The following is a 57671-nucleotide window of genomic DNA, read 5'->3' on the forward strand; positions in this document are numbered from 1 at the left end:
GGTTTTGAGGTGCTTTTAACGAAAACGTTTTAGCTTTGATATCCATATTTTTGGATAGATTCTTTAATTTTTTCTATACGATTATCAGGATCGGGGTGTGTACTAGAGAATTCTGGCTGACGATTAGGACCTCCTGCAGCTTTTAAGACTTGCATTACTTTAATCATTTCATTAGGATTATATCCAGCTCGAATCATAAAACGTACACCTAGATCGTCACTTTCTAACTCATCATCACGGCCATTACCTAAGAGGATGTTTTGTCCTATCCCTCCAGCGGCTTGACCCAAACCACCGCCTACTTCGGCTCCCATAGAGATGGTTTGCCACATTTTAGAATTTTCAACGCGCTCTGCACTGTGCTTCCCTAATACGTGACCAATTTCATGACCTAATACGCCTGCGACTTGATCTTCATTTTCTAATTTTGAAAGTAGGGCATAGGTGATAAATATTTGACCTCCTGGAAGAGCAAAAGCATTTATAGTCTGGTCATCACGTAGCAAGTGAAACTCATATTGATAAGGTGTTTCACGAGCCATACTACTGTTGATTAACTTTTCCCCTATCTGATCTACAAAAGCTTGTAATTGCATATCTGGATGTAACCCTCCATGTTGATCTGCCATAGCAGGAGCATTTGCCAGTCCAATTTGTATCTCTTGTTCAGGACTCATACTTATAGATTGTACTTTTCCTGTATATGGGTTTTCTTGCCTATTGCTACAGTTTCTGATTAATGCAAAAGCTACTACAGCGACTCCTATAAGGAGTCTTATTTTCATTCCGCCTCCACGTCTTGACATTGGATACTTGTGTTTATTGGTTAGAGCAACTAAGTTACAAAAAAGATGTGTTTTGAAATTGTAATGTATGAATCACAATACTCTTTAAAATAAAATAGAGCAATAGGCTATTAAAATTAGCGTATTGCTCTATCGTAAATTGTATTTTAATTTGAATTAAACCTTGTAACGCCATCCATAAGGATCGTTACTGCGATTATATTGTATGTCTTTAAGTGCTTTTTTAAATTGAGATGCGTAGCTATTCTCTAGTTTAGGCAAATCATAATCTTTTTCTTGATGTCCAAAACTCTTAAAAGGAACGACAACGGCAGCAGTTCCTGCTCCAAAAATTTCTTTAAGTTCACCAGATTGAGCCGCCGCAACAATTTCTGATACACTTACACGACGTACATCTACATCAATGCCTGCATCTTTTGCAAGTTGTATAATGCTTTTACGTGTAATTCCATCTAGAATACGATCGTTGTTTGGAGCGGTAAGTAATGTGTCACCTATTCTAAAAAAGACATTCATTGTACCAGCTTCTTCTAAATACTCGTGTGTACTAGCATCGGTCCAAATGATTTGTTGGTATCCTTTTTCTTTTGCTAGGTTTGTAGGATAAAATTGAGAAGCATAGTTTCCTGCTGCTTTTGCAAATCCTACACCACCATCTGCGGCACGGCTATATTTCTCGGCAAAAAGGACGCTTACTTCACCAGAATAATAAGCTTGTGCAGGCGCACAAATAATCATAAAGCGATACCTATCTGAAGGGGACGCAGACACACCCGATTGCGTTGCAATCACAAAAGGTCTAATATATAATGCATTTCCATCTCCTGGTTGTATCCAGTCATTATCTATCTTAAGAAGCGTTTCTAACCCTTCAAAAAATAATTCTTTTGGAAAATCTGGAATTGCGAGTCGTTCAGACGATGTATTAATACGTGCCCAATTTTCTTCTGGACGAAAAAGCCATGTCTCACCTGCATCATCTTTAAAGGCTTTCATGCCTTCAAAAACAGCTTGTCCATAATGGAAAACTTTTGCGCTAGGATCAATACTAATAGGTCCATAAGGCTCTATTTGAGGCTTTTGCCAAGCTCCATCTACATAATCACAAAAGAACATATGATCTGTAAATACACTCCCAAAAGTAAGATTATTAAAATCTACTTCACCTATTCTACTCTTTGCGCATTTTGTAATATTCATTGTTACTGTTGTATTCATTTTGCAAATTTAAGAATTTAACATTCCAGAGCTATTTATTAATTCATAATTTTGTCGTATAACTATATATTAAATTTCAATACTTAAAAAAATGAGATTAACAGCAATCATATTAGTAAGTGCCTTTGCAATCATAGGATGTAAAGAGCATACGGCAGATGTCAATAAGGGAGAAGAAATTGCAGTAAGCGATGAAGTTTCTCAAGAAGGAAAAGTACTGCAACAAGTAGGTTATGAAAGTTATGGTGAAAAAATAACAGATCAGAATTTAACAACGATCTCTTCTGTTAAAGAACAGTATAAGAATTTAAAGTCTGGAGATACTGTTGCTGTAAAATTTAAAGCACCTATAGATGCGGTTTGTAAAAGTAAAGGATGTTGGATGCGCCTTGATTTAGGCGAAGAGCAAGAGGTTTTTGTTAAATTTAAAGATTATGGATTTTTTGTTCCGCTGGACGCTACAGGTGATGCCATTGTACAAGGAAAAGCATTTGTAGAAGAAACCTCTGTACAGGAACAACAGCACTTAGCACTAGATGGAGGTATGTCTGCCGATGATATTGCAGCCATTACTGAGCCAAAGCGTGAGCTTAAATTGATGGCAGAAGGAGTTTTGATGAAAAAATAGATGCGATATCTAAAAAGTATATGTGTTCTTTTTTTATTTACAGGATGCCAGACATTTGTTAGTGAGCATCCTGCTATCGGAACTTGGGGTACCTGTCATAAGGATGGCAGTTATTGGGAATATAAAATAACTGATCAATCCTTACTCATGGTGAATACCTTATCTGATCAGGTTTGGTTTTTTAAGCTTCAGGTTGTTGATACAAATCTTGTATTGTCAAAATTTAGAAATGGACCAGGATTGCTAATTAATAATGATACATTAGTTACTATAGAGCAATCGAAAAACAGCGTAATTTTAAAAAGTACGTATAGTTGGGATACTGCAGAGTTAAACAAAAAAGAGTTTGATTTTGATCCAATCGATTCTTTAAATTTTGAAGGGTGGAAAAGCAAAGTACTAACGGATTTCAAAAAAAGAGCCGTGTTAGTGGATTGTCCAGATATAAGAACGGAGGAGGAAAAAACACTCCCTATGTTAAAAGCGTATGATAGTGAAGAAGAGATACAAATTAAAGAAATAAATAATTGAAAAATTTGTAAGCCTTCATATCATTAATTTAAGAAACATGATTAAGGATATGTGTATATGAAGCGAGAGATCATCATTACTGGAGACGGTTCAAAAACAATTCATATTCCTGAATGGGATGAGCAATACCATAGTAAACATGGTGCTATTCAAGAAGCTCAACATGTGTTTTTACAGATGGGGCTTCATCATTATGTATCTCAAGAATCGTATAATAAGGCCCAAACAGTGGCTATTCTAGAGATGGGTTTTGGAACTGGACTCAATGTATTACTTACTTTTTTTGAAGCTCAGAACAAAAAAATAAATATTCAATATACAGGAGTAGAGGCATATCCCATTTCTGAAGAAGAAGTAAACGCTATGGATTATAGTTCTTTACTTGATGAACTAGAAGCGCAGGCTATTTATATGAAGCTACACGAAGTATCTTGGGAGTCTCAGGAAGAAATTACCTCAGAGTTCAAACTCTTAAAGCGGAAACAACGTTTTGAAGATATTGTAGATCAGGATCAATTTGACATTGTTTATTTTGATGCTTTTGGGGCTCGAGTACAACCAGAGCTTTGGGGGGAAGATATTTTTTTAAAAATGTATAATGCAGTACGCAAAGGTGGTATTCTTGTGACATATGCTGCAAAAGGAAGTGTGCGTAGAGCGATGCAAGCCGTAGGATTTGAAGTAGAACGCTTGCCAGGCCCTCCTGGGAAACGAGAAATGTTACGAGCTACAAAGTTCTAGTTTATACGTGTTTGTTTCTAGTATACGCTTTCGCGAAAGCGTATACTAGAAACATCTTTAGAAAATAGTTTCGTGTGTAGTATCTGTAAATAGTTGAAGGAATTTCATGCCTCGATACGAATTTCCTCTTTCATTTAATTTGGGACTCCATACACTGATCGTATATGAATTAGGTAAAACGGCAGCAATACCTCCACCAACGCCACTTTTGCCAGGTAAGCCAACTTTATAAGCAAATTCTCCTGCCTCATCATAAAATCCACATGTTTGCATAATAGCATTGACACGTTTGGACTGGGGAAGCGTTAATATTTCTTTGTTAGTGATTAATTGTTTTCCACCATTGGCTAAGAATCCAAATGTTTTTGAAAGTTGACAACAAGTCATTTCTATAGAAGATAGATGGAAATAAAGATCGATTACTTGATTGATATCATTTTTAATATTTCCGAAAGACTTCATAAAATTTACCAATGCAAAATTGCGATAGCCATTAGACTTTTCAGACTGAGCAATGGTTTCAGAAAAGTTAATAGTTTGATCATTTGCTACATCTCGTATATAGGCGATGAGTTCATTTTTTGGATCTTTTAAATGGCTACATAAAATATCACAAACCACAATAGCACCTGCATTAATTAATGGATTACGAGGGATTCCATTCTCTGATTCTAATTGTACAAGAGAATTAAAAGCAGATCCAGAAGGTTCTACATCTAGCCGTTGCCAAATGGTTTGATCTCCTAATGATAAGGCAAAACTTAGGGATAATACCTTTGCGATACTCTGTATAGAAAAAGGAATCTGTGCATCTCCAGCGATGTATTGCGTACCATCATTTGTGGTAAGGCATACTCCAAAATGATTTGGATTTACTTTTCCTAATTCTGGAATATATGTAGCTATAGCTCCTTTATTTTCGATACTCATGATTTGAGTATACGTTTCTTCGATTATTTTCTGGCAATCCATACGTGTGTATAGTACTAATGTAAATGATGTTCTGTTTTATTGGAATAAGAATAGTACTTCTCAAATATAAGAATTAGGAGCGCACCTAGTGTATAGGCTAACATATCTTTCCAGTCAAATGTACTGCCAAGTATAATTTTTGCTACTTTATTATCAGAAAGTCCTATCCAATCTATAAAAGAGGTTGCCTGAATAGCTTCGACGATATATGCAAAAAGCAATACGCCTAGAATTGCTTTTGGGTATGAAATTTTTGTAAAAGCACGCACAAAACAATAAACCAATAGCACCACAAGAACATCTCCTACAAATGGACGAATAATGTGATCGTTTACAAACAATGCAATACATACTTCTATGATGAGAAGTATAGAAAAAGCAAGGAAGTATTTTTTATTAAATCGCATATTCTTTAATCCTTTACCTTATTAGATAATCGAGTTGCATAGTAAAACAAACTGGTAATACCAGCGTACCCAAAGGTAACCATCCATGTTTTAGAATAGGTAAAAGGATGCCGTATCCGTATAGCAATATCTTCAATAAGTCCTGTAGGGTTTTGTAAAATATCCCAGCTATTCCAACGTAAGAATCGACCTAGGTAAATTCCAAACCCGCATAATAAGAAAATAGAAATGAATAACAAACCTAGCCATTTGGTATCTATCTTATTGGAGAGTATCTGATGCATTTCTTGAATGGTTAATGTCATAATATATAAACCATACGAAGCAAATACAAATAGCATCATCGCATCATACCAAAGCGTTTCAGATGATGCGTGACGTAAGTGTTGTAAATCAGTAATGAGATAGGGTGTATTAGGTAAAAATAGTAACCATATCCCAAAGATAGGAATGAGTATCCACCAAGAGTGTTGCCATGTTTTTTTACTCCCTAGTATAAATGTTATTCCATAAGGAATAAAGGCTAAAAAGAGATTCCAAGCTAAAAATAGATAGAAAAAAGATTCGGTTACTTTGATACGCATAGTGAGTAACATAGCACAAAATAGAAAGCCTATAAAAAGGAACCCTAATTCATTAATCTTTGAGATGATATGTTTTTTCATTGTTTCTTGATTTTTATGTATGCTTATTTCACAGATCTTAGAGTGCAAGTATTGCATAAAAACAACCTATGGCAATAGGTATGTTTGCAAGCATTGCGAGTATGACTAGAAAATGCTCGCTTAAATCTTTATAATTTTTGATTCCACTTATAATTACCATAAGTAATACAATACTATGTATTATTACAGTAGGGTATAAGTGTATCATGCCTATCCTTAAAGAAATATTATTAGGATAAATAGCATATATAATGACTTGAAGTACGCCAAAACAAAGGCTGAATAGCGCTAGTTTTAATGCAAAACGATTCAGAGGGTATTTACTATTTTTCATTACTATACGTTTTAGAATCTACAGATGGCGGTATAGTCATTCCCGCCAGTGTTTTAGATTGCCAAGTTTGATTGTTTAGCGTCTTCATATAGACGTCATATTTATTCTGAATGTGTAGGTGTGATTCTGTTGAAAATTTTTCTGGGTGCGCTTTCGCGAAAGCGTATAATAGATCAATATTATTTCCTCCCATAGATTCTAGATAACTAAGATCAGGACGTTTTACCTGTGATAAATTATAACGTGTAATTTCTCTATTCCAGCTGAAACTACTCATGAGAATTATGATAAAAAATGCAATTCTAGCATTGATACGTACTAGGTATAATACATTTTTACGTTGAGCTACTTTAAAATAAGTTGTACATAATCCAACAATACAGAGTGTGAGATAGATGATCACTCCTATGCGTTTATAGGTGAGTCCAAAATCTGTGATGTAGATGTAGTTTTTTAAAGTGGTAACTATCACGAGAACGCTGTTAAGAATAATCCAGATATAAGTAAGTATGCGTAGGCGTTTACTTTTTTTATAAAAATTGAGATTCCCTCTAAAAAAGATGAGAATAAGTGTGATCGCAATTAGTATAGAAGTAATAAGAGCATTTACGCCTTCGTGTACGGTTTTTGATAACTCTGAAGCATGCTGAAAAGTGTTATTTGCTACATACCATATATCAACGATTAAGAAAAATAGAATAAGTGCATTGAGAACCCCTATGACCATAGATCCTAATAATTGTTCTTTATGAAGTAGTGATTCTTGTTCTTCTGAGATTGGTTTTTTAGTAAGGTTTTGCGGCGTTTCTCTGTCTATATTGGTAAGGATATCTAGGGAAGCTTTAGAAGAAATATTACGCAATAATACATAGCCCATACATGTAAATAAAAGCCACGTCATATTGATAAATGAGAGGTCTATGGCAGCGATCCATTTTTCAAATATGGGATTTATATTACGATATAGGGATGCAAATATGACAGGCAATCCTATAACGAGCAGGATGCAAAGAAGGATAAAACCATAATCGCGTTTTTTTGAAGTTTTGGTTGCTTTTTTCTCTTTTTTAGGATCTAGATGATGATGCAATGTCCCTAAGAATGTTTGATACAATCCGTTTAATCCTTGTACATAAATAGCATTTCTTATACCAGAAATACTTCCTGCAAAAACAATAAATGACATGATAGACATACATATCGCAAGTGCACTATGATTTGTAAATACAAAGAGTGACACTAAGAGATAGAGTAGGGTGGACAAACGCATGTCTACTCGTTTAAAAGCCTCTCGATGTGCAAGATATACAACAATCACAGCAATGATTGCAAAAATGAACATATTAAGTCCTAGGTCTTGATGATAAAATAAAGTGCTGAAACCTAAAGCACTGATCCATAAAATAAGTTGACGTTTCATATCGCAGAAATTTTAAAAGTGTATTGTAATGTGGAAAGCGGTTGATGTAGTAGTTTTAAAAAATTAAGATGGTAAAATGGATGTGCTTTTCTTCCCGTTTTAAAAGCTTTCCAAAATCGCTTGATTTCATCTGGAAATAATGCGGTACCTACAGCCATTACAGTATATAAATACATAGATCGTTTCCCATTGCCAAAGAGATAAAACTGCATAGCAATTTCTTCAGGAACAGAGATCCCACTTCCCGTAAGTACATGATACACATCATGATCTTCTAGTTGAGGTTCTGAAGTGAAGTTATGTCGTAATAAAAAGCATCCTAAATGATATCCTAAGCTTTCTATAGGATAGCGTAGTAATTCTTTTACAGGAACTCCCCAAGGACCTTCTTTTTTAAATAAGAATCTATAAGGGAACTTGCTCCATTCGTAGAGTTGTTCTAAAAGTAAGTAGCGTAGTGTTTTCATAATTATAAAGTACTTTGAATTTCAAAGTAAATAGATAAAAAAATATAGTTTCTATTTCCCGATGAGCTTTTCTAATGCCTCGATATGTTTTTTAAAAGCTTGTTTTCCTTTTCTAGAGGCGGTATAACTTGTATTTGGTTTTCGTCCAATAAAGGTTTTGTTTACAATAATATATTCTTCTTTTTCAAGAGCTTTTGTATGACTTGCTAGATTCCCATCAGTGGCACCTAAGAGTTCTTTGAGTTCTTTAAAGTCGGCACTTTCGTTTACCATAAGTACACTCATAATCCCAAGACGTATCCTATGATCAAAAGCTTTATTTATGTTGGTTATTATTGACATTGTTATTGTGCTTGCGCGAAAGCATATAAAGAATTAATTGCTATCAAAAGTACATGATGTTTTAAGTTTATAAATATTATTTATGTGTTGTTTTTTAATCTGTTGATTTATATTTAATTCTTACTTTTCTATTGTTATTTTCAAATTGTTTTTCAGTTTTAAAAATCCGAACTTTTTTTGGATACGTAAATTCTACTGTTGCATTATCGATCCAATTTACTATCAGTAAACTATCTTTTGATTTTTTTATTCCTTCAATTTTGTCGGCAACAAATATATTTCCCACTTCAGCATTATTTAATTCAAAGTTAGGTCCATGAATAGATGCTTGAATTGAATTGTTAACAGTTGCGTTTCCGAGTTTTTCAAAAATTACAACTTTCATATTTGATTTTGGATTATAATATTCCTTAATCATTATATTTTCTGAATCACCCCAAAATTGACAACTAAAAATTGGAAATATAATAAAAACCCAAATTATTTTTTTTGTTTTTAGAAGTTGGATATAATATGTTTTATATAAATAATTCATTCCTATTCAATATTATACCACTATAAATAATATGCAATACTCCTTATAATTTTGTGACGGAAAGTTTTTCAGAAAACGTTTATAAAAAATACGTTTTCTATAAAACAACCACCCAGTTACTTCTTTTTTAAATCATATTTTATATACATAATCGTACCGTAAATAATATGCAATACCCCAAAACCTAATGCCCAGAAGTAGATGCCGTATCCTATGTATTGAGTGCTAATTAATCCTATAATCACATTGGCAAGCCCTAGATATTTAATATCGCCTAAAGTAAATTTACTAGCATTAATAAGCGCTAATCCATAAAAAATCAATGTACAAGGAGCAACGAGACCAATAAGTCCATATTGTAATAACACAAGACAGAATGCACCTCCAGTGAGTAATGGTATGATAAAATTAATCAATAGTCTTCGAGAAGACGGATCCCATATTTTTTCTTCGTGCTTTTTTGCTTTACGTATGGTTAAGATGATTCCTGTGCTTACTGCTGCAAACAAAACAATAAGGCCTACCCATAGTAATTTGGCTCCAGAACCCTGAGTTAGATATGCTTTAATCAATCCTACAACCGAGGCATACCTAGCACCACCAGAGGTAAGTTGCTCGGTTGTAAGAATGTTATGTGCTATAAAAGCGCCAATTAAGGCATATATCCCTGCCAGTACCCCAGAAAATCCACTTAAAGACATAAACCGAGATGACTTGCTCATCATCGACTTAATACTGACAATATCTTCTAAATATTTATTTGACTCCATATAAAAGTACTTTGAAATTCAAAGTTAATATTTATTTTGAGATTTGCAAGAAGAAAAAGAGTTTATTCAAAATAAAAAATACTAACAGTTTCCTTTTTAAACTATTAGTAATAAATTAGTTTTATATTTTATAATTTACTATGATCAAAAAAGTATTTCTTTCTATTTGTTTACTATGTACATTTTCTATAATTGTTGCTCAAGATTCAATTCCAGAATTAGTGCCAACAGAAGTACTTTTAAAAAAGAATAATCGGCACACATTTTCTATTTCACCAGACGGTAAGTTTTTTGCCCAAGTTATCGAAGATGACTTTACAAGTGACATTATTATTGTTGATATAGATGAATATAAATTGCATAAAGAAATACCAATGGGATCTACAAGTATAGATAACATTATATGGTTAACGTCAAAGAGGATTATGTATGAATCATCTGGAGAAATATTAGCGATGGATACTGATGGAAATAACTCTATCAAACTTGTAAATAGACTCGCTGATAAGTTGACTAAAGATTCGTATAAACAATATAAAAACTATAGATATAATACGGTGGCTAGTTTATTGCCTGGAGAGGAGAATGAAATTTTAATAGAGACTTATGATTACAATCTTCATGCTTCTCTTAAAAAAGTAAATATTTTTACTGGAGAAAAGATTACTGTACTTGAAGGAAAAAAGCATAAAGCAAATAAATGGATTGTAGACAGCTATGGTAATCCTCGATTTGCACTTAAGTATGAGGATAAAGAGATTACTCAATTTGAATACAATTCAGAGCAAAATGAATTATCTCCATTTGTAGTATACATGGATGGTACTGAATTTAGTTTGACAATAGACGGGGAATCTTATTTAGATCAATCTGTACTTTTTGAGGGCTTTGGGTATGATCCAAATATTGTTTATTTAACATCAAATCATAAAAGCGACAAGCGCAGATTGATATCTTATAATCTTAAAAACAAGAGTGTTGAGGAGGTCTTAGTTGAAGACGCTATTTGTGATGTTAAGGACCCTCATGGAATAGATGTAAAATTCATATTTGATTATCCAAAGGGAGAACTCGCAGGTATAAAATATGAAGGACTTACTCCTCAATATAAATGGTTTTCATCTTTATATGGTGAAGTTTACACAAAATTGAATACAGATTATAATGGGTATATTAATGATATTATAGATGTAGATTCAAAAAACAATCGTTTTTTAATACATCAATGGAGCGATAATAATGCAGGCAATATCGGAATATATGATGCAAGTGATGGAAGCTATGCTGTTATGTTTCATTTTAATGATGAGCTTAATAAATATAAATTATCAAAAACAAAAAGTATTGTAATTAACGCACGTGATGATGAGAAAATAGCATGTTACCTTAATCTGCCTTTACAGAAGGAAGCTAGTGAAAAACTCATTCCGTTAGTAGTTATACCACATGGTGGTCCTTGGTCCAGGGATTATTGGGAATTTGATGATTTTTCTCAATATTTTGCCAGTAGAGGATATGCTACTCTAAGAGTAAATTTTCGAGGCTCTACAGGTTTTGGGAAATCACATTTACTTGCAGGTATAAGCAGTATAGATGATATTATGATTAATGATATTGCAGATTCAACAAAAGCAATAATTGAAAAATATGGAATTGATCCACAAAATGTTTTCCTTTTTGGTCATAGTTATGGAGGGTATGCTACTTATATGAGTTTGCTTAAGTACCCAGATATTTTTGCGGCTGGAGTTGCAGTCTCTGCGCCTACTGATATTAAAAACTGGATGAAGGTTCAAAAAAAAGAGAAAAATTATTTTTCATATGAATTTTGGAATAAAGCATTAGGGTATAATAAAGGCAAGTATTTAGAGAAGATTAGTCCAATTAATTATACGAAAGATTTTGAAAAACCTATCCTGATTTTTCATGGAAAATACGATAAAATAATTCCTGTAGAACAAGCTCGTAAAATGGCTAAACTTTTAAAAGAGAATAAAAAAAATGTGAAGCTAGAAGTTATGCGATTTGAAGGACATACCATTCGTGATACAAATGGTTTAGGGTATATCTTAGATACATCAAATAAATTTTTTGAAAAACATTAATGAGATATACTTAATCTTGTTTTTAGCACCCTCAATTATTCACAATTTCCAAATTGTGAATCAACTTCACACTATTTTCTGAATCTTTTCTAAAAAGGAAAGAGTAGCTTTTTCCTTGATAAAATCGAGGGTATTTTTGATTGTGTTTTCGTTTGAAAACCAAAAGTTCGATAGCAAATACACCGTGCTCTGTTTCGGAAACAAAGAAGACATGTTTTGATCTTCTTTTGATACGTAATTCTTTAAAAGAAGGAATTTCAATAGAAGCATATAACTCTCCTAAATAGTTTGCAAAATCACGATCTGGAAATTCTAAAGTTGAGTCGTCTAACCAAAATGCATAGGCTTGATTTCCAAAACTTGTTGTCTGAATAGATGTGGTGTATTTTTCGACACCAAGCTTCTTAAACGTAGGGCTATTTTCAATAATCTGTAATGCTTCTTTATATATAGAAGTACTTTCTTGAGCGGTAATCAAACTCGAAAATGATACTAAAAATAGGAGGGTAACTAAAATCTTTTTCATCTTTATAAATATATGAATACTCCTGAATAAGTTACAACACCTTTCCTTTAATCTTTTTCCAAACACGTGATAAGATAAATCCAGAAATAATACACGTAGCCAGTAATGCAAATGCTTTTGTTGTTTCTCCATAGATAAAATATCCCATAGTAAACATCGCACTATAAATAAAGACACACCCTATAAGCATCGCTAGTATTCCAGAAGGAACGCTCCAAGCTTCAGTAGTTTGTATTAATTCCTCTTGGTCTTCGTGAGCATCATCCAAGACCTTTTTCCATCCAGGACCTCCAGGTTGTGTTTTCTTATAAAAACGATACAACACTTCTTTTGATTCTGGTTGTGTTATGAAAGTAACAATTCCCCATATTAGAGTAGATGAGAATACGACGAAAGGAAATTTCGCGTAAGCGGGGAAAACCCCACCATCACCAAAAAGTGTTTCTCCCAAAGGTGTAAAAGCAATAAGTAACGAGATCACTCCAGAAGCAATCATCGCACTTATTTCTGTCCAAGCATTGATACGCCACCAAAACCAGCGGAGTATAAAGATCAGTCCTGTACCAGCTCCAAACATAAGAATGATATCAAAAAGTTGCAATGCATTGGTAAGTGCAAGTGCGATGATTGCACTTATGACCATTAGAATTACAGTAGTAACACGACCTACAGCAACGAGTTCTTTTTCAGAAGCTTCTGGTTTAATTTGTTGTGCATACACATCATTTACTACATAAGAAGCACCCCAATTGAGATGTGTACTAATGGTACTCATATAGGCTGCAGACAATGATGCTAGAACAAGACCTAGAAGTCCGCTAGGAAGCATCGTAAGCATCGCCGAATAGGCAAGATCATGTCCTAATTTATCTTCAGAGACATTTGGAAACGCTTCTTGTATACTAGCAAGATCTGGGAAAACAACCAGAGATGCAAGTGCGACAAGAATCCATGGCCATGGTCGTATAGCATAATGCATAATATTATAAAAGAACGTAGCTCCTATAGCATGGTTTTCATCTTTTGCAGCAAGCATACGTTGTGCTACATAACCCCCACCACCAGGTTCAGATCCAGGATACCAGCTACTCCACCATTGTACTGCAAGTGGAATAATGAGTAGTGTAATTAAAGTACTTGTGTCATCAAAATCGGGTAATATATTTAGTTTATCTTTTACATTCTCGTGAGATATTAAGGCATCAAGTCCTCCTATTTCAGGCATTCCTACGATATAATATGCAGCTCCAAAAGCACCTGCCATAGCTACAAAAAATAAAATAAAATCAGTATATACAACGCCTTTAAACCCTCCAATGGCACTAAAAACAACAGTAATTAATCCTGCAATAACTACGGTCGTAAAAGGATCTAACCCTAACATGACTTCCCCTATCTTGATTGCAGCAAGCGTCACACCAGCCATTGCTAGTACATTAAAAATAATACCTAGATAAACAGCTCTAAATACTCGTAAAAATTTTCCGGGCTTTCCTCCATAACGTAATTCATAGAACTCAATATCTGTATTTACTTCAGACTTACGCCAGAGCTTTGCATATACAAAAACAGTAAGTAAACCAGTAACTAGGAATGCCCACCAAACCCAATTTCCAGAAACACCATTGGTACGTACAATATCTGTCACAAGATTAGGAGTATCGGTAGAGAAGGTAGTAGCAACCATAGAAAGTCCTAATAACCACCAAGGCATACTACGACCTGATAAAAAATACTGAGCGGTGTCTTTCCCTGAGGTTCTACCTACATATACTCCTACAGAAAGGATGATAGCAAATAGTGCAATAATAATAACGAGATCTAAGGTTGATAAGTCAATCATAAGTATAGTGGTTGTTTATCCCAGTCCAATGTTGGAACCTGCGTAGAAAGATAATCATTCATGATAAAAATATCATTTTTTCCTGTTAAATCAGGCACATGTTCTGCAAATGGAATAGCTTGCATAGCCTCTGGATAATCTTTTATCATAGCAAGAATAGCTGTTGGAAGTTCTTTCTCATTGCGATCAGGGTGAATAGGACAGATCACTAAATATGGATAAAAGGAAGCTCCTTCAAACTTAAAAATATTCATACTCACTCTAAACGTACCATCATCATTTTTATAATGCTCAACCTCAGAAGCGGCAGGTTTTTCAATAATAGCTTGTAAATAATGATCTGCAGTTACTTTTGTTAAGGCAAATCGAGCGATACGCTCCATAGGGTATTCAAGTGCAGCACGATCATAATTTAAAAATGCATGCGGATTTTTATTTTCGCGCAAAGCAAAAAAAGCAGCACTACTATATAAATTATCTGAATTGCAAACCAAAAAAGTGTCTGTTTTTAATTCGGGATATTGCTCCATCGCTTGTAATAAAGCATCGGCAGTGCCAAGAGGTTTTATACGGTCTTCTGGAATATATTGAACTGCATATGAAATACGTATTCCATGAAAATCATTGATTGTTTGACTCCCATAATATTCTTTAAATAATGCTCCTTCGGGATGAATTACAATAATAACACGTGTAATTCCTGCTTGTTTTGCTGTATATAACACATAATCTAGCATAGGCCTATCATTGAGTAATATCAATGCTTTGCTTCGTGTATTTGCTTGTACAACCATGTCATCAGAGAGGTCAGATGCAATTGATTTTTTCATGCGGGATGAAGCGCCTCCAGCAAGTATGATTAATGTATGTGTCATAGTATATGAACTCCTTTACTAAGTTGTACTGCGTACGCATCTACAGCGCCTGCTTGTTGTATAGCTTGAATAACAGCTTGTTGCTTTTCAAGAGGAGCAAGTGCACAAATGCATCCGCCTCCACCAGACCCTACAATTTTTGCTCCATAGGCACCAGCCTGTAATGCAGCATCGATCATAGCATCTATTCTAGGAACTGTAATCTGTAGTGTGTCTTTTAAAATAGTGTGATGCGCATTTAATAGACGTCCTATGTTTTTATAATCTATTTCTTTTTCGCTTAAAGCGAAAAGTGCCTCTTGCGTGATCATATGATTATGAATAGTCGCATAGAAAAATGGATCTAAATGAGCAGGTAATAATGTCTTGTACAGATTATAATCCGAAACTGTTGCTGTATGAACAGAAAATGTAGGTACTTCTTTTCTAATAATTGCTAGTGCTTCTAGCGCTTGACCTTTTAAATCTCCTAAAACACCTATCGTATTTTTAGAAACGCCAGAAGCACCTATAATAAGGCCTTCTAATGTGGTTTCAATCTTTTTATGATAGGAACGTTCGTCTGTTTCTAAATAAATAATATCACCTATAGCACTGGTATATTGATCCATTTTCCCTCCAGGAGAGTTTTGAGCAACAACCTCAGCTTCATAAGCTAATCTTCCTATAAATTCGGGAGTAGTTTCTTGATTGCATCCAAAGGTAGATAGTAACCATTGTACCCATGCAACAACCATAGCAGACGAGCTGGATAACCCAGCATTGATGGGGATATCTCCTTGTATAGTAATATCATACCCTTTATTGGGATGACAGCCATATTGTGCTACAACATATAAGGTGGTGGGAAGATGTGCTCCTTTTATGGGACTGAGATCGCTTTCGCGAAAGCGTATACTAGATGATTCTCCGAGGTCAGGTAGATGTATCTTAAAAGAATCTGTATCATTTGGGATTCCTTGTACAGTAATATACCTATTGATCGCACAAGCGATAATCGGAAGTTCTAAATAATCTTGATGATCTCCAAAAAGACAAATACGTCCTGGGGCTTTTGATGTCATATATACTACTAGTAAGTGTCTTTTATCCAGTTATAAGGAGTGCGACTTACCCAAAGACCTCGCGTAAAATCAGGAAAATCCTGAGGCTCTCCATTGTTTGCAATAGAAGCTTCAGAAAGAGGAGTGATAGCACTCCAAGCAGCAGCATCATAGGCATCAAGTGGCGGTGCTATATTTTGTTTTGCAGATTCTATAAAAGCATTAAGAACAAAAAAATCCATCCCTCCATGGCCAGATCCTGTAGCATATTCCCCATATTTCTTCCATAAAGGGTGATCATATTTTTCTAACCAAGGAGCAGCATCATCCCAACGATGTGGCTCACTCTTGTCTTCAATATAAATTCTATTACCATCTACTTCCCATAGTCCTTCACTTCCTTGAACTCTAAAACCAAGAGAGTAGGGACGAGGAGAGTTACAATCATGAGTTACAATAATGGTTTCTCCTTGTGCGGTATTAATCGTAGAAGTGATGATATCACCTTGTTTCCAGTTGAGTCCTGCATTTGGATGATCGGCACCTCCGTTTTTTACAATGTATTTATTGAGGCCTACAGCTTTGGTTGCATGAGAGGTCATGGATACAAAACGATTTCCTCTATTGATATTACACATCGCAGCAATAGGTCCTACACCATGTGTAGGATATACATCGCCATTACGTAATAAAGAATGTTGCGTACGCCATTTTGATTCTGAGATTCCTTTTTCTCCAAACTCAACACCTTTTCCATAGGGCGTTTTACCATCATTTAATTTAACAAAGCGTAAATCATGTTGATATCCACATCTAAAATGTAATAATTCCCCAAAGAGATTTTGCTTCACCATATTAAGAACAGCAAGAATATCTCGTCTATAGTTTACATTTTCTAGGATCATTACATGCGATCCAGTCGCTTCATGGGTATTTACAAGATCCCAACACTCCTCTAAGGTATTTGCAGCAGAGACTTCGACACCTGTATATTTGCCAGCTTTCATAGCATCTATAGCCATACGGGTGTGCCATAACCAAGGGGTAGAGATAATCACTGCATCTACGTCGTCTCTTTCTAAAAGGTTTTTGTAGTCATAGTCATCTTTTCCAAAAAAGATAGGCGTAGGAAATTTTGCCTTTGCTATATGTTCTTTGGCAATAGTTATTCGACTAGGGTCTATGTCACATATTGCGGTAATAACAACATCTTTGCGTTGTAATAAATTGTTTAGGTGGTTTGTGCCTCTTAAGCCAACACCAATAAGGGCTACTTGTAGTTTTTCTTTAGAGGTATCTGTCGCTCCAAATGCTAGATTAGGTAATAATGCAACTCCAGTGCCAACTAGCGCTGTTTTTTTCATGAAATCACGTCGAGAACTCATAGGATTTATATTTTGATGTTTCTCAAAAATAGGTATTTTTAAGTTGAATCTTTAGAATAGACATTCTTTTGATGTACCTATTTTAATACTTGCATTTAATTATAATTGCTTTCTACTTTAAAGTCAATAATAGCTTCTTGTTTATTGTAGATAGTAAGCGTAATAGGATATCTCTCGGTTACTTTGATTTTTGCTGTAAATCCACCTTTTGGATGTTGTTTAATTCTTACTTTACGAGGCTCCTTATTTGCTTGTGTCGTATAGTATAATGTCCTGTCTTTAGGGACTTCTTCAAAATGAAGATATATGTACTTGGTGTTTTTTGATAATAGAATTGTACCATTTTGAGCGTCAGATAATACAGCACCTGAAGAAAAATAACTACTATAAAATAAGGGCTTTTTAAAAAAATCTTCTTTTGTTATGGGAGATTCTATAAGTTGCCAAATTGGATTTTGGGGATAGTGATGTTTTACAAAGATTTCTGGAGCTACTTTATAATAACTCTCATTAAACTGAAACTGCCATTTTCTACGATATTCTATTTCCTGTCCTGCTCCCCAAGTAACATCTATAAGATGCCATTGATCATTGAGATATACGGCGTTCCATGCATGATTTTTAAAACCAGGGCTTGTTCCTATAAGTTTTGAATCCGTTTTTGTATACCCATTTATAATAACCGATGGAATTCCTAATTCCTCACAGAGCACATGAAATAAAGTAGCATATCCTTCACATAATCCTTTTTTTGTCTGGAGTGTTTTATTGATAAGCGCTGTTTGCGCTTCTCGTATTTTGCGGACACGTTCTTCTTCAGAATAATAATAAATACGATTTGGTGATCGCAAACTATAGTAATCTATAAGATCGTAAGCAATATTTGTAGCAATCCATGTATAGATAGCTCTTGTCTGTGTTTCTTTTGTAGAAAAATCATGTTGAATTCTATCCGAAAGACTTTTGATTGTATGAATGCTTTTAGGATAGGTACGCACCTTTTCTTCTATAGATGTTGGTGTTTGCGCTTTCGCGAAAGCATAAAAAAGAACCATGAAACAAAAGCAATACTGTTTTATCAATTTAAAGTACATTTACTCAAATGTATCAAAAATAAAACGCTATACCATTGAATCCAGCAGAAGATTATATATTATCAAAACCAGAACCTTGGCGTACCATGCTTATAGAAATACAGGCTATAATAAAGCACACAATTCCTGAGGTAGACGAGCAGTTTAAATGGCATTTACCATTTTATAGTGTGCACGGGAAAATGTGTTGTTTTTTAAATTTTAGAAAAACGTTTGTCGATGTAGGGTTTACTTCTGGCATATATATTGATATTCATAAAGACCACCTTGTAGGAGGAGAAAAACGTAAAAATTTAAGATCACTTCGGTATTACAATCCAGAAGATATAGATATTACAATTTTACAAGATGTATTAAGAAGTGCAGCGACATTAAATATGAAATTTAGATAACAATACTACGTTAACCCTGTATAGAAGCTAGGTTTATTGTTATTTTTGTTGTTTTAAAAGTTTATTTGTGTTATTATAAGCATAATCAACTTGCTAATCAATTATTAAGATATGTATCTTATCTAGCAAGCAGGGAACCTTTGGGGGAAGGTTCCCTTTTTTTATGGTCTATTGTGAGTAATTGGTGTCTACTTCTCTGTTAAAGAGAGTTTACGGTTTTGCGTATTGCAACAAGGTTTGTTAATAGTTTTTCTAGATATGCAATATCTAGCATGTTTGCACCGTCACTTTTTGCATTTGCCGGATCAAAATGAGTTTCTATAAAAAGCCCATCTACATGATTTACAATACCTGCACGAGCAATTGTTTCTATCATATCTGGACGACCTCCAGTCACACCACTTGATTGATTAGGTTGTTGTAATGAGTGAGTCACATCAAGCACAGTAGGAGCATATTGCCTCATCGTTGGGATTCCTCTAAAATCTACAATCATATCTTGATACCCAAACATGGTTCCGCGATCTGTAATTAGAACTTGCTCATTTCCGGTATCGGTTACTTTTTTTGCAGCATGTTGCATGCTCTCAGGAGACATAAATTGCCCCTTCTTTAAGTTGACTACTTTACCAGTCTTAGCCGCTGCCACAACAAGAGCTGTCTGACGTACAAGAAAAGCGGGTATTTGTAGTACATCTACATACTGAGCTGCTAGCGCCGCATCAGATGCTTCGTGTATGTCTGTAACTGTTGGGACATCAAATCGTTCAGAAACTTTTGCAAGAATCTCTAATGCTTTTTCATCACCTATTCCTGTAAAGCTATCTACACGACTGCGATTTGCTTTTCTAAAACTTCCTTTAAATATATAAGGGATTTCTAGCTTAGTTGTGATTTCTAATACTTTTTCTGCAATACGCATGGCCATATCTTCGCCTTCGATAGCGCAAGGACCTGCGAGAAGAAAAAAATTATCTCCGTCTGTAAATTTAAGTTTAGGAATTTTAGATAATTGCATAATGTCTTTGTGTTAAGTACGCTTTCGCGAAAGCGTACTACTCATAAAAATATGTGCAAAGATAAAGCTAAAAACAAGAAAGCGTATGTACTATTTTTGAGAATACATTTTGAGGTAAAAAGAGTATCTTTTACCTCAATTTTAGTATAATATTCGTCTTATGTCAAACGAGAAACAAGATTTTTTTGAAGTCAATCGGGATACGTGGAATCAAAAAGTAGCCATTCACGCAGCAAGTGAATTTTATAATATGGATGCTTTTCTCTCTGGAGAAAGCTCTTTAAATCAATACGAACTTCAAGCTTTAGGAGATGTGAAAGGGAAGTCGTTATTACACTTGCAATGTCATTTTGGACAAGACACGTTGAGTTTTGCTAGAATGGGTGCAATGTGTACGGGGGTAGATTTAAGCGATGAAGCAATTGCACTGGCACAAAAACTAGCAAACGATCTCAAACTAGATGCTCAGTTTGTATGTTGTAATGTTTTAGAAACATCTAGTCATATAAGTGATGTATTTGATATAGTGATAACAAGCTATGGTACTATAGGATGGTTGCCCGATTTAAAACCTTGGGGAAAAATGATCTCAGAGCGCTTGGCTTCTGGAGGTGTTTTTTATATAGTAGATTTTCATCCCTTAGTATGGATGTTTGATTATACTTCTGGAAAAGCCGAGTTAAAATATGGATATCATCAACAAGAAGCTATCTATGAAGAATACGAAGGCACATATGCAGATGTAAACTCAAAGATGGTAAGTAAAGAATATGGGTGGAATCATGGCCTTGGAGATGTTGTTTCTGCACTTACAGAAGCGGGTCTTGTTGTAGAGTTTCTTAGAGAACATGATGAAAGCCCGTATGATGTTTTGCCAGATCTTATAAAAAACGAAAACGACCTTTATGTTACTAAAGATCGTTTATATCCGCTTCTTTTTGAGCTTAAAGTTAGAAAACCTTAAGTTGTTTAATGCGCATTCTTTTTAAGTAATTGAGGGAATTTTTTCTGAAAACGACGTAACCTTGGGATAGAGACATTTTGGATGTATCTACTGCCTGGATTAAGCCTTTCATAGTCTTGATGATACCCTTCTCCTTTCCAGAATTTTTGAAAGGGTAGTATTTCTGCAGCAATTTTTCCCTCCCCATGGATTTTTTCTTGCTCTTTTACTTTCTGTAAAATAATTTCTTTCTCTTTATCATTTTGGTAAAAAATGATAGACCTATACTGTGATCCTCTGTCTGGACCTTGTCCATTTGCTTGTGTGACATTTTGTGATCCAAAATACACATCGACTAGTGTAGAAAATGATACTACTTGCGGGTCATAATATATCTCTACAGCTTCTGCATGTCCTGTACGACCTGTATTACTGGATTGATATGTTGGGTTTTCTGTATGACCACCACTATACCCAGAAATAGATTCTTTTACGCCTTCTACACTTTCGTAAACAGCTTCTACACACCAAAAGCAACCACTAGCAAAGTAAGCTTTTGAGAATCCATCTTGAGGTTGTGTTTGTACAGGATCTGGCAACACTGTGGGTTCGCTAGGTTTTGTAGGAGCGTTCTGGCAAGAAATAGCAAGAGCTAATCCTGCAATAATTATGGATAATTTCATGTTTGGTTTTGATTTCACTTTCCTAATTGGTCTTATAAAATAGAAGAATCTTACTTCGTACTATATTAATGCTATGTTAAGATGAAGATGGTCTCTCCAAGATACAATCTTTATTATTTCTATTATAGAACATCGTATGTAATTCTAAAAAGAAGATTGTTCTATGATATATACATCTCAAAACCATACATTTTGCGAACATGATTTTTGAATCCTTTATAAGGTTGCAAACCCAACAGAATGTTAAACCAACATGATATTGGTATTATTTTTGTAATTTTGCCAATAATCTATGAAAACAATACTTCATAAAATAACAGCAATTACAATGGCATGTGTAGTGATATTTACTACGATGTCATTTACAGTAGATATGCATTATTGTGGAGATATACTTGTAGATGTAGCTCTTTTTAAAGATGCAAAAGATTGTGGTATGGGAATGGCAATGGCACAATCTTCTTCAGATATGAAAGAGATGAGTTGTTGTCATAATGAGCAAATTGTGATTAAAGGTCAAGATGAACTCAAGCATTCTTTACAAAAAATTAGTCTAGAGCAACAACAATTCTTAGTTGCTTTTTACGATAGTTATATTCATCTATTTGAAATATCGGCACCTCAAGCCATACCCTTTGATGGATATCCACCACCAGATATAGTCTCTGACTTAACGATTCTTCACGAGCAGTTCCTAATTTGATTTATGATGCATTACGCTAGCAGTATTGTATAATCATAAATTAATAACATCATGAAATATATTTTTTTGGTTGTTGTTTTATTTGCTTTCGCGAAAGCAAATGCACAAGGACCCCCAATTACAGCAGATAAGCCTATTATGTTAGGAGGCGGTAGTTTTACTGCCAAAACATTAACAGAAATTAGAGATACAGAGAGAGGGACCTCGGTATATGTGCCTATTATGCTTCATTATTTACCGACATCCAACTCACTATTTGCAGTCCATATACCGTATATAAACTACGATTTTAACGATGGGACATCTGGAAGTGCCCTTGCCGATATTAAAGTACTAGGGAAGTATCAATTTTATCGTAAAGACGCTACAGGAAAGACCTTTAGAGTGATAGCAAAAACCTTTCAAAGTATCCCTACAGGAGATAAGGTAGACTTACTAGGTCAGAGCACTGGTTTTTATGAAGGCTATTATGGTATTGTTTCTGGATATGAAACTTTAAAATATGGAATCTCTACAGAGCTAGGTTATAATTGGTCTCCAGAAGCAACAGTCGATGAATTTAGAGGGAAATTTGGCGTAGGGCTCCCATTACTCAAACCACAATACCCTAACAAGCAAGTGAACTTGTATTTTGAATATACGAGTTCGTTATTTACAGATAGAGATTGGTATCAATTATTGTATGCACAAGGCATACAATATGCAGGAAAGAACATCACTTTTGACCTCGCAGTACAATTACCACTTATCCAAAATCTACCCGAAACAAGAGAGTTAAATTACAGTGTATTTCTAGGAACTAGATACACGTTTTAAAAATAAATAATATGAAAAATATCCTATTAATAGTACTTACCGTCTTTATGGTAGTACCTGCTTTACAAGCACAAAAGAGTTATGATCAATTTGAAGTACAAGTAGATGGTTTAGGCTGTCCTTTTTGTGCCTATGGTCTTGAGAAAAAGTTTAAAGAATTTAAAGGCATCAAAAAAGTAAAGATCGACATCGAGACTGGTGACTTTAGTTTTGCGTATCCTACAGAAAAGGCATTGACCATCGAATCTGTAGAAAAACAAGTAGTAAAGGCTGGATATACCCCAGTGACAGGACGTGTTGTTCGTTTTGATGGAACAGTAGAGGCTATGAAGACAGCTCCCAAAAAGGAAACCGCTGTAAAGGCCAAAAATCTAATAACAAAAACAGCTTTTGTTGCAGGTAATTGTGCCATGTGTGAAGCTCGTATTGTAAAAGCAACTACAGACCTTATGGGAGTAACTACGGCAAGCTGGAATAAAGACACAAAGATGCTAGAAGTGAGCTTTGATAAAAAAGCAACAACGCTTGATGCTATTGAAAAAGCAGTGGCAGATGCTGGACATGATACAAAAAATCATAAAGCACATTCAGATACGTATGATGGCCTTCCTGGTTGTTGCGCCTATGAACGTGTAGAATACTAAACTAGATCATATGAAATATATATATAGTGTAGTAGCATTACTTGTTTTTATAAGTTGTGCAGAAAAGCAAGAACAAAAAGAAGAGTTGCCAAAAAGCTGGCAACTCTCCAAAACCATAGACATTGATGGGATTAACCCTATAGGAATGACTATAACAGACGATGGACTTTGGCTCAGTGATGGAGATCATAATCGTCTGGTGTTAATAGATCGAGAAGGAAAAACCCAAAGAACGATAGACTCTTTAGAACGCCCTATGCATATTGCGAGTGAAGGGAAAACCCTTTTTGTGCCACAATACGGCAATGATGAAATTGCTGTAATAGGAGATCCTAGTATGCAAATATTACCACTTACAGATTCTTTGGATGCACCAGCTGGTATATCTTCTTATGGAAAAGAAAAAGCCATCGCCGATTTTTATAATCACCGTATCCTATATACTGAAGATGGAGAGTCGTATATCTCTTTTGGGAAAGAAGGTAAAGCCGAAGGTGATTTTTATTATCCTACTGATGTACAAATCACAAATGATAAAATCTGGGTAGCAGATGCCTATAATAATAGGATACAGGTATTTGACAAAAAAGGAAATTTCTTAAAAGTCATAGGTGCCGATCAAAAAATGAATGCCGCAACTGGAATCTTTGTGAGTGAAACCGAAGTGTTTATTACCGATTATGAGAATAATCGCGTCTTAGTTTTTGATCATGATGGAGTTTTACAACAAAAACTTACCAATGGGATTAACAATCCTACAGAAATGATATTAGATCAAGGACAGTTATATATTACCAATTTTAGAACGAGTAAACTTCTAGTATTTGATTGGGCGGTAACACCAGAAGAAGGGGAGCACGATCACGACCACGACCACGATTAATATGGAACGTACATTTACCATACAAGGAATGACCTGTAATGGTTGTAGAACTGGAGTAGAGCGAGATTTAAAAATAATTCCTGGAATCAAAAATGCTAGCGTTTCTCTAGAAAAAGAAGAAGCGGTAATTACGATGGATTCGGAGATTACTCTAGAAAAACTACAGGAGGGAATTAAACCTAAATTTACCATTATAGAGAAGTTGCAACAAAATGCATTTACGACAATGGTTCCGACATCTAAGTGGGTGCAATTGCGACCTTTGTTTCTCATTTTTGGGTACATTACTGTTGCAAGTATAGTAATGCACTATGATGCTTGGAATGGGAGAGAAGCTATGCTAGATTTTATGGGTTTATTTTATGTGGTATTTAGTTTCTTTAAATTCTTAGATCTACGTGGTTTTGTAGTAAGTTTTAGTATGTACGATCCGCTAGCAAAACGACTCTCTGTCTATGGCTGGATATATCCATGTATAGAACTTGGATTGGGTGTGATGTTCTTGCTACGTATTGAGATTCCTATTGCGTTGATAGCAACTTTATTAGTGCTAGGTATTACAACTGTTGGAGTGACAAGAAGTTTATTAAGTAAACAAGAAATACAATGTGCTTGTCTAGGAACGGCCTTAAAACTCCCTATGACAGAAGCTACTTTTATAGAAAATGCAATTATGATTGGGATGGCAGTTTTTATGATACTATCCTAGTAGACTTTTTGTAATAGCATGAATACTCCCAAAATAAATAGTATTTTGGGAGTATTCTTTTATAGATACACCAGATGACATATCTACTTCCTATACTTGTTTTGATAATCGTGCTTTTTTTGCTTTCGCGAAAGCGTAAAAAGTCTCAAGTAAAACCTTTCCCAAAACATTGGCATGAATTATTGCTTAAAAATGTTCAGTTTTATAAAAAACGAACAGAAGAGGAGCAGTTAGTTTTTCAAAAAAGGATGATGTTGTTCTTAAGTGAGATCTCCATTGAAGCCGTACAGTTTGAGTTAAAAGAGTTGGATACTGTTTTAGTAGCTGCGAGTGCTGTGATTCCTGTTTTTGGATTTAAAGAGTGGCATTATAATAATTTGAGTACTGTACTTATTTATCCAGATTATTTTGATGAGAATTTGTCATTTGACGCCGATGTTAAAGGACGTAAGATCGCAGGATTGGTAGGCACAGGTCGATTTAAGAACCAAATGATTCTATCACGTAAAGCACTGCATCACGGCTTTACAAATGCTACAGATAAAGGAAACACAGCAATTCATGAGTTTGTACACTTACTAGATAATACAGATGGTGCTACAGACGGAATTCCAGAACGATTATTAGAACATCAATATATAGCACCTTGGCTCGCCTTAATGCATAAAGAGATGGAAGCGATTAATAATGATACATCAGATATACGTAGTTATGGAGGCACAAGTCAAACAGAATTTTTTGCTGTAGCTTCAGAGTACTTTTTTGAACGTCCAGATATCTTTAAAAGGAAGCATCCAGAACTCTACAAAATGCTATCTACCTGCTTTTATACCCAAAAATAATCTTTACATTTTGCTGAAAAGACTGAATCACAAGATCTTATTTCTTGTTTTTAGTAAAGAAGCGTCATATTATTGTAAACTTGTTAGAGAAGGTTGAATTTACTTCCCTAATTGATATGAGGCGTTCCCTCAATGAGACTCGCTTTTTGAAAGCTAAATAGCTAGTTTTAAGCACGCTTAAGACATGTGAAAAACAACATATTGTGGTGGATATGTTAAATAATCGATGAGAAGATAAAATAATGAGATAAAAAACAGAAAGAAAGAGTAACAAATGATAGGGAAATACTACTAATCGTATAGTTTTGACCACTCAGTAAGGAAAAAAATGCAAAATGTAACAGGTGACTATATGAAGTTAATATTGATCGGTAATTACTAGATTACAAGGAAGTTTGGTTAATTTTAAGAAATAATTATAAATAAATATAAGAGTTTTAACATTTCTTTTTTTAAATTAATGTTTACCCGTAAAGAAAAAATTACGTTCTTTATGGTGTAATAAGAAGTAAGTGTACACTTACACTCTTCATAAAATATTACCACACGTTCTTGTGCTATCAAAAGGGGAAGTTTGAAACGATAGTACTTTCAATTTTTAATTAAATAATCTTGGTATTTTATAAAGTATCAAGAAATCACTGTCTCTACTACATAAATATGTATAGTGATAAGAAATAATAACTGTATAATATACGTTATATAACCAGTATAGTTAAGTCACTATATGGATACATTGGGCATTTTCTGTGGTGCGTTGATTCCCAGTGTTATCCTAGGGTGATTTAACTATAAAGGATGAATTCTTGTGTAAGGAAATTCTGAAAAGAACGACTAATCATAAAGGCAGAAAAAGAAAAATAATATCTGTAAGTTTAAGATAAGCATAGCACAATTTTAGTGACATCTTAACAATAGATTTACGATATTTATATTGAAAATAGGAAAGCACCACTTCATACTATTTTTCAAAACACATACACCACATATAATCAGGACTGACTCATAAGGGGAAATATGCTGTCATAGTCAGACCTATCAATTTTTTCAAACCCACCACACGCAACCCATTTTTTGGGTAATAGGACAGGTATGTCTTGTTTTAAAATAAATAATCACATCGAGTGATGTTTTAAAACTAGAATACATGTTTTGTAAAAGTAAAATAACAACACTATAGCTCTAGCTATAAGTGCTATGTTATATCACTATAAGGATGCCCTATGGACTTTTATGTGGGGTGTTTGGACGTAGGGTACTCCTTAAGTGATCTAACAATTATACATACATATGCTATCGCATAGGATTTGAAATATACATGTATAATGGGTATTTCAAAATAGATGCGATATCATCACAAAGGACAACCATCTAGGTCTGTAGTGTGGTGCTTTAACCCTAGATGTGTCCTGTGTGGTATTCTATTTTGTGGAGAGATTTTTAAAATTCTTTTTCATAGGGACAAATGGCGATACACTATTTTTATTTTCGAGTTGATTCTTTTTTTCTCAAATAGAAAATAATGAAGAACCTATTTTCAATCAGGATATATTCCTGCAGAAACATAATTATAAATTTGTTATGATCGTACTTTTAGACAATGGCCACGGAGGCCTTATAAACGGAACATACCAAACTCCAGGCAAACGAAAAGATTGGGGTGATGGTAATGTAATTTACGAAGGAGAGTTTAATCGAGCCATTGTAAACGGAATCATTCAAGATCTTACCTTATTAAAGATTCCATATGTAAATATTGCTCCAGAATATAGAGATGTAAGCTTACAAACAAGAGTGCGTCGAGCTAATAAATATGCACGTCAACATTGCTTTTACCTAAGTATACATTCTAATGCTGGAGGGGGTGTTGGGAGTGAGATCTTTACATCTCCAGGACATACAAAGAGTGATCGGATAGCTACTATTTTTGGACAAGAATACCAAAGGACATTTCCAGACAGAAAATTACGAACCGATTTTTCTGATGGCGATTTGGATAAAGAAGCACGATTTTATGTGCTTGAAAAAACAAAAATGCCTGCTATTCTTACTGAAAACTTTTTTATGGATAATAGAGAAGAATTTAATAAGATATTAATGACAGCATCTGGACGTTCTAATATTATTAAGTATCATGTAGATGCTATAAGGAGGGTGCGAAACTCTATGAGATGATACAAGAACGTCTTGCTTTTTATCCTCAGTACGCTTTCCTGCCTAACATCAGTCAGGCGCAAAAGCATACTGAGTCACATTTCTAAAAGAACCAACTTTATTCTTCTATCTCTTGTAAGATGTTTTCAGAACTTCTTAAAACACGCTTATAACATCGTGTGACAACCCAAACAAGGAGTCCAAAAAGAGCAAACATAAAGGGAATTGCAATACCTAATTTAGGATCTAATGTTTCAAATAAGTCTTCGCCATTTAATAGTTTGGCAGATACTGGAACAGTAAGTAGCATAAAGACAAAACTGAGTCCCACATTTAATTTTTGAAAATTGACAAAATTCTTTTTCCCTTCAGCATAGGTTTTCATCGTTTCTTTATAACTCATAGTGGTTACGTTTACACGTTTCATAGCCTGTATTGTCTTTAAAGATAGTACAGGAAGTATGGCAAGTATGAGTATACATAAGATACCAGATATTTGTAAGGGTAGTGTATCTAACTCTTTAAAATTAACAACTAGTGCAACTAGTGCTACATAGCATATTACGCCACCTATCTTTTCTGCAGTAAATATTTTATTCCATTGGGATGTATATCGTTGTTGTGTCATTTTTAATATAATTTCGTCTGTTAATTGTTTTTGTTTTTCTAGATCCTGGCTCATTTGTGACCAGGCTGCTTGCATTTCTTCAAGTTCCATAGTATTTATTTTTTAACCAGTTGTGTTCTTAATGTTTCTTTAATACGAGAGATACGTGTTGCTACTTTACTTCTAGAAAATCCAGTAATACTTGCGATCTCTTCATACTTTTTACCTTCTAATAATAATAGGATAATTCCTTTATTAACATCAGAGAGTTGTCGTATCTGAGCATACATTTGTGCAAGACGTTCTTCTAAAATAGGATCGTCAGGTTCGTATTTGAGATGGAGATGGTCTATTCCTACAGCAGTGCCTTTGCGTTTTTCTTTTTTTAAGAATGTAAATGCGGTGTTTAAGGCAACGCGATACATCCAAGTACTTGCTTTTGACTCTCCTCTAAAACCATCAAACCCTTTCCATAACTGAAAAACAATATCTTGATACAAATCCTTTTGATTTTCTCGAGAGTCACAATACACTCGCGAAATCTTAAAAATGATCCCTTCGTTTTCTTTTATGAGTTTTGTAAAAGCTTCTTCTTTGCGCATTAAAGATGGTATTTGTACTATTAGTAAGATACCTATTAAAAAAGTCGCAAAAAAATTCACTTTTTTTTCAAAGTGTCATTGTGAAGGCATTTTGTATTTTCGCTTTAAGCGAAAAAAGAAAAACAATTTTTAAGATATGAGTTGGATAAAAACAATAGGATACGAGGAAGCAACAGGAGCTTTAAAACGCATGTATGATCGCGTAAAAGGGCCTAATAATAATGTAGATAATGTACTTTCTATACATAGTTTACGGCCACATACGCTTAAAGGACACATGACACTATATAAAAGCGTATTACACAATACCAATAACACATTGCCTAAATGGTATCTCGAAGCGATAGGCGTATATGTGAGTTATCTTAATAAATGTGACTATTGTGTACAACATCACATGGGAGGATTTGTACGACTTCTGGATAATGAGACACGGTCAACTGCTTTTTATGAAAGCGTTCAAAATGATACGGTACACACCTTTTTTGATAATCATTATAAAGATGGAATTGTACACGCACAAAAATTAACTCAGGCACATCATACAATTACCAAGGAAGATATAGAACATCTTAAAAACGTAGGCTTCTCTGAGGGCGAAATCTTAGAGATTAACCAGGTGACGAGTTACTTTAATTATGTAAATCGAATGGTTGTAGGACTTGGTGTAAACACCGATGGAGATATTATAGGACTGTCTCCAGGTAATAGTGATGAACCTGATAATTGGAGTCATGCGTAATATAATTTTGAGTCATTAGTATTATAAAATAACAACGCACTTTTTAGCATACCCCTTATTCCCATCTTTCTCGAGAGTAAACTCATATCTTTATTTTTGTGATAGATGATTCTTTGTACGCTTTCGCGAAAGCGGAATTACCCCCAACGCCCAACAATTGTTAATCATTAATCCAACCCTAAAGCCCCATTTGCCTTACCAAGACACTCTTTAAACAATGTTTCATGTACATCGGTATTCCAAGTAGGAACAATTGTTTTTAATTTCTCTAGCCCTTCAGGAGTCGTCATAATTTCTGGAAATGCTTTTTGAATCACTTCAAGCATAATAGCCGTTGCTGTAGAGGCACCTGGAGAAGCACCTAGTAAACAGGTAATACTTCCGTTTTTGCTACTTACGACCTCAGTGCCAAATCGTAACTTACCTCCTTCATAGTCGTCTTTCTTAATAATCTGAACCCGCTGTCCAGCTACTTTGATTTCCCAATCTTCATTCTTTGCATCTTTTATAAACTTGCGTAAACTATCCATACGATCTTCAAAAGACATACTTACTTGCGTCACTAGGTATTTGGTGAGTGGTAAGTTATGCCAGAAAGCGCCGAGCATGGCACTTATATTATCTGTTTTTATAGATTTAAAGAGATCGAGATTAGATCCTTCTTTTAGAAACTTAGGACTAAAACCTGCAAAAGGGCCAAATAATAATTCTCGTTTGCCATTGATATAACGGGTATCTAGATGTGGTGTAGACATAGGGGGATCACCTACACCTGCTTTGCTGTATACTTTGGCATGATGCTGTTTGATGATTTCTTCATTCTTACAAACCAACCACTGTCCACTTACAGGGAAGCCCCCGTACCCTTCTTTTTCATCTATTTCTACTTTCTGTAAAAGGAGTAAGCTCCCCCCACCAGCACCTATAAATACATGTTCGGCACACAGGTGTTCTATAGCCTTTGTCTTCGTGTTTTGTACGATAACATCCCAATCAACATTGTTGTCAGGATCAACATCTAAGACCTCCATATTACAATGAACAGGCGTGTCATATTCGGTTTCTAGGATGTGAAATAATTGCTCGGTAAGTGAGCCATAGTTTACTTCAGTACCACGATCTATTCTAGAAGCAGCCATCACTTCTTCTGGATCACGGTTTTCTGTAATAAGTGGAAACCAAGATTTCATTTTTTCAGAATCTTTTGTAAACTCAATACTATCAAACATAAAATGATCCTTCATCACTTTATAACGATTCTCTAGATATTCTGAATTCTCTTCGCCAGTTACCCAACTATGATGCGGAACCTTTTTTATAAAAGAACCTGGATCTTTAATAAGCCCTTGATTTGTTAGGTATGCCCAAAATTGTTTTGAAATTTCAAACTGATTGCAAATTTTAATAGCCTTTGAGATATCTACCGAGCGATCTTCTTTTTCTGGACAATAATTAAGTTCGCATAAAGCCGAGTGTCCTGTACCTGCATTATTCCATGCAGCAGAGCTTTCTTGTGCAACCTTGTCTAAACGTTCTAGTAGTAAGATATTAATGTTGGGTTGTAAAATTTTGGTCATAAGTGCCAGTGTTGCACTCATAATACCACCTCCTACACAGATTAAATCATATCCCTTATGTCCGTTTGCGTTATTCATCATTATGTAATTTTTATAAAAATAGATAAGTATCTTTACTTTCTAAATGAAGTCGTTTAAATTTTTTGAATTGAAGCGAGAATTAATGGTTTTATATCCAGATGAAGGCTATTTTGAGCTGCATGGCAGCGCTACGGAGCAAGAAAAAGACAAAATATGAGGGTAAAACAACAATTTTTTAGCTAATTTGAAAAATTTAAACGACTTCAATAACTACCAATAAAAATTCATGGATTACTTCCTTATTATTACAATACTTGTTGGACTTTCGGCTGCATTTGGGTATATCAATGTGCGATTTTTAAAATTGCCAAATACCATCGGACTCATGCTTATTACCATTTTATTTACACTTGCTGTATTTGCATTGAGTTATGTAGATGATACCTTGCTAGATGCCGAACGCTATATTATCAAGCAGATAGATTTTAGGACAGTACTTCTAGATATTATGTTAAGTTTCTTACTATTTGCAGGAGCATTACATACTAATTTTGAACAACTCAAGATCCAACGATGGCCAGTTTTGGTGTTCTCAACATTAGGTGTACTTGTCTCTACATTTTTGGTAGGTACTGTGATGTATTATTTATTACCATTATTGGGATTACAAGTAGCATATATCCATTGTTTGTTATTTGGAGCATTGATCTCTCCTACAGATCCAATAGCTGTTTTAGGTATTTTAAAACAAGCGGGCGCTCCTAAGAAATTAGAGACCAAAATTGTAGGAGAATCTCTTTTTAACGATGGAGTAGGCGTTGTTGTTTTTCTTACTATTTTTCAAATTGCCTCTTTTGGAACCGAAAATATAGAAGTTGTAGAGGTCTTTAAATTATTTGGACTCGAAGTCATCGGAGGGATTGTACTTGGTGCTGTTATAGGATGGCTGGTGTATCGTTTAATGAAGTCTATAGATGATTATTATATAGAGGTGATCATTACACTAGCGGGTGTTATGGTTGGGACTGCAATCGCTCATGAATTCCACCTCTCTGCACCGCTTGCTATGGTAACAGCAGGACTTATTGTAGGAAATGATACGATACGAGGAACTGCCATGTCTGAAATTACCGAAAGTTATGTAGATAAGTTTTGGGAACTCATTGATATTTTACTCAATGCCTTACTCTTTGTGTTGATAGGGATGGAAATGCTTGTGCTCGTTATAGAAGGAAAGTATATCATTGCTGGGTTACTTGCAATTCCTATTGTTTTAGCCTGTCGTTATGCTTCCTTATTAATACCCATTAATTTCTTTAAAAAACGATTAGATTTCGTTCCTAAAACAAATCTTATTATGACTTGGGGAGGTTTGCGAGGAGGAATTTCTATAGCACTTGCTTTGGGGCTTTCTGATGAGATGAATAGAGAATTATTTTTGGTGATTACCTATGTGATTGTTGTCTTCTCTATACTTGTGCAAGGACTCACGATTGGAGGATTGATAAAGTGGGTACAGAAAAAAGGATTCGAATAATACGTTTGTTGTATGAAAGTTGACAACTTCACAAATGAATTTTTTGGAATTGGAATTCAAAACGGAAAGACTCCTGAGAACCTGGGTGTATTATGGCGAAGCGCACAAAATCTAGGAGCTAGTTTTATTTTTACCATTGGGAATCGATATGCAAAACAAGCAAGCGACACCCATAATGCAGTAAAAGCGATGCCTTATTTTCATTATGATACATTTGCAGACTTTTACAATCATCTGCCTAAAGGAGCACGTCTTGTAGGAGTAGAAATGCATGAAACATCAGAGCCTTTGGAGACCTTTGAGCATCCACGTCGTTGTGTGTATCTTTTGGGAGCAGAAGATCACGGACTTTCAAAAGAAGCCATTGAGAAATCGCATTTCCTTGTACAGTTTCCTTCAGAAATGAGCCTTAATGTAGCTGTTGCAGGAAGCATTGTGTTATACGATAGAACACGCGCTAAGTCGAGGTCATAAGTACTATTTGATGATTTTTAAGCGTGTCATTCATGAAGAATTGAAGCATTTTCATTTCTTTTCTTCCAGCTTCTCTTCCTAATCTTCCCGAAAAGTATAGCACAAACCAAAGTATAAACAGAAAGATCATGGCTACTAGTGGGATTATAAATGTGGTTTGTAAAGAAATACTACTATACATCCAGATCCCAGCAGCCGTAAACAATGTACCTACGATGAAATGTAAAAACATAAACAATGTCCAGACAGCTGGGGTAGGTCCAAAAAGCCCCTTAAGTACAGTAGGCTGTTCTTCTATTTTGTACACTTCTAGATGTAGTTGTGGTGACCAGAAATGTTGTTTGCTTTTTGGAATTCTAATAAATACGTGATCATCGATACGGCTTATAATAAAATCACTTTGTGTTTTTGCAGTATGTTCAAATACGTTTAATACTTTTTCTGGTAATTCATTCAGTTCATATGAGAACCTAGGACGTAATACAATATCATTAGAAAATTCCATAAGGTTTAAATATAGAATACTCAAAAACAGAAAACGATGACATTTGTCATAGAAACTCATTACAAGAAATTTCATATTCCTCCTCTTTACGCTTTCGCGAAAGCGTACTCAGAAACCTCCACAGTAAAAGACATTATTTTGAGATTTATATATCTACCTTTGCAGCAAATAACATTATATGTCTCATAAAGCTGGATTTGTAAATATTATAGGAAATCCTAATGTAGGAAAGAGTACGCTCATGAATGCGTTTGTAGGAGAGCGATTATCTATTATCACTTCAAAAGCGCAAACAACACGTCACCGTATACTTGGTATTGTAAATGGAGAAGATTTTCAGGTCGTATTAAGTGATACACCTGGAATTATAAAACCTGCGTATGAGTTACAAGCATCGATGATGGACTTTGTAAAGAGTGCTTTTGAAGATGCAGATGTCTTATTATACCTTGTAGAACTGGGAGAAAAGGAATTAAAAGATGAAGCCTTTTTTAATAAGATACGTGCTGCAAAAATCCCTGTATTGTTATTGATTAATAAGATAGATAAAGGAAATGAAGAACTGCTTGGACAATCATTAACCTTATGGTCAGAAAAAGTGCCTAATGCAGAGGTGTTTGCTATTTCTGCACTAGAAAATTTTGGCGTAGAAGAAGTCTTTAAACGGATTGTAGAATTACTTCCTGACTCACCACCTTTTTACCCTAAAGATCAACTTACTGATAAGCCAGAACGCTTTTTTGTAAATGAGATTATCCGTGAGAAAATCTTAATGCATTATAAAAAGGAAATTCCATACTCGGTAGAGATTGATACCGAAGAGTTTTTTGAAGAAGAAACTATTATTAGAATGCGATCTGTGATTATGGTAGAACGTGATAGCCAGAAAGGAATTATCATAGGTCATAAAGGAAGTGCTTTAAAACGAGTAGGTGTAGAAGCACGTAAAGACTTAGAAAAGTTTTTTGGAAAACAAGTGCATTTAGAATTATACGTAAAGGTCAATAAAAACTGGCGTAGTAATGATAAGCAACTACGCCGATTTGGGTATAACCAGAGGTAATTTATTTTTATAATTTAAAGATCCCTCCTAAGGCAATCACTCGCTCCAGAAACCAAAAATCTTGCTTTGCGCTATCCGAAGAAGATTGTGTCGTTCGGATGTCATACATGTTTATATAGCCTCCTTTTAACTCTGTTTGTATAAAAAAGTGTTTGAAGAAAGTGAAGTTTAAACCTGCTTTGGCAGAGACTCCGTATCCAGAAATATGAAACTCATCATTCCTTTCAGAACCTAAAACAGATGCGAGAGTTTTAGGATATAGTATCCCACTTCCAGCTGCTTCGGTTATATTAATTTGAAATATATCGGTATTTCTAATTTTAAATAATCCTGAGATATCGTCTACTCTAGTAATTTCTAGATTTAAATAATTGAGACCATCTGTATGCTCAAACGTTAAGAAATCTTCGGTTAAAGGAACTGGATCATTAGAGTATGTCCCATTATAAATAGACCCTGCCGCTGTCTCAGGAAGATTAATCGTTCCTGTAATAGATGCTATTTGATTTAGTTGTACCACATATTTCATATGATCTATTCCAAAAGAAATATTATAATGATCTGTGATGAAATAACCCAATCTAAAATTGGTTTGAGGAATCGTTAAACGAGTTGGATTTATATAATCTATATGATATCCTTTAGGGAGATCTCTTGCAACTGCATTTTTTACTGTAAATTTATAGTCGTTTCCTTTAAAAGTAATATCTGACCTTGAATAATTGCCTCGATTACCTCCCCAATAAAGATAAATCTTTCCTTTATTATGTGCTGTAAATCTGGTTTCTTTGGTGTTGAATTCTTGAGCTTTTATGTGGAGTGATGTTATGGATAAAATAAGGGTGATAATTGTTATCTTTTTCATGTATAATAATAGGGATTGAGCTTTTAAAAATGGCAAAAATATTGCCATCTATGCTCTGCGTAGTCGTAACAATTGTTAAAAGAATACAGTGAAAAATGAAAAAAAAACAGAAATGTCTCGTGAAGTAACTTTAAAGGGAAGAATGTACTATTTAAAAGGAAACAATGAGTAGAAAATTAAAAAATAGCGAACTTAATCGGAAGTCAGTTACAGAGTTTAAAGACTCAGAAAAAACACCTTTAATTATCGTTCTGGACAACATACGAAGTCTTAATAATATAGGATCTGTTTTTAGAACAGCCGATGCTTTTTTAGTTCAAAAAATATACCTGTGTGGGATCACTGCAAAGCCACCACATAGAGAAATTCAGAAAACAGCTTTGGGAGCGACAGATGCCGTTGTTTGGGAATATGTGGAAGATACGATTACGCTTTCGCGAAAGCTAAAACAGGAAGGTGTCCATCTATGTGCTATTGAACAAGCAGAAGATGCGGTGATGCTCAATGATTTTATACCAGAAAAAGGAAAGACTTATGCCATTATTTTTGGTAATGAAGTAAAAGGAGTGCAACAAGAAGTGGTTTCAGAAAGCGATACGGTGATAGAAATTCCTCAATTTGGAACTAAACATTCCTTAAACATTTCCGTTTCATGCGGCGTTGTTGTATGGGACTTGTTTTCTAAGATGAATGTGTAAAACTTGGTACGGCAGTACCTCAGGTAGATTGTTTTCCTACGATGTTAAAATATGGGAAGTCATGTAGCTGTATATTAATACATTAAAAAAACCGATACGTACAATACATATCGGTTTTTTTTTGATGTGCTATAAAATTATTGAGTGACCGTTTTCCAACGTAGTGCTACTACTCGTGCACCTGCATTCAATATATCACCTGTAGGATCATCTAATATTTTTAATGCATTTGCATTACCATCTACATTAATTTCAGATACAGTTGTCCAGTGTACATTAAAATCTGGAAGTTCTATTCCAATGATATCCTGTACTTGAATTCCAGAAGCATCTCCTAAAATGATAGTATTTTCTGATGTTATTCCAACCGCTAGTACATCTTGATTACGATCAATAACTCCCCAACCTAATGCAGAATTATTTAAGTTAGAATTTCCTACCCAACTACCTTCTGGTAGATCTTCATCCGTTGGAAATGCAGTTGCTGCAAAGTTTTCTGTGATTTGCGTAGAAGATACTTCATTAAAAATAGCCCCCCATCGCTGTCCAGAGTAATTGTTAATCCCAATTTTAGTAGCAAAAGGATTTCCTATAGAAGTACCTCCTCCATTATCCTCTGTTCCTTCTCTACGAATCATAATTCCATAATATGAAGTAGGACTTGTACGTGCTCTGGTATAATCTATCCCTTCAGTAATATTGATTGGAAATGAGATATCTCCAGGTGAAGAGTTACAAAGTAGTTGATTCCCTTCTATAAGAGCATTGGTAGTTGTCCCCAATATAAGGATCTCTCCATAAGGTACATTGTTATAGATTAAATCTCTTCGTAAGGCATTATTTGCAACGATGTTGTTAATGATAATAGGATTCTTTACATCTGTAAAGGCAATACCAGAAGAGTTATTTCTTTCTACTGTATTATTGGAAACAATAACATTAGAAGAACGCTCTATAGACATTCCTAAATCTCCAGAGTTACGTGATGTGTTATTATTGAGTTTTAAATTTATAATGTCTTTAAGGCTATATAAATCTGCAGACCCTCCATCAAAAAAACCATAATCAGGACCATTTACAATATTATTTTCTATAATTACATTAACATGATTGTCTGTAGGAATTCCAACAGGGGTATTTCCTTCGCCACACGTTAAGTAAATAGCGCTAGGAGCAAACCTAGCTTCTCTCCAATCGTCATACATATCAAACCCAGGATCACCAGGAGAGTTTACAGCACTAATATCAACGGCTCCTGTTTCAGGATCTCTAGGTAAATGTTCAGATAATTCTTCAATAATAGAATCTCCTCTTCCAATATCAATTTTGTTCCCTATAATCCAGATATCACTACTAAAAGCAGCAATGCTAGGGGTTACAGAATCTCTAACCCCTAGTATTCTTATAGGATTCTTAGTAAGTGTATTTTCAAATACATTATTTTCTATTCTGATTCTATGATTTTTTTTGTCAAGGCGAACTCCAAAATCACTAGTTTTAAACAAGCAATCTTTTACAGTAACATTTGTTGCGTTACTTAAAGAGATTGCCGCTGCATTACGGTTGTTATTTAACATTTCTTGAAATTCACAATTAATAAAGGAAATGTTGTCAATAGTTTGATCCAAAAAAGTACTCAGAGCAGTCTTTTTACTTGCTCCGTCGAAAATAATATTTTCAAAAACAAGGTTTTTTTTATTACCTATGGCAAACATTGTAGCTGTATTAGTAGGAAAGTTGTTAGAAATTGTAATAGTAGCTTTAGAGTGAGACGCTCTAAAAGTAATATTGTCTCTTAACGTAATAGATGTTGAGATCTCAACAGTTGTATTTCCCGGAAATAAAATAATACCTCCAACTCCACTACCACTAGGATTAGGATCAGTAACCAGATTACTGGCGTGATTAATAGCAAGTTTTATAGCTTCTGTATAATCATTGCCAGTAACAAGGTCAATATATGGAGATGCTTGTAGGTCAAAGATATCCTCAGGAGCGACCATAAAACTGTCGATACAGTCTTCTGAAATATCAGGAACCTTATATTCATTTGAAGCGCTTAGCGAACAAATAAAAAATAGTGTAAAAATTAAACGATTTAAATAGTTCATGTTTTTAATTTTAAAAATTAATATTTTGGTTAAAGCGAAGATTATATGTAGCTAGCATTATATCATCTTGCAACATGCTAAATTACAGAACAAGAAGGGGTTGAGGAACTAAAACACCTTGTGGATTCAGTCGTTTCAGTAGATAATATCTTAGGGTGTGAGCGATAGGCGTATACCTATGTAAAAGAAAATATTTAAAATGCAAATTGGTTTCAAAAACTGTGAAAAACTGGTAATAACTCATTTTATATTGAGTTTCTTTTTATAAGAAATGGTATTACTTTGCGGTATGGCAAAAAGCACCCAGAAAAAGGTTACTCCTTTAATGCAACAATACAATACCATCAAGGCAAAATACCCTGATGCATTATTACTTTTTAGAGTAGGAGATTTTTATGAAACCTTTGGGGAAGATGCCATACGAGCGGCAAATATTTTACAGATTACCTTAACACATCGTAATAATGGAGGCGAAAAAACAGAGCTTGCTGGTTTTCCGCATCACTCTGTAAATACGTATTTGCCTAAGCTTGTAAAAGCAGGATGTCGCGTGGCGATTTGCGATCAGTTGGAAGATCCAAAAATGACCAAAAAGATCGTAAAACGAGGCGTGACAGAATTGGTAACACCAGGTGTGGCGCTTAATGATGAGGTACTTTCGGCAAAACGTAATAATTTCTTGGCAGCCGTATTTATTGGGAAGCGCACATTGGGAGTTTCGTTTCTAGATGTCTCGACGGGCGAATACCTCACGGCTCAAGGAGATGAAGCTTATATAGATAAGCTTTTACAAAATTTCGCGCCAAGCGAACTACTTATTTCAAAAAAACAGAAGAAAGCATTTCTAGATATTTTTGGCCCTGATTTTCATACCTTTTTTATGGAGGATTGGGTATTTCAAGCCGACTATGCGTTTGAATCTCTCAACAAACATTTTAAAACCAATACCCTTAAAGGTTTTGGGGTAGATCACTTGGAAGAAGGCATTATTGCTTCAGGTGCGATCTTACATTACTTAGGAGAAACCCAACATAATAGATTACAACATATCACTCGCATCAACCGTATTGCCGAGGATGAATATGTATGGATGGATCGGTTTACAATTAGGAATTTAGAGTTGTATCATACCGCTTTCGCGAAAGCGATCACCCTCTTAGACGTCATCGATAAAACAACGTCTCCTATGGGAGGACGTCTTTTAAAACGATGGCTCGCCTTACCTCTAAAAAATGTAGAAAAGATAAAACAACGACACGAAGTTGTTTCTTACTTACTAGATGAAGATGTTCTTTTTGAAAAATTAAGACAGTATATCAAACATATAGGGGATGTAGAACGCTTGATCAGTAAAGTAGCAACAGGGAAAGTCTCACCGCGGGAAGTCATCCAACTTAAAAACTCGCTAGAAGCGATGGTGCCTATAAAGAGTTTGAGTTCTAATGCAAATAATGAGGCTTTAAAAATTATAGGTGAAGGTATCCACGAATGTGAGTTGTTACGTTCCAAAATTAAAGAAACCTTAAACGAAGAAGCTCCTGTAGCGATAGGTAAAGGAGGTGCGATAGCAACTGGTTTTCACGAAGAATTAGACGGATTGCGTGATATTGCTTTTTCTGGAAAGGATTACTTAGATAAAATGCTAGAAAGAGAGACAGAACGTACAGGAATTACGTCTCTTAAAATAGCATCAAATAACGTTTTTGGGTATTATATAGAAGTGCGTAATTCGCATAAAGATAAAGTCCCCGAAGAGTGGATTCGTAAGCAAACCCTCGTCAATGCAGAGCGTTATATCACAGAAGAATTAAAAGAATACGAAGCCAAAATCCTTGGCGCCGAAGAGCGTATCCTAGGAATAGAACAACAATTGTTTTCTGAGTTGGTACACTGGATGATGCAGTTTATTCCGCAGGTTCAGAATAATGCAAATCTAGTGGCACAACTAGATGTGTTATGCTCCTTTGCACAGCTTGCAAAAGACAATCAGTACGTACGTCCTGTAATAGACGACTCGCAAGCACTTACCATTAAAGAGGGTCGACATCCTGTAATCGAGAAACAATTGCCACTGGGTGAAAGCTATATTGCAAATGATGTGTATCTAGATAGGGAAGCGCAACAAATGATTATGATTACTGGACCTAATATGTCTGGTAAGAGTGCCATATTACGACAGACAGCCCTTATTGTATTGTTAGCACAAATGGGAAGTTTTGTGCCTGCTTCAGAAGCGCATATAGGGATGGTAGATAAGATTTTTACCAGAGTAGGAGCGAGTGATAATATCTCTATGGGAGAAAGTACTTTTATGGTAGAGATGAATGAGACGGCAAGTATTCTTAATAATATCTCTGACCGTAGCCTTGTATTACTAGATGAGATAGGACGAGGTACAAGTACGTATGATGGAATTTCTATTGCATGGGCAATTAGTGAGTATTTACATGAGCATCCGGGACGTCCTAAAACGTTGTTTGCAACGCATTATCATGAGCTTAATGAGATGAGTGAGACCTTTGATCGGATTAAGAATTATAATGTTTCTGTAAAAGAATTAAAGGATAATGTGCTTTTCTTACGTAAGCTTGTTCCTGGAGGAAGTGCGCATAGTTTTGGTATTCATGTAGCAAAGATGGCAGGAATGCCACAGCAGGTTGTACGACGAGCGACTAAGATGATGGAGAAGTTAGAAAAGTCTCACGGAAGTGAAGAACTCACTGGAAAATTAAAGCAAGCCACAGAAGAAGAGATGCAATTGAGCTTTTTTAATCTGGATGACCCTTTGTTAGAACAGATCAAAGAAGAGATTTTACATACAGATATAGATACACTTACGCCTGTAGAAGCACTTATGAAGCTCAATGAGATCAAACGAATGCTTGTGAAGAAGAAAGAAAATAGTGCATCTTAAATGACTGTAATGCAGTAGTTTGTGATTTATTTTGAAGATATTAGCATTTCGGGTATATATTTTTTCAAAAAAGGTTTTGACAAACGTAGAAAAGATGTAAATTTGCATCCGCTGTTTGAAGCAGTAACGTTCTTTTTTTAAGAGGATATAATGCGAAAGTAGCTCAGGGGTAGAGCATCACCTTGCCAAGGTGGGGGTCGCGGGTTCAAATCCCGTCTTTCGCTCTACATACTTGACATATTGAAATAAAAATATACCAATTATAGTTTTGCTTCCGCAAAACAGTCGCTCGAGTGGTGGAATTGGTAGACACGTTGGACTTAAAATCCAATGTCCATTAGGACGTACGGGTTCAAGTCCCGTCTCGAGTACTTGCTAAACCCCTGTAAACACAGGGGTTTTGTTGTTTTAGGATGTTTTGGTTTTACACTTTCAAAATCCAACGTTACCCAAAAAGGTTACCCAAAAGGTTACCCAAAAAGAATAAAACGTGTTGGTTTTTAAAATTGTAAACTATTGATAATTAGATACTTAATTTTTCTCTAAGATTCGTTTTCTTGCTCACGTTGGATTCCTGATCCAGCTTTTATAACCTTTATTTTCAAGTCTTTCATAATCCTTTGTCTAAGCTCTCTAGGGGAAGGTATTCCATTTGCTTTATCCCACTCAGATTGATACCATTCTTGGTTTTTTGTAATTTCCTTTACAATCTTTTCTTGTGTTTCTGGATAGCATGATTTTAGGATGCAGGTGATTGCGTCAAATGCGGATTTGTAGTTCATAATTCGTAAATTGATGACTAATATCTTATATAATCATGGAAGCAGAGTCTGTCATTCAGTTTATCATTCAAATTGCTATCTTATTTGTAATTCTTTATTTAGCTTTTTTTAAAAGTTATCTAACCGAAAAAGGTAAGAGTGCTGCTTTAAAGGAAGATTTAGAAAATTTAACTCGTGAAGTTGAATCTGTTAAAAATGAATTTGTGAAAGAACAAGAAATGTTGAAAACAGATTTGCAAAGAGTTTTAGATAATGAAGTCTCTTATAGAAATGAAGAAAGAAATGCTATAATAGATTTTCATGGGATTATAAATCAATGGATTTTTTCAGTTCTTGAAATTAATTTAAGTTTATATAATAAAAATAATATTGATGAGCTTATTAAAATTAGAAATAGAAATTCATCTTTCTATTCAAAATCTGGAATTGCACAATCTAAAGTAACGCTCTTAATTGAAGATAGCATTTTATCTAAAATTACTGTGAATTTATTTATTTCTGTTATAAAGTTTCATTCTTGGTGCGATGTAGTATTTTTAAAATACCAACTTAAATGTGAGGGTCAGAAGATATTGGCAGATGAAATAAGTACCCTTATGGAAAATTTTGAAGAAAATAAAGAGTCAATAAAAGTTCTTTCTATTGAAAGGGCTAGATTTATAAGAGAGCAACATGAGATGGATAGCGATTATATTTCTAATAGGAAAATTGAGTTAGATAAAGTCTACATTGATAAAAAAAGTTTTGAAGATTTAATAAAAGAATATTTGAAAAATTAAACGCTAGATGATAATTTTCCTTTTATATAGGAAGTTAATTAGGTGATTAATATTAATTTTGATTAATTAGTTTTAATAAATCAACAGCATTTTTAATAAGACTTATACCCTCATTACTTAATTTTAAAAACTTCTTTACTCTTTCAGATAAATTATTACTAAGTGTTTGTTTTTCTTCATCACTTATTCTTGAGAAATCTTCAATCCAATTTTCAAAATGATTTCTGCCTGAAGGAGTTAAACTAGATGCTGCGTAGGATTGTACATAACCCTCTGTAAATAAATAATTTTCAGCAACTAGATAAAATTCATTATCGAATTCGTCCATTAATAATTCTTCTATATCTCTTTCTGCATTATTATAATTATAATTAGTTTGCCCTTTTGTATTTATATATACTATATATAATATTAAAAATTCATAAAGTTTTCTTGTCTGAATTATGTCTAAAATGCTATTCATGTTTTTGAGTTTAGTTGTGTAAATGTATTAGATGACGACTTGTTAATTTATGACTAATTAGCTTTTGATTAAGACTTTGCTAATAAATTCCTATTTCTTTAGAAACTTTTCATAGTATTTTTTATTTGTTAGTATATGATGTTGGTGAATATTAAAAGTGTCTAAATTCGAATAGTTAGTTATGTTTATTTCTTTCTTGTAAGGATGAATTATTGTTCCTGGAATATTTTTAATAAGATATCTTAATTCAATTTCTGCTAATTCCGTTATAATATTTTCCTCTTTTGAAATGATTATGTAAAAGTAGAATGAATTTAGAGAAATCATTCGAAGGATAAAATTATCTTGTTTAAAGTTGATATCAAATGTTCCACATCGAGTAGATTTTGGGTATATTTTTTTTTCATTGTGAACAGCGGGCATTATGAGATCTAATTTCACAACAATATCCTCTCTTAACTCATTACCATATAGTATGTAATTCTTGAATTTTTCGAAATCATTATTCTCTCGTGATTTAGTTCGTGACGAATTGTAAGTGATTTTTAAAAGAGTTCTTAATAAGAGGTTATAATCATATTTAAATTTAAAAGCCTTTTTATCTTGAATAAAATTTTTAAAGTATAGGTCAAATAAAGAACAGAGATAGTAGTCTAATTGGGATAATTTCACATTATTACAGTGAGCACAAACATCAGATATTACAAGTTCAGAACTGGTTACTATTTTTTTGTTATCTAAAAACTTTAATTCAAGCTCTGGCATTCGTTTATTAATGCACTTTGGCCAAATATGCTCTTTAGTTAGTTTTTTTTTCTCTCCACAGTATGCGCAAATTCTTCCCAATGTTCGTTTTAATTATTGCAACAATCATATATTCCATTAGCGGAACATACCTTTATTGTAAATTTAATAAATTTTCAATGTTTTTACATGATTTTCAAATACTTATAGGATGATTTCATTAGAATATGTTAACATCTAAATATATTCTAGTGGAGAAATGAAGAGGAATATAGAGCGCAAGCAATTATGTACTTGAATGCACTATTAATAGAAAACCTATAGTATATTTATATTTTAGAATAATTTATATAAAAGTTTATTCTGTGAAATAGGTTTAACTGCTTGTCACTTAATTATCTATAAAGGGGTAAGCCTTACCTAAAAGCTTACCCAAAAACAACCAAAAAGCATTGTGTTTTAATTTTTAAAACACTCATAATCAATTAAATAAAAAATGACTCATGCAACACCTAAAACTTAAAATCCAATGTCCATTAGGACGTACGGGTTCAAGTCCCGTCTCGAGTACAAAAGGCTCCTTGTTTTCAAGGAGCCTTTTTTGGTTTTTAAACGTTTCTGTTTTCTTACTTTCTATTTAAATATTTACGGGTTCTTCATTTTTTAAATCTGAAAGAAAATCAATCTCGATTAAAGTCTTTTGTTTTATACATTCTCAAAAAGAAGTGTAACCGTCCAAGCAGTTTGTGATATCACAGAATACTTAATAGCCTTGAGGCCTCTAGAATAGACGTCTGTAATATTCATTAAGCCACCTTTATTTTGGCCAATGGTCATTTAAAAACTATCTCCATTATTTGAACTAAAAATGATTTCTATGGCAAAGATATTTCTGATATTTTGAAAATCGATACTTGATTGAATCGTCTGACCAGATGGAGAAATGAAGAGGAAGGTAGATCGTAAGTAATGATGTACTTGAAGATACTATTAATGCGACAGAATCATGTATCTTATTTTATGCTATTTTGATAGGTTAATTATCATATTCTTCTTTGCTCTAGCCATAAGTACCCATGCATGATTTCTAGAAATATTTAATTCTTCGCAAACTGCTTCGGTTTTAAGTTCATCAACAATACGCATCTTAAATACTCTTGCTTGTCTTTTAGGGAGTTTTTCTAAAGAAGAAGATATTTTCTCCTGTAATTCATTATATTGAGTTTGATCATAATATCCTAGATTAATACTTACTTCATCTAATAATTCTTTATTATATCTCTCCTTGTAGTCTTCATAAGATAGCATACGTCTTTCTATAATTCCTTTATTTGAATTACATTTTCTATAGTAATCTACAATCTTGTTTTTTAAAATTGCTGTTAGCCAGGTTCTTTCGCTAGATTTGTTTTTAAAGTTCTTCATAGACTTTAATCCTGCAAAAAATGTTTCTTGAATAATTTCTTCTATAACATAGGTATCTGAAATTCTAGTTCTTGAATAGTTAAAAAGATAATTATAATAGTTAGAAATCCAATGGTCTGGATTCAGAGTGTGTTTGTTAGAAGAAGATAACATAATGATATTGAGTTAAACACTGTGGGAAAGTTAGATTAAAGAGAGTTCCTTTGCTTAATTAAATTGAGCAGTAGAAATGAAATACTTTGAGTTATTTCATGTGTATTTTTAAATTATTGATTTTCTCAAATATTTAGCGAAGAAGATTCCATCGCACCTTGTAGATTTTTTGATAATCATTTCTAATTTCTCAAAAAGGAAAGAATAGGACTAATTGCTTATAAAATTAAGTTTCGACATTTTAAAATATTGAAATTTTATCTTGTAATACCTATAATATTTTTAAAACAAATAGTCCCTTATGGTGTAAAATACCTTCATTAACATATATAGTTAACAAAGGTATTCTAACATCAACATAATAATCAAGCGTCTAATTAAAGGTCTTACTTAATTTCTCCCAGTTTTTATTTGCTCCTGCAACAAGTTTGTTGTGATTTTTTTCATTTAACCATAACTGTTGAGCATCTAGATTTAAATCATATAAGAATAGGAAGTACTTTCCGTCTTTTACAATAAATTTATTTGGATCTGGTCTGAATTTAGCACCTGCATATGTTCCAAAGGCACAGAATCCACCATACTGAGGCTTATATCTTTCAGGATTCTTGTCAAAAGTTGCTTTTTGTTCCGCAGACGTAAAATAATATGTTATTTTCTGGTGTACAGATTTAAACTCTTTTAATCCTTTTTGAGCAATTCCTAAATCTAAGTATGATACTGGGCTATATCCTTGTAAATGGATAGTACTATTATCTACGTTGTTTGCCATTCTATCTTGAGCAAATGTTACTGTACTTACTACGACTGCAAGTATTAATACGGAGGTTTTTATTAAATTCTTCATGTTATTAAATATTATAAATTAATTATTGTGTTATTGTGCGTTAAAATATTCTTCTTGGATTACTTCACCGTTATCATTCCATATACGACGAATGATTTCGTGCCAGTAGATTTTACTGTCGTCTTTCATATCAAAGTCAAATGTAAATTCTGATGCAGAAACGTTTCCTTCTACTATTGAATGATGTAGTGTAATACCATTTACTTTTGCTATAGATCCAGCAAAACCTTCCATTTTTGCAATCATTGCGGCTTTATCACCTGTAGTTCCACCTTGACCGTGGTCTGAAGTGGTTGCATTGTCTGCAAAAAACTCTTTAACTGCATCTACAACAGCACCAGTTAAAACTACTGCGTCCATTTTTTGTACTTGTTCTTTAATGTTCATTTTTAATGTTTTATTAGATTAAATTAATTGTGTTATTGTGAATAATTATGGTACAAACTTACCACGGTATTCCTCATTAAAGGCTACCAAAAAAACACGAAAAATTGTACTTTTGAATAAAAAACTAAATGTGATACATTTAATGACTATAAGGGAAAGTTTAAAAATTAAACATTAAATATCTGATAATAAGTAAATTGTGTTAAAAGAAGAATGAGATGATCTTTAGTTTATCACTATTTACTTTTTTATTTAAAAGAAATATTGACAATAATCATAATTTGAAATAAAAATATAGTTTACAGAAATTAAACTTGGCCCTGTCTCATTATTTCTGATATGTTAATGAGATAAAAAGAATAGGCAACTTTGTACAAGATTATATTAATTCTAATCTTCGATTTTAATGATTAATGCCTCATGTTCTAATTTGGAACATCCCTCTTATTTTTATTTAAATTTTTCCTTTTTTAAACCTGAAAGAAAATCATCTCTTTAATCGCTGTACCTGTAAGAAAAAAACACATTTTGATAGTAAATATGTATCATAAATAGGGTAATGTATTTGATTTTTTTGCATCAAGATCACGTACTGCTAGAATCCTCAAGTTGGACACATGTGCAAAAACAAGGGTTTTTGATATGAATGCCGTATCATGATTACGGTTTTACCACATGTAAATTACGGATATAATAACTAGCTTTCATGTGTCTTAAGACCCCTAAAAAACTCCCCTTAAGTACATAGTAGATTTTCTCACTAAATAGAATCATTATGGAACACTCTTATGTTATTATAGACAGCAACCCTGAAACTATATATGCCATACAACTTGCAATGGAAAATTTTAATAATTTTATCTGCATTGGCATAGCTTCTAATGAACAAGATGGATTAGATATTATATTAGAACGTACTCCTTCATTGGTGTTTTTAAATATAGAACTTGAACATACCAATTCTGGAATAACAGGATTTTATCTTATGGATGCCTTGCAGAAATTTATGGATACCATCCCAGAATTTATTGCATTGTCAAAAACAGCCAAGTATGCGATAGAAGGAATCCGTCATAGTGTGTTAGATTATATCATAACACCTATAGACAAGAATGTATTAAGACGAACTTTATTTCGCTTTAGAAAACAGACATTCTCACCTACAACTGCCGATGTAAATGATACCCTATGCTTAAAATCATATGGAGATTATAAATTTGTAAATACAAGCGAAGTTCTTTTTTTAAAGGCAGATAATAATACAACAGACTTTGTGAGAGTAAATGGTACGACCGTAAGTGCCTTTAAAACTTTAAAGTTCTTTCAAGAGTCATTACCAGATCATTTTATAAGAGTACACAATAGTTATATTGTAAACAGTCACTATATCTCAAGAATTCATTTTGGAAAATCACAATGTACGATGGAGCATAGTGATGTTTCTGTTCCTTTTTCAAAATCATATAGAGAAAATGTAGAGATGATTAGAGATAATTTTTATAAGCGAAGTTTAGTGATTGCCTAAATTTTGTAAGAAAAAATAAAATCAACTACAATTATGTTATGTATTTGATTATCTTAGCGATAGCATGGCTTTGCTATATGTATAGAGAAATTTCTATTTTTAAAAGCTACTGCATGTAAGGGTTTTTTCCTACAAAACCTTACAAAATTAACATTTTTTTATAAAATAGGCCATGTACGTTCATACGATACCCATCTACAAGTATGCGCCTTATAACTACTAGATACACTGTTATTTACGTATTCCCCGCACCCATTCTTACTATTTTTACACCGTTATAACAAAGCGCTTACTGTTACAAATATTCATACTGTATTATAAGGAACACATACGTATAGGAATGTGTGTGATTTTCTTGTGATATGATTACCATTCCTATGTCCCAATTTAACCCTATAACAACGCAGTTATATGAGACTGCACATGCTTGCAATTTAACCACTAAAACAAACACCCACTGATGAAAAAATACATACATACACTTGTCATACTAGTTGCTACTACCTTAATTATTTCTTGTGAATCTGATCCGATACTTGAAGATTTTGAAATTGCGAATACAATTGCCTTAGAAAACATAGAAGGGGTAGATAACGATACTAATAATAAAGCAGAAGAAACTAATGCAGATGTAGACGAAGAAGAAGATATTCCAAATCCAGATGGGAAGGACGATGTGGATGAAGAAGAAGATATTCCAAATCCAGATGGGAAGAGTAATGTAGATGAAGAAGAAGATGTTCCAAGTCCAGACGGAAAGAGAGTAGATGAAGAAGAGGATGTTCCAAATCCAGATGGAAAGAGAGTAGATGAAGAGGAAGATGTTCCGAGTCCAGACGGAAAGAGAGTAGATGAAGAAGAAGATATTCCAAATCCAGACGGAATCCTATCTGATGATGATTAATAATTCTTTTAAAAAAAAGGAAAAAAATAATTTTATATATAAGCCCTAATATATTACTTAGTAATATATTAGGGCTTTATTATTAGCTTTGTAATTAATTAAAAAAGAAAATAATACCAATATCCTCATGAAAGTATTAAAACCAATAGTGTACTTAATATTTATATATAGTGTATTTACTTCTTGTAAAGAAGGTTTTCTTTCAAATAATACTTTAGAGGCGTCAAGTCAAATAGATATAATTGATGAATATTTAAATCAATCAAAAAGTAGTAAACAAAAAGAAATTCAGCTTAGTTATTTAGATAGTGCTGTTTTTGTGACTAGAGAATTGAAAAATATAAAAGCAGATACGCTTAAACGTTTTAAATTAAGTAATGTAGCAAGGCAATATTATGAATTAGGTATAAGGGATTCTTTTTATAACATTAATCTTGAAATTAAAACATTAAGCGGTGGGTTAGAAGATTCTATTGGATTAGCAGCCTCGAATTATAATTTGGGATTATATCATCTCGGTAAGGGTAAACTTGATAGTGCATATACTTATTTTTATAAATCTGAGAATATTTACGATAATTTAAATGAAAAAAGAAGAGCAGCTAGGGTAGCGCAAGTTATGGCAATTACCCAAAAAAATGTAAAGGATTATGTTGGTTCTGAATCAAGTTCTGTAAAAGCCATTCGCCTTTTTGAATCTGTAGATGATATGAATGGGTTAAGCTCTTGTTATAATAATTTAGGTAATATTTCATTTAGGTTAGAAAATTATGATGATGCAATCAAATACTATCAAAAAGCTATAGAATATAAAGAAAAAGAAGATAAAAATGCATTAATTATTGCAGGACATCTTAACAATATAGGAAATGTATATATAGATAAAAAGAACTTTGCAAAAGCAATTTCTTTTTTTGATGCTGGATTAGCATATGATAGTTTAATTTATAAACGACCTAGAACGTATGCTCGTTTATTAGATAATAAAGCATTTGCAAGATATAGAATGGGGGTAACTGAAGGTTTTCCAGAAGTATTTCTAAAACCACTTCGTATTCGAGATAGTGTTAAGTATAAAAGGGGGATAGTAAGTAGTAATCTAAGAATTGCAACTATTTATGAAGAGATAGGAGACAAGAAATCTTCAGCTTCTTATGCTCAGAAAGCATATGATATGTCAAAAGAGGCACCATTTATTGATGAAGTTTTGGAATCTCTATCACTATTTATGAAGGTGAAAGATCCAAAAGAAGGTGTCGCTTATGGGGAAGAATATATTCGGATAAGTGATAGTCTTCAAACGGAAGAAAGAGCGTTTCAAAATAAGTTTGCTCGTATTCGTTATGAAACAGATAAACTAGAGATAGAAAAAAATAAAGCCACAGAAACCTCTAGACTCCTGATCATTATTTTTTCTTTTGTGGCCATACTATTCTTACTAGGATATATTATACTGCAGCGTAGAAATGCAAGAAAAGAATTAGAGTATATAGAAGGGCAGCAACAAGCCAATGAAGAGATTTTTAACCTAATGCTCTCCCAGCAAACCAAGTTAGAAGAAGGAAAACACATGGCAAAGCAGCGCATCTCAGAAGAACTCCATGATGGGATCTTAAGTAGGCTTTTTGGCTTGCGATTAAGTCTGGATAGTCTTAATACAAAACATGGGAAAGAAGTAGAGAAGTTACGCTCTAGTTATATAGATCAACTTAAAGACTTAGGAAAAGAAATACGAAGAATCTCTCATGATATAAATGATGAGGCTTTCTCGCAAGATACCTTATATCCAGATGTATTACAAAAACTATTAAACGACCAGTTAGAGACGCAGGATGTGATCTATCAATTTGTGTATGATGAAGAGATTAATTGGGAGTTAGTCACAAACCCTAAGAAAGTACATATTTATCGTATCATCCAGGAGTGTGTGATGAATATTAATAAACATGCAAAAGCAGAGCATATTACAGTGACTTTTAAGAAAGTAGACTCAGATATTCAACTTGTGATAGAAGATGATGGAGTAGGGATGGATCCTGCAAAAGCCAAAGTAGGAATTGGGATGAAAAACATCAAATCTCGAGTAGCTCAAATTGCTGGAAGCTATAAGGTTGTGAGTAAAATTAACTTAGGAACTCAAATACAAATTCTTTTTAATTAAAAAAATGATTATATTGTAGTACTAAAATACAATGTTAGCATACTACTTTCCCTAAAAAGTTTAAGATTAGCGACTTACGTACGTTTTAGTGCCCCGTAAATAATCGTAAACATGAAAAAGAAACTAAAAGTCTTAATGGTCGACGATCATCCTATGATCCTAGAAGGCTATAAAAACACATTATCAGATTTTTGTGAAGAAAATTATAAGGTAGAAATAGATACCGCATGTAACTGTGATGAAGCTATCTATCTTATAGATAAAACACCAAAATCAAAATCGTATGATCTTGCACTCATAGATGTGCAATTACCTATTGCAACAAACAATGCTGGGATTACTTCTGGAGAAGGAATCGCGCAATATCTTAAGAAAAAATTTAGCAGAGCAAAAGTGATTATTCTCACCATGCATAATGAGAGCACGAGAATACATAACATATTAGAAAAAGTAAATCCACAAGGATTATTAATCAAGACTGATATTTCTTTTTCTGAGTTAAATCATGCTTTTGAGCAAGTACTAAGCCAGAAGATTTATTATAGTAGTACTGTAAATGATCACTTACGTAAGATGGTAACAAACGACGTTTCTGTAGATCAAATTAATTTACAGATACTATACCATCTTTCTAGAGGTGTGCGTACTAAGAATCTTACAAACCATATCAATCTTTCGTTGAGCGCTATAGAAAAACGTAAAAATCAACTAAAAGAAAAACTACACGTAAAATCAGAGAGTGATGAACGTTTAATAGAAGAAGCACGCCTACGCGGTCTTATTTAAACTTCTCTTTTATAAAAACAAAAAAGTGGTTAGAAACTATTCTAACCACTTTTTTGTTTTCCTTCTTTATGTATTGATATTGTGATCGTATATTCTATATTACTATATCATACATGTATACACAATCTTTCTAGCATAAACTTTATAAAAAAAAGTGTGATATATACTCGTATGATTTATCTTCCATAACGGTTTTTTACCCTGACTTCTTTTTCCTTTTCATTTTTGAATATTCCTTTTTTATGGAAGTATGCTATTTGGTATAAATAGATAAGGAATTCCTTAGACCTTTTTTGAATAAAAATAATGTGATTTTTTTGCTTCTTTATACGCTTTCGCGAAAGCGTATACATGTGTAATATTATACTTACAAATGATCAAAAAAAACGGACGACTTGCGCAAACTAGAAGGCATGATTTATGCAAAACCCCGATTAATGGCTAAAATTACGGGAAAACCGTAATATTTTTGCGAGCATACCCGAAGAATTATTCAGGTTACCTCCCTAAATTAGATAACAGATAAGGAGAAGTATATAATACTTTGCTAAGTACATAAAATATACATTTCAATCTACAATTAGTAATTACATAATGTATGTATTGAAAGTTACAATTATTGGTTTTGAGTGTTCAAGTAGCTTAATTAATATATTGTAGTAGATAAAAGAGTTTAGGGGCTTGTAATCTGCGCAATTATTGATAAAAAACCAATCTTCCCCCAGCTTTAAAATAGCCCTCGACTTGAGGGCTGTTTAAAGCTTTTTTTATTTAAACAAAACTTTACAAATTTAACTTAAGATTGTCAATTCTACACATTATAGACATATGTGTTGACTATAATGTGTTAATTAATAATTGATTAAATACTTAATTAAAGTCGAATATGTCTTTTTTTGTACGAAACAGACATGAATACATGTGTATTTTGTGTAAAAAAATTAAATTCTTGAAAGAATTACGGATGTTTTTAAAATAAATAATCATTTTTTTTGAATAATTTGTGTATTTCATCTATGTTTTAATGTATTTCATCGAATTTAATTTAAAACAGATGCTTTCTCTTATTTTAATTTTTTTTATGAAAAAATTATGATTTAACTTTAAACATCGAAAAGTATAACTGACCAAAATATACTTTCCATATATTTAATATACAGGTGTTTGTAAAATATAATGTGTCCCTACAACCATTTTTTACTTTTTTGAATTATTGTTCTACCTGATCAGTTTTTGATATTTGTTTTTTATAATTAATAATGACTATGTAATGTGATTTTGAGCCCCACGATTTCATAGCTATTTAGAATACATAAATTAATATATAAAGTATGAATGAAATTACATTCTCGTATCCTTTTTAAAATAAACGATACCCTATAGACACTTTCTATGGGTATATTGGTATGTGTACTTGTAAGTATATGTGCTTGAATATGAGTGTAATTATTTCTTTACTAGAAGGATGGCAAAAAGTAAAGCTATCTAAATAAAATAACCCCGCAATTGTAAAACTTTGGCGAGCAAACAAAAGCAGGGTCGGAAATAATAATCAATTAATAAACTGACCATTATGTTGAGATGTCTTCAGATTATTTTTTCGAGAGTGTATACACTTCTCGAAAAAACAATTACACAATACTCTTTTATTTTTAAAAAAGAATTTGTAGTAAAATCATCAAACTTGATAAATATAAAAAAAAGTAAGCTTATAGATAGGCTGAAATCATTAATTCTTGTTTTAAGAGTCTTCATTACTAAGATAAACCAAAGTTTACGCAAAGGCAATAGCTATTACAAAGGGGGAGTAGGTTTCCTTGTATCGCTTAATAAAAGTAGTAGGGAAATAGTGCTGCTTTATATGGTGTCTTTGTGTGGCTTTGGTTCATTATTTGCTCAAGAATCTGGGTTAAACGCTGTGTCAATGACAGAGATTAATAACTCTTACATATTTGATCAAGGTTGTTTTTATATTCAAAATAGTGTAACCGAACAGCAAGCTATACAAGAGTATAGAAGCGCATATGATCGCCCTTTAAGTAATGAACAGCGTACAGTCACTACTGTAGATCTAAATGGGCCATTGGCAGGAGTTGATCATGCAGTTACTGCACAAGTTGGTTTTATTGTACCTACTGTAACTATAGATAATGTAATTACAACAACGTCTAGTAGTTTGTTGAATGCTCGTATTACATTTTCAAGTAGTCCTACTGGAATACCTGCGGGCGTGCCAGATGCAGATGATCTTATCGTAATTTTTGATGCTGGTGGGACACAATTGGGATCTATTGGAATTAACCAAATTTTAGGACCTGTAGATTTAGTATATGGGTCTAATACAATGCGTTTGCAAAGTTTATCTTCGGGTGTTTACAGTGTTACAGATGCTTTTGGAGCCCCTATATTGGCGGGTAATTTAGAGGCATTTTTATTCAATTTGCAGTATGCGCATAATGGTGTAGCTGGAGGAGGAACAGAGGGACCTCGCTATATGATTGTAGAAGTAACCGATGCAGATAATACACTCTCTGCAACTTCAGTTATAAATGCAGAATATTTCCCAAATGCTACAGATGATGTAAATACAATACAGGCAAATGCAACAATGCCAGTATCTGGTGATTTAGATAGTAATGATACCGATTTAACTGCTGGTGAAGTACTAAGTATTGCCGAAGTTAATGGTGTAATAGCTGCTGTTGGAAATTCTTTTGCGAGTACGTATGGATTTATAACAGTTCAATCTAACGGTACGTATGATTATAGTGTAGATACCTCAAATATAGCTGTAAGTGGTTTACGAAATGGAACAAGCTTACAAGATATTATATCATATACAGTTCAAGATTTAAATGGAAATCAGGATTTTGGTTTTATTACAATTACGATTAATGGAGTAGATGATCTTCCCGTTGCTACAGACAATACAAATTCAGTAACTGTAGGAGGAACAACAGTTGTTAATGGAGATGTGATTTTTGATGATGATGGTTTTGGAGTTGATTCTGGAGATAGACCTTTAGCTATTTTTATATGGGAAAATCAGTTTAGTGCTCCAGGAGGAGTATTTGCAAATCTTTCAGGACCTGTAAATGGACAAAGTAGAACAGAACCAGTAACAGGAGTCCAAGTTACATTTGCTTCTGCAGATCCAGATAATATTGGAATTCCTAATCAGGACCAAGTAGTATATCAAACAGGAACTAATGGAGGGCATACAGGTTATTTGGGGTTTGCCATAGATGCAAATGTAAATCCGTCTGCTTCTTCTGTCCTAACAATGAATTTTGATAACCCAGTTGTGAATTTAAGTTTTACACTGTCAGATATAGATTGGTCTCAAAATGATTCTTGGCAAGATCAAATGACGGTAACAGGAAATATAGGAGGAACTCCAGTTCCTTTCTCTCCTCAGGTCCCAGGATCTGTTGTAACCGTAGGAGCAGATACCTTTTATGGTACAGGTTCAGTTCCTGCACAAGATGCCCATGGAAATGTAGTCATTAATTTTTCGACCCCAGTAGATCAAGTCAGTGTCGCCTATAATTATGGGCCAGATGCGACAGCAGCAGATAATGGAGGGCAAATTGCAGCCATTTCAGATTTGATTTGGCAAGCGACTGGAGCACCTAGAGTAAGTGAAGTAGATGGTATGGCTGGTAATGTAGGTATGGTATATGCTACTACCTATGGGTTTATTACAATAAATGGGGATGGTACATATACATACACCCTAGATCCTACAAATCCTGCTGTTATAGCATTGACTACAGGAATGACATTAACAGATACAATTCCTTATACACTTATCGATACTGTTGATAACACAGGTAATACAGCAATGGCAAATGTGATTATCACTATTAATGGTCCAGCGGCCGTGCCTTGTACAACACCATCAGCGATTACAGGATTGTCAGATATCACCATTAATGCAGGAGATATGACATCTTTTTCTGTTGGAGGAGGAACTCCAGGGGTTCTTACTTGGGCAGTAAGTCCAACTACAGGAGTAACCCCTAATGCAGGAGCAGGAGCAAATACAGGAAATATAACTTTCGCGACAGCGGGATCATATACCATAACCTATACGGCAACAAATAATAATGATCCTTTAGGGTGTAATACTACAGAAACAGTAATGGCATCTGCAATGATTACTGTTGATCCAGTAGTAACTTCTGATACAGATATGGATGGTAATCCAGATGCTATGGATCCAAACCCAATGACTCCGACAGTTGCAGATGATTCGAATATGACAGATCCTGGAGTTGCAGTAGTAACTAATGTACTGACAAATGATGATTATTTAGGAGATACAGATTCAAACAATGTAGGTAATACAACTTTGACAGATACAGGAACAGGAACAGCTATGGGAACAGTATTGATTGATCCAGATACTGGAGAGATCACATATACACCTACAGCAGGAGAAGCAGGTATGATGGTAACAGTTGTGTATCAGGTATGTAATGATATAGATGATTCTGGTTTAC

The 57671-nt window shown here is 33.8% G+C and carries 58 protein-coding genes and 2 tRNA genes (1 of these 60 cut by a window edge); 28 read left to right on the forward strand and 32 right to left on the reverse strand.

Annotated elements, in window-relative coordinates:
• Positions 1-29: 29 nt before the first annotated feature.
• Both ABJD27_RS22915 and ABJD27_RS22920 read right to left on the reverse strand, forming a co-directional pair.
• Positions 30-806, reverse strand: a complete 777-nt coding sequence (locus ABJD27_RS22915) for a M48 family metalloprotease (protein ID WP_348169120.1) — start codon at positions 804-806, stop codon at positions 30-32.
• Between the two features lie 156 nt (positions 807-962).
• Positions 963-2024: a branched-chain amino acid aminotransferase gene (locus ABJD27_RS22920; protein ID WP_348169117.1), complete on the reverse strand. Its 1062-nt coding sequence runs from the start codon at positions 2022-2024 to the stop codon at positions 963-965.
• A 91-nt stretch (positions 2025-2115) separates the two neighbouring features.
• On the opposite strand from ABJD27_RS22920, the gene ABJD27_RS22925 reads away from it, so the two are divergent.
• Genes ABJD27_RS22925 through mnmD form a run of 3 tightly spaced genes read left to right on the forward strand, consistent with a single transcriptional unit; the run spans position 2116 to position 3924 of the window.
• Positions 2116-2652 carry a DUF4920 domain-containing protein gene (locus tag ABJD27_RS22925; protein WP_348169114.1) on the forward strand — a complete coding sequence of 179 codons (537 nt, stop codon included), beginning with the start codon at positions 2116-2118 and terminating at the stop codon, positions 2650-2652.
• Positions 2653-3183 (forward strand): hypothetical protein, encoded by a 531-nt coding sequence (locus tag ABJD27_RS22930; RefSeq protein WP_348169111.1) that lies wholly within the window; start codon positions 2653-2655, stop codon positions 3181-3183.
• A gap of 57 nt (positions 3184-3240) precedes the next feature.
• Positions 3241-3924 (forward strand): tRNA (5-methylaminomethyl-2-thiouridine)(34)-methyltransferase MnmD, encoded by a 684-nt coding sequence (gene mnmD / locus ABJD27_RS22935; protein ID WP_348169108.1) that lies wholly within the window; start codon positions 3241-3243, stop codon positions 3922-3924.
• Positions 3925-3981: 57 nt separating this feature from the next.
• On the opposite strand, the gene ABJD27_RS22940 is transcribed toward mnmD, so the two are convergent.
• The 9 genes from ABJD27_RS22940 to ABJD27_RS22980 form a co-directional block, all read right to left on the reverse strand.
• The gene (locus tag ABJD27_RS22940; protein WP_348169105.1) at positions 3982-4896 is read right to left on the reverse strand and encodes a glutaminase; all 915 of its coding nucleotides are present in this window, start codon (positions 4894-4896) and stop codon (positions 3982-3984) included.
• Between the two features lie 14 nt (positions 4897-4910).
• Positions 4911-5303 carry a DUF2809 domain-containing protein gene (locus ABJD27_RS22945; RefSeq protein WP_348169102.1) on the reverse strand — a complete coding sequence of 131 codons (393 nt, stop codon included), beginning with the start codon at positions 5301-5303 and terminating at the stop codon, positions 4911-4913.
• A 5-nt stretch (positions 5304-5308) separates the two neighbouring features.
• Complete coding sequence (locus ABJD27_RS22950) at positions 5309-5968, reverse strand: DUF1361 domain-containing protein (RefSeq protein WP_348169099.1); 660 nt, start codon at positions 5966-5968, stop codon at positions 5309-5311.
• A gap of 37 nt (positions 5969-6005) precedes the next feature.
• Positions 6006-6302, reverse strand: a complete 297-nt coding sequence (locus ABJD27_RS22955) for a hypothetical protein (RefSeq protein WP_348169096.1) — start codon at positions 6300-6302, stop codon at positions 6006-6008.
• The gene (locus ABJD27_RS22960; RefSeq protein WP_348169093.1) at positions 6292-7722 is read right to left on the reverse strand and encodes a DUF4173 domain-containing protein; all 1431 of its coding nucleotides are present in this window, start codon (positions 7720-7722) and stop codon (positions 6292-6294) included. Before ABJD27_RS22960 ends, ABJD27_RS22955 begins: the two co-directional genes overlap by 11 nt.
• Complete coding sequence (locus ABJD27_RS22965; protein ID WP_348169090.1) at positions 7719-8189, reverse strand: Coq4 family protein; 471 nt, start codon at positions 8187-8189, stop codon at positions 7719-7721. Before ABJD27_RS22965 ends, ABJD27_RS22960 begins: the two co-directional genes overlap by 4 nt.
• 51 nt (positions 8190-8240) lie before the next feature.
• A complete protein-coding gene (locus ABJD27_RS22970) occupies positions 8241-8531 on the reverse strand; it encodes a transcriptional regulator (RefSeq protein WP_348169088.1) in 291 nt (96 codons plus the stop codon).
• A 94-nt stretch (positions 8532-8625) separates the two neighbouring features.
• A complete protein-coding gene (locus ABJD27_RS22975) occupies positions 8626-9066 on the reverse strand; it encodes a hypothetical protein (RefSeq protein WP_348169085.1) in 441 nt (146 codons plus the stop codon).
• Positions 9067-9182: 116 nt separating this feature from the next.
• Positions 9183-9836: a hypothetical protein gene (locus tag ABJD27_RS22980; RefSeq protein WP_348169082.1), complete on the reverse strand. Its 654-nt coding sequence runs from the start codon at positions 9834-9836 to the stop codon at positions 9183-9185.
• Between the two features lie 140 nt (positions 9837-9976).
• Here ABJD27_RS22980 and ABJD27_RS22985 point away from each other — a divergent pair, with 140 nt between their 5' ends.
• Positions 9977-11941 (forward strand): alpha/beta fold hydrolase, encoded by a 1965-nt coding sequence (locus tag ABJD27_RS22985; RefSeq protein WP_348169079.1) that lies wholly within the window; start codon positions 9977-9979, stop codon positions 11939-11941.
• A gap of 31 nt (positions 11942-11972) precedes the next feature.
• Here ABJD27_RS22985 and ABJD27_RS22990 read toward each other — a convergent pair whose 3' ends face one another.
• The 6 genes from ABJD27_RS22990 to ABJD27_RS23015 form a co-directional block, all read right to left on the reverse strand.
• Positions 11973-12467, reverse strand: a complete 495-nt coding sequence (locus ABJD27_RS22990) for a hypothetical protein (protein WP_348169076.1) — start codon at positions 12465-12467, stop codon at positions 11973-11975.
• A gap of 31 nt (positions 12468-12498) precedes the next feature.
• A complete protein-coding gene (locus tag ABJD27_RS22995; RefSeq protein WP_348169073.1) occupies positions 12499-14310 on the reverse strand; it encodes a sodium:solute symporter family protein in 1812 nt (603 codons plus the stop codon).
• Positions 14307-15185: a sugar phosphate nucleotidyltransferase gene (locus ABJD27_RS23000; protein ID WP_348169070.1), complete on the reverse strand. Its 879-nt coding sequence runs from the start codon at positions 15183-15185 to the stop codon at positions 14307-14309. The genes ABJD27_RS22995 and ABJD27_RS23000 overlap by 4 nt, the downstream gene beginning before the upstream one ends.
• Entirely contained in the window at positions 15182-16249 is a 1068-nt protein-coding gene (locus tag ABJD27_RS23005) for a galactokinase family protein (protein WP_348169067.1), read from the reverse strand. The genes ABJD27_RS23000 and ABJD27_RS23005 overlap by 4 nt, the downstream gene beginning before the upstream one ends.
• An 8-nt stretch (positions 16250-16257) precedes the next feature.
• Positions 16258-17613, reverse strand: coding sequence for a Gfo/Idh/MocA family oxidoreductase (locus ABJD27_RS23010; RefSeq protein WP_348169064.1), 1356 nt, complete (start codon positions 17611-17613; stop codon positions 16258-16260).
• Positions 17614-17708: 95 nt separating this feature from the next.
• Positions 17709-18668, reverse strand: coding sequence for a transglutaminase domain-containing protein (locus ABJD27_RS23015; RefSeq protein WP_348169061.1), 960 nt, complete (start codon positions 18666-18668; stop codon positions 17709-17711).
• A 74-nt stretch (positions 18669-18742) separates the two neighbouring features.
• On the opposite strand from ABJD27_RS23015, the gene ABJD27_RS23020 reads away from it, so the two are divergent.
• Entirely contained in the window at positions 18743-19099 is a 357-nt protein-coding gene (locus ABJD27_RS23020; protein ID WP_348169058.1) for a DUF1801 domain-containing protein, read from the forward strand.
• A 199-nt stretch (positions 19100-19298) separates the two neighbouring features.
• Here ABJD27_RS23020 and kdsA read toward each other — a convergent pair whose 3' ends face one another.
• Positions 19299-20117: a 3-deoxy-8-phosphooctulonate synthase gene (gene kdsA, locus ABJD27_RS23025; RefSeq protein ID WP_348169055.1), complete on the reverse strand. Its 819-nt coding sequence runs from the start codon at positions 20115-20117 to the stop codon at positions 19299-19301.
• Positions 20118-20277: 160 nt separating this feature from the next.
• Between kdsA and ABJD27_RS23030 the strand changes: the two genes are divergently transcribed.
• On the forward strand, positions 20278-21081 hold the full coding sequence (locus tag ABJD27_RS23030; RefSeq protein ID WP_348169052.1) for a class I SAM-dependent methyltransferase: 804 nt from the start codon (positions 20278-20280) through the stop codon (positions 21079-21081).
• A 5-nt stretch (positions 21082-21086) separates the two neighbouring features.
• On the opposite strand, the gene msrA is transcribed toward ABJD27_RS23030, so the two are convergent.
• Complete coding sequence (gene msrA, locus ABJD27_RS23035) at positions 21087-21743, reverse strand: peptide-methionine (S)-S-oxide reductase MsrA (RefSeq protein ID WP_348169049.1); 657 nt, start codon at positions 21741-21743, stop codon at positions 21087-21089.
• Between the two features lie 292 nt (positions 21744-22035).
• Here msrA and ABJD27_RS23040 point away from each other — a divergent pair, with 292 nt between their 5' ends.
• The 7 genes from ABJD27_RS23040 to ABJD27_RS23070 all read left to right on the forward strand — a co-directional run bounded on the left by ABJD27_RS23040 (position 22036) and on the right by ABJD27_RS23070 (position 28515).
• On the forward strand, positions 22036-22446 hold the full coding sequence (locus ABJD27_RS23040) for a hypothetical protein (RefSeq protein ID WP_348169046.1): 411 nt from the start codon (positions 22036-22038) through the stop codon (positions 22444-22446).
• Between the two features lie 51 nt (positions 22447-22497).
• Positions 22498-23262 (forward strand): hypothetical protein, encoded by a 765-nt coding sequence (locus ABJD27_RS23045; RefSeq protein ID WP_348169043.1) that lies wholly within the window; start codon positions 22498-22500, stop codon positions 23260-23262.
• Between the two features lie 11 nt (positions 23263-23273).
• Positions 23274-23906 (forward strand): heavy-metal-associated domain-containing protein, encoded by a 633-nt coding sequence (locus tag ABJD27_RS23050; RefSeq protein WP_348169040.1) that lies wholly within the window; start codon positions 23274-23276, stop codon positions 23904-23906.
• A 10-nt stretch (positions 23907-23916) separates the two neighbouring features.
• A complete protein-coding gene (locus ABJD27_RS23055; protein ID WP_348169037.1) occupies positions 23917-24789 on the forward strand; it encodes an NHL repeat-containing protein in 873 nt (290 codons plus the stop codon).
• A 1-nt stretch (position 24790) separates the two neighbouring features.
• Complete coding sequence (locus ABJD27_RS23060) at positions 24791-25498, forward strand: MauE/DoxX family redox-associated membrane protein (protein WP_348169034.1); 708 nt, start codon at positions 24791-24793, stop codon at positions 25496-25498.
• A 74-nt stretch (positions 25499-25572) separates the two neighbouring features.
• Positions 25573-26340 carry a M90 family metallopeptidase gene (locus tag ABJD27_RS23065; RefSeq protein WP_348169031.1) on the forward strand — a complete coding sequence of 256 codons (768 nt, stop codon included), beginning with the start codon at positions 25573-25575 and terminating at the stop codon, positions 26338-26340.
• Positions 26341-27921: 1581 nt separating this feature from the next.
• A complete protein-coding gene (locus ABJD27_RS23070; protein ID WP_348169028.1) occupies positions 27922-28515 on the forward strand; it encodes an N-acetylmuramoyl-L-alanine amidase in 594 nt (197 codons plus the stop codon).
• A gap of 97 nt (positions 28516-28612) precedes the next feature.
• Here ABJD27_RS23070 and ABJD27_RS23075 read toward each other — a convergent pair whose 3' ends face one another.
• Together ABJD27_RS23075 and ABJD27_RS23080 are read right to left on the reverse strand one after the other, a co-directional pair.
• Positions 28613-29212 carry a hypothetical protein gene (locus tag ABJD27_RS23075; protein ID WP_348169025.1) on the reverse strand — a complete coding sequence of 200 codons (600 nt, stop codon included), beginning with the start codon at positions 29210-29212 and terminating at the stop codon, positions 28613-28615.
• A gap of 5 nt (positions 29213-29217) precedes the next feature.
• Positions 29218-29703 carry a sigma-70 family RNA polymerase sigma factor gene (locus ABJD27_RS23080; protein ID WP_348169022.1) on the reverse strand — a complete coding sequence of 162 codons (486 nt, stop codon included), beginning with the start codon at positions 29701-29703 and terminating at the stop codon, positions 29218-29220.
• Between the two features lie 136 nt (positions 29704-29839).
• On the opposite strand from ABJD27_RS23080, the gene ABJD27_RS23085 reads away from it, so the two are divergent.
• A complete protein-coding gene (locus ABJD27_RS23085; RefSeq protein WP_348169019.1) occupies positions 29840-30445 on the forward strand; it encodes a peroxidase-related enzyme in 606 nt (201 codons plus the stop codon).
• Between the two features lie 167 nt (positions 30446-30612).
• On the opposite strand, the gene mqo is transcribed toward ABJD27_RS23085, so the two are convergent.
• A complete protein-coding gene (gene mqo, locus ABJD27_RS23090) occupies positions 30613-32103 on the reverse strand; it encodes a malate dehydrogenase (quinone) (protein WP_348169016.1) in 1491 nt (496 codons plus the stop codon).
• Between the two features lie 226 nt (positions 32104-32329).
• On the opposite strand from mqo, the gene ABJD27_RS23095 reads away from it, so the two are divergent.
• On the forward strand, positions 32330-33580 hold the full coding sequence (locus ABJD27_RS23095; RefSeq protein ID WP_348169013.1) for a sodium:proton antiporter: 1251 nt from the start codon (positions 32330-32332) through the stop codon (positions 33578-33580).
• A gap of 12 nt (positions 33581-33592) precedes the next feature.
• Entirely contained in the window at positions 33593-34054 is a 462-nt protein-coding gene (locus tag ABJD27_RS23100) for an RNA methyltransferase (protein ID WP_348169010.1), read from the forward strand.
• Here ABJD27_RS23100 and ABJD27_RS23105 read toward each other — a convergent pair.
• Positions 34038-34559, reverse strand: coding sequence for a GTP-binding protein (locus tag ABJD27_RS23105; RefSeq protein WP_348169007.1), 522 nt, complete (start codon positions 34557-34559; stop codon positions 34038-34040). The genes ABJD27_RS23100 and ABJD27_RS23105 overlap by 17 nt on opposite strands.
• Before the next feature lie 36 nt (positions 34560-34595).
• On the opposite strand from ABJD27_RS23105, the gene ABJD27_RS23110 reads away from it, so the two are divergent.
• Complete coding sequence (locus tag ABJD27_RS23110) at positions 34596-34748, forward strand: hypothetical protein (protein WP_348169004.1); 153 nt, start codon at positions 34596-34598, stop codon at positions 34746-34748.
• Complete coding sequence (gene era, locus ABJD27_RS23115; RefSeq protein ID WP_348169001.1) at positions 34738-35622, forward strand: GTPase Era; 885 nt, start codon at positions 34738-34740, stop codon at positions 35620-35622. Before ABJD27_RS23110 ends, era begins: the two co-directional genes overlap by 11 nt.
• A gap of 7 nt (positions 35623-35629) precedes the next feature.
• Here the strand turns inward: era and ABJD27_RS23120 are convergent, their stop codons facing one another.
• Positions 35630-36487 carry a hypothetical protein gene (locus ABJD27_RS23120; RefSeq protein WP_348168998.1) on the reverse strand — a complete coding sequence of 286 codons (858 nt, stop codon included), beginning with the start codon at positions 36485-36487 and terminating at the stop codon, positions 35630-35632.
• Positions 36488-36651: 164 nt separating this feature from the next.
• Here ABJD27_RS23120 and ABJD27_RS23125 point away from each other — a divergent pair, with 164 nt between their 5' ends.
• Positions 36652-37185, forward strand: coding sequence for an RNA methyltransferase (locus tag ABJD27_RS23125; RefSeq protein WP_348168995.1), 534 nt, complete (start codon positions 36652-36654; stop codon positions 37183-37185).
• A 137-nt stretch (positions 37186-37322) separates the two neighbouring features.
• Here the strand turns inward: ABJD27_RS23125 and ABJD27_RS23130 are convergent, their stop codons facing one another.
• Complete coding sequence (locus ABJD27_RS23130) at positions 37323-39296, reverse strand: right-handed parallel beta-helix repeat-containing protein (RefSeq protein ID WP_348168992.1); 1974 nt, start codon at positions 39294-39296, stop codon at positions 37323-37325.
• A 289-nt stretch (positions 39297-39585) separates the two neighbouring features.
• Here ABJD27_RS23130 and mutS point away from each other — a divergent pair, with 289 nt between their 5' ends.
• The 3 genes from mutS (at position 39586) to ABJD27_RS23145 (ending at position 42581) form a co-directional block, all read left to right on the forward strand.
• A complete protein-coding gene (mutS, locus tag ABJD27_RS23135; protein WP_348168989.1) occupies positions 39586-42210 on the forward strand; it encodes a DNA mismatch repair protein MutS in 2625 nt (874 codons plus the stop codon).
• A gap of 152 nt (positions 42211-42362) precedes the next feature.
• Positions 42363-42434, forward strand: a tRNA-Gly gene (locus tag ABJD27_RS23140).
• Between the two features lie 63 nt (positions 42435-42497).
• Positions 42498-42581: transfer RNA gene (locus ABJD27_RS23145), tRNA-Leu, on the forward strand.
• Positions 42582-42752: 171 nt separating this feature from the next.
• Here ABJD27_RS23145 and ABJD27_RS23150 read toward each other — a convergent pair.
• Positions 42753-42992 carry a hypothetical protein gene (locus ABJD27_RS23150; RefSeq protein WP_348168986.1) on the reverse strand — a complete coding sequence of 80 codons (240 nt, stop codon included), beginning with the start codon at positions 42990-42992 and terminating at the stop codon, positions 42753-42755.
• Positions 42993-43027: 35 nt separating this feature from the next.
• On the opposite strand from ABJD27_RS23150, the gene ABJD27_RS23155 reads away from it, so the two are divergent.
• Positions 43028-43771 (forward strand): hypothetical protein, encoded by a 744-nt coding sequence (locus ABJD27_RS23155; protein WP_348168983.1) that lies wholly within the window; start codon positions 43028-43030, stop codon positions 43769-43771.
• A gap of 52 nt (positions 43772-43823) precedes the next feature.
• On the opposite strand, the gene ABJD27_RS23160 is transcribed toward ABJD27_RS23155, so the two are convergent.
• The 6 genes from ABJD27_RS23160 to ABJD27_RS23185 all read right to left on the reverse strand — a co-directional run bounded on the left by ABJD27_RS23160 (position 43824) and on the right by ABJD27_RS23185 (position 47790).
• Entirely contained in the window at positions 43824-44234 is a 411-nt protein-coding gene (locus ABJD27_RS23160) for a hypothetical protein (protein ID WP_348168980.1), read from the reverse strand.
• 90 nt (positions 44235-44324) lie between these two features.
• Positions 44325-45080, reverse strand: coding sequence for a hypothetical protein (locus ABJD27_RS23165; RefSeq protein WP_348168977.1), 756 nt, complete (start codon positions 45078-45080; stop codon positions 44325-44327).
• 603 nt (positions 45081-45683) lie between these two features.
• Entirely contained in the window at positions 45684-45815 is a 132-nt protein-coding gene (locus ABJD27_RS23170; protein ID WP_348168974.1) for a hypothetical protein, read from the reverse strand.
• Positions 45816-46001: 186 nt separating this feature from the next.
• Positions 46002-46556 carry a sigma-70 family RNA polymerase sigma factor gene (locus ABJD27_RS23175; RefSeq protein WP_348168971.1) on the reverse strand — a complete coding sequence of 185 codons (555 nt, stop codon included), beginning with the start codon at positions 46554-46556 and terminating at the stop codon, positions 46002-46004.
• 373 nt (positions 46557-46929) lie between these two features.
• On the reverse strand, positions 46930-47403 hold the full coding sequence (locus ABJD27_RS23180; protein WP_348168969.1) for a YHS domain-containing (seleno)protein: 474 nt from the start codon (positions 47401-47403) through the stop codon (positions 46930-46932).
• A gap of 30 nt (positions 47404-47433) precedes the next feature.
• Positions 47434-47790, reverse strand: coding sequence for a nuclear transport factor 2 family protein (locus tag ABJD27_RS23185; protein WP_348168966.1), 357 nt, complete (start codon positions 47788-47790; stop codon positions 47434-47436).
• Positions 47791-48565: 775 nt separating this feature from the next.
• On the opposite strand from ABJD27_RS23185, the gene ABJD27_RS23190 reads away from it, so the two are divergent.
• The 5 genes from ABJD27_RS23190 to ABJD27_RS23210 form a co-directional block, all read left to right on the forward strand.
• A complete protein-coding gene (locus tag ABJD27_RS23190) occupies positions 48566-49315 on the forward strand; it encodes a LytTR family DNA-binding domain-containing protein (RefSeq protein WP_348168963.1) in 750 nt (249 codons plus the stop codon).
• A 460-nt stretch (positions 49316-49775) separates the two neighbouring features.
• Positions 49776-50219, forward strand: a complete 444-nt coding sequence (locus tag ABJD27_RS23195; protein WP_348168960.1) for a hypothetical protein — start codon at positions 49776-49778, stop codon at positions 50217-50219.
• A gap of 127 nt (positions 50220-50346) precedes the next feature.
• Positions 50347-52380, forward strand: coding sequence for a tetratricopeptide repeat protein (locus ABJD27_RS23200; protein ID WP_348168957.1), 2034 nt, complete (start codon positions 50347-50349; stop codon positions 52378-52380).
• Positions 52381-52491: 111 nt separating this feature from the next.
• Positions 52492-53166: a response regulator transcription factor gene (locus tag ABJD27_RS23205; protein ID WP_348168954.1), complete on the forward strand. Its 675-nt coding sequence runs from the start codon at positions 52492-52494 to the stop codon at positions 53164-53166.
• 1924 nt (positions 53167-55090) lie between these two features.
• Positions 55091-57671: part of a VCBS domain-containing protein coding region (locus ABJD27_RS23210; RefSeq protein ID WP_348202099.1), annotated on the forward strand (this coding region is incomplete at its 3' end). 825 nt of the annotated region lie beyond the right edge of the window; the window shows 2581 of its 3406 annotated nt.

This window comes from Dokdonia sp., from assembly GCF_039945015.1.
Classification (GTDB): Bacteria; Bacteroidota; Bacteroidia; order Flavobacteriales; family Flavobacteriaceae; genus Dokdonia.

Bases quoted from the DNA above. Each gene is read 5' to 3' on its own strand.
- ABJD27_RS22915 (WP_348169120.1), bottom strand. From the start codon at position 806: ATGTCAAGACGTGGAGGCGGAATGAAAATAAGACTCCTTATAGGAGTC.
- ABJD27_RS22920 (WP_348169117.1), bottom strand. From the start codon at position 2,024: ATGAATACAACAGTAACAATGAATATTACAAAATGCGCAAAGAGTAGA.
- ABJD27_RS22925 (WP_348169114.1), top strand. From the start codon at position 2,116: ATGAGATTAACAGCAATCATATTAGTAAGTGCCTTTGCAATCATAGGA.
- ABJD27_RS22930 (WP_348169111.1), top strand. From the start codon at position 2,653: ATGCGATATCTAAAAAGTATATGTGTTCTTTTTTTATTTACAGGATGC.
- mnmD (WP_348169108.1), top strand. From the start codon at position 3,241: ATGAAGCGAGAGATCATCATTACTGGAGACGGTTCAAAAACAATTCAT.
- ABJD27_RS22940 (WP_348169105.1), bottom strand. From the start codon at position 4,896: ATGGATTGCCAGAAAATAATCGAAGAAACGTATACTCAAATCATGAGT.
- ABJD27_RS22945 (WP_348169102.1), bottom strand. From the start codon at position 5,303: ATGCGATTTAATAAAAAATACTTCCTTGCTTTTTCTATACTTCTCATC.
- ABJD27_RS22950 (WP_348169099.1), bottom strand. From the start codon at position 5,968: ATGAAAAAACATATCATCTCAAAGATTAATGAATTAGGGTTCCTTTTT.
- ABJD27_RS22955 (WP_348169096.1), bottom strand. From the start codon at position 6,302: ATGAAAAATAGTAAATACCCTCTGAATCGTTTTGCATTAAAACTAGCG.
- ABJD27_RS22960 (WP_348169093.1), bottom strand. From the start codon at position 7,722: ATGAAACGTCAACTTATTTTATGGATCAGTGCTTTAGGTTTCAGCACT.
- ABJD27_RS22965 (WP_348169090.1), bottom strand. From the start codon at position 8,189: ATGAAAACACTACGCTACTTACTTTTAGAACAACTCTACGAATGGAGC.
- ABJD27_RS22970 (WP_348169088.1), bottom strand. From the start codon at position 8,531: ATGTCAATAATAACCAACATAAATAAAGCTTTTGATCATAGGATACGT.
- ABJD27_RS22975 (WP_348169085.1), bottom strand. From the start codon at position 9,066: ATGAATTATTTATATAAAACATATTATATCCAACTTCTAAAAACAAAA.
- ABJD27_RS22980 (WP_348169082.1), bottom strand. From the start codon at position 9,836: ATGGAGTCAAATAAATATTTAGAAGATATTGTCAGTATTAAGTCGATG.
- ABJD27_RS22985 (WP_348169079.1), top strand. From the start codon at position 9,977: ATGATCAAAAAAGTATTTCTTTCTATTTGTTTACTATGTACATTTTCT.
- ABJD27_RS22990 (WP_348169076.1), bottom strand. From the start codon at position 12,467: ATGAAAAAGATTTTAGTTACCCTCCTATTTTTAGTATCATTTTCGAGT.
- ABJD27_RS22995 (WP_348169073.1), bottom strand. From the start codon at position 14,310: ATGATTGACTTATCAACCTTAGATCTCGTTATTATTATTGCACTATTT.
- ABJD27_RS23000 (WP_348169070.1), bottom strand. From the start codon at position 15,185: ATGACACATACATTAATCATACTTGCTGGAGGCGCTTCATCCCGCATG.
- ABJD27_RS23005 (WP_348169067.1), bottom strand. From the start codon at position 16,249: ATGACATCAAAAGCCCCAGGACGTATTTGTCTTTTTGGAGATCATCAA.
- ABJD27_RS23010 (WP_348169064.1), bottom strand. From the start codon at position 17,613: ATGAGTTCTCGACGTGATTTCATGAAAAAAACAGCGCTAGTTGGCACT.
- ABJD27_RS23015 (WP_348169061.1), bottom strand. From the start codon at position 18,668: ATGGTTCTTTTTTATGCTTTCGCGAAAGCGCAAACACCAACATCTATA.
- kdsA (WP_348169055.1), bottom strand. From the start codon at position 20,117: ATGCAATTATCTAAAATTCCTAAACTTAAATTTACAGACGGAGATAAT.
- ABJD27_RS23030 (WP_348169052.1), top strand. From the start codon at position 20,278: ATGTCAAACGAGAAACAAGATTTTTTTGAAGTCAATCGGGATACGTGG.
- msrA (WP_348169049.1), bottom strand. From the start codon at position 21,743: ATGAAATTATCCATAATTATTGCAGGATTAGCTCTTGCTATTTCTTGC.
- ABJD27_RS23040 (WP_348169046.1), top strand. From the start codon at position 22,036: ATGAAAACAATACTTCATAAAATAACAGCAATTACAATGGCATGTGTA.
- ABJD27_RS23045 (WP_348169043.1), top strand. From the start codon at position 22,498: ATGAAATATATTTTTTTGGTTGTTGTTTTATTTGCTTTCGCGAAAGCA.
- ABJD27_RS23050 (WP_348169040.1), top strand. From the start codon at position 23,274: ATGAAAAATATCCTATTAATAGTACTTACCGTCTTTATGGTAGTACCT.
- ABJD27_RS23055 (WP_348169037.1), top strand. From the start codon at position 23,917: ATGAAATATATATATAGTGTAGTAGCATTACTTGTTTTTATAAGTTGT.
- ABJD27_RS23060 (WP_348169034.1), top strand. From the start codon at position 24,791: ATGGAACGTACATTTACCATACAAGGAATGACCTGTAATGGTTGTAGA.
- ABJD27_RS23065 (WP_348169031.1), top strand. From the start codon at position 25,573: ATGACATATCTACTTCCTATACTTGTTTTGATAATCGTGCTTTTTTTG.
- ABJD27_RS23070 (WP_348169028.1), top strand. From the start codon at position 27,922: ATGATCGTACTTTTAGACAATGGCCACGGAGGCCTTATAAACGGAACA.
- ABJD27_RS23075 (WP_348169025.1), bottom strand. From the start codon at position 29,212: ATGGAACTTGAAGAAATGCAAGCAGCCTGGTCACAAATGAGCCAGGAT.
- ABJD27_RS23080 (WP_348169022.1), bottom strand. From the start codon at position 29,703: ATGCGCAAAGAAGAAGCTTTTACAAAACTCATAAAAGAAAACGAAGGG.
- ABJD27_RS23085 (WP_348169019.1), top strand. From the start codon at position 29,840: ATGAGTTGGATAAAAACAATAGGATACGAGGAAGCAACAGGAGCTTTA.
- mqo (WP_348169016.1), bottom strand. From the start codon at position 32,103: ATGATGAATAACGCAAACGGACATAAGGGATATGATTTAATCTGTGTA.
- ABJD27_RS23095 (WP_348169013.1), top strand. From the start codon at position 32,330: ATGGATTACTTCCTTATTATTACAATACTTGTTGGACTTTCGGCTGCA.
- ABJD27_RS23100 (WP_348169010.1), top strand. From the start codon at position 33,593: ATGAAAGTTGACAACTTCACAAATGAATTTTTTGGAATTGGAATTCAA.
- ABJD27_RS23105 (WP_348169007.1), bottom strand. From the start codon at position 34,559: ATGGAATTTTCTAATGATATTGTATTACGTCCTAGGTTCTCATATGAA.
- ABJD27_RS23110 (WP_348169004.1), top strand. From the start codon at position 34,596: ATGACATTTGTCATAGAAACTCATTACAAGAAATTTCATATTCCTCCT.
- era (WP_348169001.1), top strand. From the start codon at position 34,738: ATGTCTCATAAAGCTGGATTTGTAAATATTATAGGAAATCCTAATGTA.
- ABJD27_RS23120 (WP_348168998.1), bottom strand. From the start codon at position 36,487: ATGAAAAAGATAACAATTATCACCCTTATTTTATCCATAACATCACTC.
- ABJD27_RS23125 (WP_348168995.1), top strand. From the start codon at position 36,652: ATGAGTAGAAAATTAAAAAATAGCGAACTTAATCGGAAGTCAGTTACA.
- ABJD27_RS23130 (WP_348168992.1), bottom strand. From the start codon at position 39,296: ATGAACTATTTAAATCGTTTAATTTTTACACTATTTTTTATTTGTTCG.
- mutS (WP_348168989.1), top strand. From the start codon at position 39,586: ATGGCAAAAAGCACCCAGAAAAAGGTTACTCCTTTAATGCAACAATAC.
- ABJD27_RS23150 (WP_348168986.1), bottom strand. From the start codon at position 42,992: ATGAACTACAAATCCGCATTTGACGCAATCACCTGCATCCTAAAATCA.
- ABJD27_RS23155 (WP_348168983.1), top strand. From the start codon at position 43,028: ATGGAAGCAGAGTCTGTCATTCAGTTTATCATTCAAATTGCTATCTTA.
- ABJD27_RS23160 (WP_348168980.1), bottom strand. From the start codon at position 44,234: ATGAATAGCATTTTAGACATAATTCAGACAAGAAAACTTTATGAATTT.
- ABJD27_RS23170 (WP_348168974.1), bottom strand. From the start codon at position 45,815: ATGACCATTGGCCAAAATAAAGGTGGCTTAATGAATATTACAGACGTC.
- ABJD27_RS23175 (WP_348168971.1), bottom strand. From the start codon at position 46,556: ATGTTATCTTCTTCTAACAAACACACTCTGAATCCAGACCATTGGATT.
- ABJD27_RS23180 (WP_348168969.1), bottom strand. From the start codon at position 47,403: ATGAAGAATTTAATAAAAACCTCCGTATTAATACTTGCAGTCGTAGTA.
- ABJD27_RS23185 (WP_348168966.1), bottom strand. From the start codon at position 47,790: ATGAACATTAAAGAACAAGTACAAAAAATGGACGCAGTAGTTTTAACT.
- ABJD27_RS23190 (WP_348168963.1), top strand. From the start codon at position 48,566: ATGGAACACTCTTATGTTATTATAGACAGCAACCCTGAAACTATATAT.
- ABJD27_RS23195 (WP_348168960.1), top strand. From the start codon at position 49,776: ATGAAAAAATACATACATACACTTGTCATACTAGTTGCTACTACCTTA.
- ABJD27_RS23200 (WP_348168957.1), top strand. From the start codon at position 50,347: ATGAAAGTATTAAAACCAATAGTGTACTTAATATTTATATATAGTGTA.
- ABJD27_RS23205 (WP_348168954.1), top strand. From the start codon at position 52,492: ATGAAAAAGAAACTAAAAGTCTTAATGGTCGACGATCATCCTATGATC.